The following is a 54363-nucleotide window of genomic DNA, read 5'->3' as shown; positions in this document are numbered from 1 at the left end:
GGCGATGGCTGCGCCGTCGCGGGCGTTCAGCTTGACGCCATTGACCTCCACCTCGCCCTTGGCCGGAACCAGATAGGCCCGACGGGTCGCACCCAGCGGATAGTCGGCGGTGTCGCCGGCCTTCAGCGTCGCCGCCACGATACGGGCGTCGGTGCGGATCGGCAGGGCGTCTTCATCACCCTCGAAGCCCGAGGCCAGGACCACGAACTGGCCCGAACGCTCGCCCTTGGGGAAGGGCTTGGAGCCCCAGCTAGGGGCCTCGCCGCGTTTGGTCGGCTCGATCCAGATCTGGAATATCCGGGTCAGGTCCGGCTCAGCATTGTATTCCGCGTGGCGGATGCCGGTGCCCGCGCTCATGACCTGAACGTCGCCGGCCTCCGTGCGGCCCTTGTTGCCCAGGCTGTCCTCATGGGTGATAGCGCCTTCTCGGACATAGGTGACGATCTCCATGTCGGCGTGCGGATGGGGCGGGAAGCCCGTTCCAGCGGCGATCTCGTCATCGTTCCAGACCCGCAGATTGCCCCAGCTCATCCGCTTGGGATCATAATAATCAGCGAAGGAGAAATGGTGTTTGGCGTTCAGCCAGCCGTGGTTGGCGCCGCCAAGGGATTCAAACGGTCTGCGCTCGATCATCGAACTCGTCCTTTCGCGTCGGAACCGTCCGACGCCTTTGCTTGACGCCAAGATAGAGATCGGCGAACGAACAGAAATAGAAACAATCGAAACTCATCGTTTCCCAACGCGGAGCCGCCCATGTCCCGCCTGCCCGACCTGGAAGCCTTGGCCATCTTCGCCAAGGTCGCCGACAGCCAATCCTTCTCCGGCGCCGCCGAGACCCTGGGCCTGTCCAAGGCCACTGTGTCCAAGGCGGTGACGCGGCTGGAGCAGCAGCTTCGCACGACCCTGTTGCACCGCACCTCGCGCCGGTTCGCCCTGACCGACGCGGGTCGAACCTTGGCCGCACGCGCTGCCCATATGCTGGCCGAGGCCGAGGGCGCGGTGTCCGAGGCGCTGGACATGTCCGTCACACCGCGCGGCCTGGTGCGTCTGGCCGCGCCCATGTCGTTCGGCATGGCCTATGTCGCCCCGGCGCTGCCCGAGTTCCTGGCCACCCATCCCGATGTGTCCATCGACCTGCACCTGTCGGACGAGGTGATCGATTTGGTCGGCGGCGGGTTCGACTGCGCACTGCGGATCGCAGCCCTGGCGGATTCGTCGCTGACGGCGCGCAAACTGCGGCCGGTGGCGCGCGCCTTGGTCGCCTCCCCGTCCTATCTGGAACAACGTGGTCGCCCGACCCACCCCGACGACCTCGCCCGCCATGCCTGCCTCGGCTATGCCTATATGCCCAGTCGCGACACCTGGCGGTTCAGCAATGACGCGGGCGAAGAGGTGGTGGTGCATCCGCGCGGGCCGCTGAGGGCCAACAACTCCGACGCCCTGACCGCGTCGCTGTGCGCGGGTCTGGGCCTCTTTCCCCAGCCCGATTTCATCTACTGGAAGGATGTCGCTGACGGATATCTGGAGACGGTCATGACCGACTGGCGTCTGCCGCCCATCGCGCTGCATCTGGTGGCGCCCAGCGGCGGACCGCGACCCGCACGGGTCACGGCCTTCATGGATTATCTGGCCGCGAAGTTCAGCGGGCCGCTGTGGCCCGGAGACACCGTTGGACGCTGAGCGTCAGCCGCACTTCACTTCGCGCACGATGCTGGTCGCCTCGTCATAGACGAAGTTCACCCGGTTCTCGCGATAGTCCATCGTCGCCGCGCAGGTGGTGCAAAGGACGCGGAAGGTCTGGCCCTCAGGCGCGGCAGGGATGGTCGAACGGTTGCGCCCGACGTAGCTCTGATACTCCTCGACCTTGCAGGCCTTGTAGGCAGTGTCCGACCCGGGCGTGGGATCGACAGTCTGCATCGGCGCACAGGCCGACAACGCCAAGGCGGCGACAGCCGCCAGTGTGCTGAGAAGGGTCTTCATGATCGTCTCCCTATGGGCGCGGCCGACTAGCCGCAGCGAACCTGTTCGATGACGCCGGTCTGTTCGTTGTAGAAGATGTTCAGCCGAAAGGCTGAAAAATCCTGCGTCACCGGGCAGGTGGTGCAGGTCACACGCCGGTTGACGACGTCCACCGGAACCGGGATTTCGGTGCGCGACTTGCCGACAAGATACTGCATCTCGCCAGCCTTGCAGACGTCATCGGTTTGCCCGGTCGGCATGCGGCTGCCGACGGGCGGGTTCATCTGCGCCTGTTCCACAGCGCGCGGCGCAGGCGCATCGGCGACAGGCGTCGAACAGCCCGCTAGCAGGACCAGTCCGATCAGCCCGCCTTTTCCCAGCGCCCTTCGTCGGTCTGACGCCAATAGGCCAGGTTTGCGCCCTGGTCCTTCAACGTCTTCCAGCGTCCGCGCGCGTGCTGCAGGGCCGGCTCGTCCCGACCGTCGAAAATAATGAAGCATCGTTCGAACCCTTCCGTCGCGCCCAGTTCTGCGTCGTCAACGATGAACAGCGCCTGAGCGCCGTTCAGGTTCTCTCCCGATTCGCTCAACAGCACAGGCTGACGGTCGGCATTGGGCTGATCCGCCCGGCCGTGCGGCAGGAAACTGTCGTCGCGAAAGGTCCACAGCGTCTCGTCGACCTCGTCCAGCCGATGCGAATGCGACGACTTGATCAGCGCCCGCCAACCCCGCTCGATCGTCTTGTCGAGCAGGGTCGGCAGCACCTGGTCAAGCGTCGACCGCTCCAGGTGGTAGAACCAGATTTCGGGCTTATCGCTCACCCGGCTCTATCTCCGGCGATCAGGCTTCGTAGGTGTCGGTCACCATGCGATCCAGCGTGCGCACGGCGAAGCCGACGCCGCCTTCCGGCACGGTGGGGCTGGGGCTCTTGTTGGCCCAGGCGGTAGGAGCGATGTCCAGGTGCGCCCAAGGAACCCCGTTGGTGAAGCGCTGCAGGAACAGGGCAGCGGTGATCGAGCCGCCGGCGCGGCCGTTGCCGGTGTTCTTCACATCGGCGATCTTGGAATCGATGTGCTGCTCGTAGATGGCCGGGATCGGCATGCGCCAGAAGTTCTCGCCGACCTTCGTCGCCGCCGCCAGGATCGGATCGGCCACATCGTCGGAGTTCGAGAAGACGCCTGCGTAATCCAGGCCCAAGGCCACGATCATGGCGCCCGTCAGGGTCGCCAGGTCGATCATGAACTTTGGCTTGAAACGCTCCTGCGTGTACCAGAGGGCGTCGGCCAAGACGAGGCGACCCTCGGCGTCGGTGTTGATCACCTCGACCGTCTGACCCGACATCGACACCACCACGTCGCCGGGACGCTGGGCGTTGCCGTCAGGCATGTTCTCGACCAGGCCCAGCACGCCAACGACGTTCGCCTTGGCCTTGCGGCTGGCCAGGGCGATCATGGTCCCGGTCACGGCGGCCGCGCCGCCCATGTCCCACTTCATGTCTTCCATGCCGTCGGCCGGCTTGATCGAGATGCCGCCGGTGTCGAAGCAGACGCCCTTGCCGACGAAGGCCAGCGGCTGACCGCCTGCCTCGCCGCCATTCCACTTCATGATCGCCAGTTGGCTTTCGCGACGGCTGCCTTGGCCGACACCCAGAAGTGTGCGCATGCCCAGCTTCTCCATCTCGGCCTCGCCGAGGATCTCGACTTCCAGGCCCAGGCTCTCCAGCGCCTTGACGCGCTTGGCGAACTCGGCCGGATACAGGACGTTGGCGGGCTCGGACACCAGGTCGCGCGCGAAGATCACGCCGTCGGCGACGGCCGACAGCGGCTCAAGCGCGGCCTCTGCGGCGCGCAGGTCCGAGGTCACGACGCGGATCGCGGTGATTGAAGGAATCTTATCCGGCTTCTGCGTCGTGCGATATTTGTCGAAGCGATAGGCGGCCAGACGCGCGGCGAAACCGACGCGGGCGGCCTGTTCCGGCGCCAGGTCCGAGGCGTCGATGGTCAGAACCTCGGCGCCCGACAGTTTCACGGCCGCATAGGCATTGCCGCCAAAGGCCTCGACCGCCAGGTCGTCCAGCTTGTCCTTGGCGCCCGCGCCGACCAACAAAACCGTATCGGCGTTGACGCCGGCGGGCGCGGCGACGCTGAGGCTCTGACCGGACTTGCCGGTGAAACGGCCCTTGCCGGCGGCCTTGGTCAGGGCGCCGCTAGTCTTGGCGTCCAGGGCGGTTCCTGCCGGCGTAAACGCACGGTCTTCAAAAACCGGAACCGCCAGAATCTCGGCGGCGTCCACGGCGGCGACGAACTCGATCTTCATTCAAACAACTCCAGCCAGGCCCCACCCGGCGTCTGCAAAGGCAAAAAGACAACGGCGCGTCTGCTTGTCGCGGACGCGCCCTCATGTGCTACTAGATGCGCCTCAATATCGCCGCCTGCAACCGGGCGAAGTCCAACCGCCCATGAACCTGATTCAAAGATACCTTTTTCGCCAGATCCTTTTCCCCGTGGTCGCCGCCTGCACAGCGCTGGCGGGAATCGGAATTCTGAGCCAGAGCCTCGACCAACTCCAGGTCATCGTGGAGCGTGGCCAGAGCGTGTGGGTCATGATCAGATTGACCCTGCTGGCCCTGCCGCAACTGCTCGCGGTGATTCTGCCGATCGGCCTGTTCGTCGGCGCCCTGATCGCCCTGACGCGGCTGCAGCGCGAGCAGGAGCTGACGGCGGCCTTCGCCGGCGGCATGACACGCTGGCAGGTGATTTCACCCGCCGCCCGCATCGCCGTGCTGGTCGCCCTGGTCACCCTGCTGGTCAACGTCTTCATTCTGCCCTGGGCGCAGCAGGAGGCCCGGCGTCAGGCCTTCGACATCCGCACCGACCTCGCCGCCCTGCTGGTCGAGGAAGGCCAGTTCGTCCAGGGGCCTGACGGCCTGACCGTCTATGTGCAGCAGATCGAACAGAACGGCTTGCTGAAGAACCTGTTCGTCTATCTGGACGACAAGGAGAAGGTCACGACCTGGAATGCGTCGGAGGCCCGGTTCAGCCGTGACGCAGGCGGGACGCCGGTCCTGACCATGCTCGACGGCTCGGCCCAGCGCTACTCGTCGGGCGGCGTGCTGGAGACCCTGTCGTTCGGCCGATACGACTTCTCGCTCGCCCCCTTCGTCGGCGTCACAGACACGATCCGTTATAAGCCGACGGACCTTTATCTGCGCCAACTGCTGAACCCGACGGCCAAGGTGATCGAAGTCGCCGGATCGCGCGGCGAATTGCTGGCCGAGGCCCATTCGCGCCTGTCTTCGCCGCTCTACGCCCTGGTCGCCATGGCCCTGGCCCTGTCCGCCATTCTGGGCGGCGCCTTCAGCAGGACCGGCTATACGCTGCGAATCGCCAAGGCGGCGGGTCTGTTCCTGCTGCTGCGAGTCATCGGCTACGGCCTCGTCGCCGCCAGCGCGTGGAATGGCTGGATGAACATCCTCCAGTATGTCGTGCCCCTCATCGCCATCGCCATCGCCTTGCGCGTGCTGTTCCGTGCGCTCAAGCCCCGACGCAGCCGCACCTCGGCCGCCCTGCGCGGTCTGAAAGCGAAGTTCGCATGACCGCCGCCTTCGCTTCCGCCCGCCGCTCGCCGCACATCCCGCGTCTCGGTGGGATCGAACGCTATGTGCTGGTCCAGCAGCTCAAGTCACTGGGCGTGGCCCTGGCCGTGATCTCGGCCCTGGTCATGCTGATCGATTTCGTCGAGGTCTCGCGCGGGGTCGGCTCGGCTCAGGACCTGTCGGCGGTGCGAATCTTCGGCCTGGTGCTGCTGAAGTCGCCGTCGGTGATCGTGCAACTGATGCCTTTCGTCTTCCTGTTCGGCACCCTGTCGGCCTTCATCAGCCTGAACCGACGCAGCGAACTGATCGCCATGCGCGCCGCCGGCGTGTCCGCATGGCGCTTCGTCCTGCCCGCGGCCGGCATGGCCTTTGTTTTGGGCATTCTGACCGTCACCGTCCTAGGCCCGATGGCCTCGGCAGGCGACGGCCTGTGGCAGCGCGAGCGCGCCCGCATTTCCGGCACGGCGCCCGGCGGCGATCCCAAAGAGGCGATCTGGCTGCGCGAAGGCGACGACCAGCGTCAGATGATCATCCGCGCCGGACAGCAGGACCGCGCCAACGCCCGCCTGCTGAACGTCAGTTTCTTCATCTACACCACCGCACCCGGCGGCGGCCGCACCTTCTCGGAACGGATCGACGCCAAATCGGCCTCGTTGAATGCGGGAGCCTGGCGGCTGACCGACGCGGTCGGCGCCCAGATCGGCCAGCGCGCCGTGACCTATTCCAGCCTGACCCTGGTCTCCAGCCTGGCCGACGAAGAAGCCTTCGACCGCTTCGCGCGCCCGCAATCCACGCCCTTCTGGTCTTTACCGAACCAGATCAGCCGCATCGAGAATGCCGGCTTCACCTCCACGGCCTATCGACTGCGCTTCCAGCAACTGTTGGCCACGCCCCTGGTGTTCGCCGCCATGTCGATTCTGGCCGCCGCCTTCTCGCTTCGGCTGATGCGTCTGGGCGACCTGGCGCGGATGAGCGTGGCGGCTGTGGTGCTCGGCTTCGCCTTCTTCTTCCTGAATCAGTTTTCGTCGGCGATGGGATCTGCCGAGGTCGTGGCGCCCTTTGTCGCCGCTTGGCTGCCACCCGTTCTGACGGCGCTCGCAGCCTTTACCTTGCTGTTCTATACCGAAGACGGCTAATCGGGCGCTCGCTTCTCAGAATACGGATGGCCTATGCAGGGTGATCGCCGCGATCGGCGCTTCAACGCTTTCAGAGCAAGGCTTCTCGCCGGCGCGGCCGTGGTCGCCTGCGCGCCCTTCGCCACGCCCGTCCTGGCCCAGACGACGACTCCGGCTGCGACCGCGCCCTCAGACGGCTTACCGCCCGAAGCGGTTTACGTTGATTCCGACAACGCCCGTCGCGAGGGCGACAACATCATCGTCAGCGGCACTCCCGAGGATCGCGCTTATGTTCGCACGCGCGGTCATGTGCTGCGCGGCGAGAACCTGTCGTATGACTTGAACGCCGGGTCGGCCACTGGCGAGGGCGATGTCGAGGCCATCGCGCCCGACGGCACCGTCGTCTACGCTAGCCGGCTGGAGCTCGACAAAGATCTGACCACCGGCGTCGCCGTCGATTTCTCCACTCGGCTGTCGAACGGCGCCAGCCTGATGGCCGCCACGGCCGTCCGCCGCACCGAGACCGTTAGCGAACTGAACTACGCACGCTTTACCCCCTGCCCGATCTGCGACGCTGACGGACCGCGCCGTCCCACCATCTCGATCCAGGCGGAAAAGGTCGTTCAGGACGAGCAGCTTCGCGCCATCCTGTATCGCAACGCCGTCTTCTACATCGGCCCGGTGCCGGTCTTCTACACGCCCTTCTTCGCCCACCCCGACCCGTCGGTCGAGCGGGCCTCGGGTTTCCTGGTGCCCATCGTCAATTACGACGAAGGCCGCGGCGTCTCGGTCGAGGTTCCCTACCTGCACGTCGTATCGCCGTCTGAAGACTGGCTGATCAGTCCCCAGATCAACACCTCGGTCGCGCCGCTGCTGAACCTGCAATGGCGCCGCCGGTTCGCCAACGGCATGATCGTGGCGCGCGGCGGCTATACCTACGCCCGCGAGTTCGGCGATTTCGATCTGGACGGCGACGGCGACTTCGAAAGCAACGTCGATTTCGGCGACCGCAAGAGCCGTAGTTATCTGCTGTCGCAGGGCGAGTTCGACCCCGACGGCCCCTGGCGCTTCGGCTTCACGGCCGAGCGGACCTCGGACAAGACCCTGTTCGACCGCTACGATGTCCGTTCGCCCTATCAGGACAACGGCCTCTACTACGGCGACCGCCGTCGGCTTATCAGCCAGATCTACGCCGAGCATCAGACCGACCGCTCCTATGTCTCGGTCGCGGCCTTCTCGATCCAGAGCCTGCGCCTCGACCCGGCTTTCTCTGCGAACGACTTCCGCGACGCCAACGGTTTCAAGGTGTTCGAGAACGACGACACCCTGCCCCTGGTCGCGCCGCTGATCGACGCCCGCTGGGAACCGCACGAACTCGTCCTTGGCGGACGTCTGCGCCTCAAGGGCTCGGCCGTTTCGCTTTACCGCGACGCCTTCGTCGGGGCTCCGATCCTCAACCCTGAAATCGTGCCCCCCATCACCACCGGCCTCAGCGGCGTCGATAGCCGCCGCATCACGGGACAGATGGAATGGCGTCGCACCGTCATCCTGCCGGTCGGAATCCGTGTCGAGCCCTTCATCGACACCCGCGTCGATCTCTATTCCATGTCCGACCTGCCCCCGATGCTGGGGATCGACAGCGACGCGACCGTCAGCCGTTCGCGCCTCAGCGCCGGCGTGGATGTCAGCTACCCATTGATCAAACGTGTCAGCGACGCCGACATCATCCTTGAGCCGGTCGGCCAACTGTCCGTCTCCAACAAGGTCAGCCTGGATCGTCGCATCCCCATCGAGGACTCCCAGGTCCTCGAACTCGACGAATCGTCCCTGTTCCGCATGGACCGCTTCTCGGGCTACGACCTGCTTGAAGGCGGCGTTCGCCTGACCGCCGGCGGTCGCGCCACGGTGCGCTGGGCCGAGGGTCGCAAGGCCAGCCTGTTCATCGGCCGCAGCTATCGCTTCGACCAGCAGGACGACTTCCGCACCTCCATCCCCGACGATCCCACGCGCCTGTACGATCCGACGGGTCTGGCGGCGCAGACCTCCGACTGGGTCGTTCAGGGCGACTTCTCGCCGTCGGACCGCATACGCAGCTGGGTTCACGCCACCGTCGATGCTTCGGGCGAAGTTCGGCGCGCCGAAGCGGCTGTCGATGGCCGCTGGGGCCGTCGCAACCTGGCGGCCGTCAGCTACATTCTGGATCGATCGAACCCTGTCGATGGGTCGCTGAACCGCAACTATGAGTTTATCCAGTTGGCGGGCCAGCAGTTCGTCTATGGCAACTGGGGCGTCGCCGTCGCCGGCATCGCCGATCTGGACGAGAACGAGATCACCCGATCCGAAGTCGGCGTGCTCTTCGATGACGATTGCCTGCGCTTCGAGCTGGGCTATCGTCGCGACAACACCCGCGCGCGGCCGGGCGGCCCGTCGGAAGGCATCTATGTGCGCCTAAACCTCGCCACTTTCGGAGGTTCAGGTTATGGACAGGGCGATATGCGTTGAGCATGACGCTGTACGGGGCGCGACCGCCTGCCGGCCTGGCTGGCGGACCGCTGTGAGGAATCAGGACGACCAATGGGTTTGATGCGTTATTCGACGGGGGCTGCGCTCGCGGCGTTCCTGCTCGCCGGTTCTGCCCATGGTCAGACGGCGCCCGCACCCGTGCAAGCGCCTGCGCAAGGTCCTGCCGCCGGCGCGCCTAATCCGGCAGGTGAAGAGGCGCCCGCCGCCGCTCGCGCCGAGCCCCAGTTCGAGATGGCCGACGGCATCGTCGCCACCGTCAACGACACCATCATCACGGGCTATGATCTGCGCCAGCGGATGCTGATGCTGATCGCCTCGTCCCAGGTCCAGCCGACCGAGCAGAACCTGCCCGCCATTCAGCAGGCCGCGCTCAACGCCCTGATCGAAGATCGCCTGAAGAACCAGGAGATGGCCAAGTTCGAGACGCTGAAGGTCTCGGACGAAGAGGTCGATGGCGAAATCGCCGAAATGGCGCGGGCCGCCGGTACGGCGCCCGCCGCCTATCTGCAGTTCATGCAACAGGGCGGCATCCAGCCCGCCGCCTTCCGCGAGAACCTGCGCACCCAGATCGGCTGGGGCCAGCTGATTCCCGGCCGTTTCAACAGCCGCGCTCGCCCCAGTACCCTGCAAGTCGATCAGGAGGTTCGTCGCCTGAACGAGGCTGCGTCCAAGCCGCAGTTCCTGATTGGTGAAATCTACATCGACGCCGCCCGTGTCGGCGGCGCCCAGGCGGCCCTGAACGGCGCTCGCCAACTGGTGCAGCAAATCATCGGCGGCGCGCCGTTCCAGGCCGTCGCACAACAGTTCTCGTCGGCCCCCTCCGCCAATGCGCGCGTTCCCGGCGACGCCGGCTGGGTGGTGAAGGATTCGCTCCAACCCGCCGTTCAATCTGTGCTCGAACAGCTTCAGCCGGGACAGTTGTCCAACCCCATCGTTGTCGATGGCGGCGTCTATATCCTTTACCTCCGCGACAAGCGTGACGGCGCCTCGACCAGCCTGGTCTCGCTGCGTCAGGTCATGGTTGAACTGCCTGAAACCGCCTCAGAAGCCGATGTCGCGGCCGCCAGCGCCAAGCTGGAATCGATGCGGACCGGCCTGACCTGCGACAACATCATCTCACAGGCGCGTGCGACCGAGGGCGTCCTCGGCGCCGACCTGGGCGAATCCGACGTCGCCAACCTGGCGCCGCAGTTCCAGCAGTTCGCCCGCACTGGCGAAATCGGCACGGTTTCCACGCCGATCCGCACACCGCTGGGCCTGCATCTGGTCGCCGTCTGCGGTCGTCGCGTGGGCGGCCCGGAAGCGCCGAACCGTCAGCAGGTCGAGAACCGCCTGCGCTCTCAAAATCTGGCCGTGCTGGAGCGTCGCTACCTGCGTGATCTGCGCAGCGACGCCCTGATCGAGTTCAAATGACCCCAGCGGTCGCCCCTCTGGTCCTGACGCTCGGCGAACCCGCAGGCGTTGGGCCAGAGATCGTGGCCGCCGCCTGGAAGACCCTGAACGCCCAAACACTCGCTTTCGCCGTCATTGGCGACGCTGATCTCTTGCGGGCCCAGGGCGTGCCGGTGACCGAGGTCGATCTGCCCGGTGACGCCCACGGCCGGTTCGCCTCGTCCCTGCCGGTCATCCACCGCCCCCTGCCCGTACCGGTCGAAGTTGGAAAGCCCGACCCAGCCAACGCCTCCGCCGTCGCGGACGGGATCGAGGAAGCTGTCAGCTTCGTCCTGTCTGGCGAGGCGTCCGGCGTCGTCACCGCCCCCATCGCCAAGGCGCCGATGTACGCCTCGGGATTCCGCTTTCCCGGCCATACCGAGTTCATCGCCGAACTGACCGCCGATGCGCCCTACGCCGGCACGCGCGGCCCGGTGATGATGCTGACGGCGCAAGACCTGCGCGCCTGTCTAGTCACCATCCATGTGGCGCTGGATCAGGTCCCGGAACTGGTGACGGCCGAGCGCGTCACCCGCACCGCCCGCGTCGTCCACGAAAGCCTGAAGCGCGACTTCGCCATCGCCCGTCCGCGCCTGACCATGGCCGCCCTGAACCCGCACGCCGGAGAAGGCGGCGCCCTGGGGCTTCAGGAGATCGACATCCTGATCCCGGTCGCCCAGCAGCTCCGCGCCGAGGGGATCGACATCACCGACCCCAGGCCCGCCGACACGATGTTCCACAACGAAGCGCGCGCGACCTATGACGCCGCCATCTGCATGTATCACGACCAGGCCCTGATTCCGGTCAAGACGCTGGACTTCTGGGGCGGCGTGAACGTCACCCTGGGCCTGCCCGTCATCCGCACCTCGCCCGACCACGGGACCGGTTTCGACATCGCGGGCAAGGGCATCGCACGTCCCGACAGCCTGATCGCCGCCATTCGTCTGGCATCGGAGATGGCGGCGGCCCGCGCCGCGCGCTAACAGGGCGTGTGACCGACCTTCCCTCCCTCCGCGAAACCCTCGACGCCCACGGCCTTTCGGCCAAGAAGAGCTTCGGCCAGCATTTCCTGCTGGACCTCAATGTGACGCGCAAGATCGTCCGGATGGCCGGTCCGTTCGACGGCCGTGCCGTGATCGAGGTCGGCCCCGGCCCCGGCGGCCTGACCCGCGCCCTGCTGGAGTCCGACGCCGGCCCCGTGATCCTGGTGGAAAAGGATCCGCGCTTCATCCCCCTGCTGTCCGAACTGGACGACGGCTCCGGCCGCCTGACCATCGTCGAGGCCGATGCGCTGAAGGTGAAGGAAGCCGATCTGGTCACCGGCCCGACCCATATGGTCTCCAACCTGCCCTACAACGTCGGCACGCCCCTGCTGATCAAATGGCTGACCGGCCCGTGGTTGCCGCACAGCCTGACCCTGATGTTCCAGAAGGAGGTCGCCGAGCGTGTGGCCGCCGGTCCCGGCGAGGACGCCTACGGCCGTCTGGCGGTCATTTCCCAGGCCGTCTGCACCGCCCGTATCGTCATGCACCTGCCTGCCGCCGCCTTCACCCCGCCGCCCAAGGTGGCCTCGGCCGTGGTCCATCTGGTCCCGCTGGACGAACGCCCCTCGCCCGAACGCCTGAAGAAGCTGGAACGCGTCACCGCCGCCGCCTTCGGCCAGCGCCGCAAGATGCTCCGCTCCAGCCTGAAACAACTCGGCGGCGCCGCCCTGTGCGAGGCCGCCGGCATCGAACCCGACGCCCGCGCCGAGACCATCGACGTGGCGGGCTTCCTGCGTCTGGCGGACGCGCTCCAATGACCGTCGAACCCTTCCGCGCCATCTCCGTCAGCCGCCTGGCGCACCAGCTGAAGGCCGAAGGCCGTTCGATCATCCATATGGAGTTCGGCCAGCCCTCGACCGGCGCCCCTGCCGTAGCCATCGCCCGCGCGCACGAGGTGCTGGACGCCGACGCCATGGGTTATTGGGAAAGCCCCGATCTACGCGCGCGCATCGCGCGGCTGTATGATGATCGTTACGGCGTCGCAGTCGATCCGAACCGTATCCTGCTGACCTGCGGCGCCTCGCCCGCCCTGGTGCTGGCGCTGAGCACCCTGTTCAAGCCCGGCGACCGGATCGCCCTGGCCCGACCCGGCTATGTCGCCTATCGCAACACCCTGCGCGCCCTGCATCTTGAGCCGGTCGAGATCGCCTGCGGTCCCGGCACCCGCTTCCAGCTGACCGCCGCCCAGCTCCAAGCCCTGGACCCCGCTCCCGCCGGGGTCATCATCGCCAGCCCGGCCAATCCGACCGGCACCATCATTCCAGACGTCGAACTGGCCGCCATCGCCGAGGTCTGCCGCGCGCGCAAAATCGCCATCGTTTCTGACGAGATTTACCACGGCCTCAGCTACGTCGGCCCGACCCCATCCATGCTGCAGTTCGCGCCCGACGCCGTGGTGATCAACAGTTTCTCCAAATACTGGAGCATGGCCGGCTGGCGCCTGGGCTGGCTGCTGGTCCCGGAAACCCGGATCGACGCCGCTCGCGCCTATATCGGCAACATGTTCCTGACCCCGCCCAGCCTGAGCCAGCACGCCGGACTGGTCGCCATGGACGCGGTCGATGAGCTGGAAGGCCAGATCCACAACTACGCCCGCAACCGCCAACTGATGCTGGACGCTCTACCGGCGCTGGGCCTACGCAAGATCGCGCCACCGGACGGCGCCTTCTACATCTGGGCCGACATCGGCCACCTGACCGACGACAGCGTCGCCTTCTGCGAACAGTTGCTGCGTGACACCGGCGTCGCAACCGCGCCCGGCGTCGATTTCGACCCTGTCGATGGCCACCGCTTCATCCGCTTCAGCTTCGCCGTCTCGACGCCCGAGATCGAGGACGCCCTGAACCGGATGCGCCCCTGGTTCGCCGCCCGAGCCTAGGCCGCCACCTTCGCCGCAGCCGACGTCGCCTTGTGCAAGGCGTCGTACAGTTTGCGAGGCTCCAGCGGCTTGGCCAGCCAGTCGGTCATCCCGGCGGCGTAGCAGGCCTTGACCTGTTCGGCCTCCGTCCCCGCGCTGAACCCGATCACCGGCACGGCGGCGTTGAGCCCGCCTGACGCCCGCAGCCGTCGCGTCGTCTCGTTGCCGTCGATGCCGGGCATATTCACGTCCATCAGCACGACGTCGAACGGCCGTTCCGCCAGCAGTGACAGCGCCAGATGCCCATCCGAGGCGGTCGCCAGATCCACGTCCAACGGCTGGAGCACTAGGGCGATGGTGCGACGGTTGATCTCGTGATCGTCAACGGCCAGCACTCGGATACGGCGCGCCAGCATCGGCGCTGCAGCGTCCAGCCCATCCTCGGCCTCCGTCGGTTCTCCCGCAGGCAGATCGACGCACAGAGTAAAGGCTGCCCCCTGCCCCGCCACGCTCTTGACTGTCAGGTCGCCTCCCATCAACCGCGCCAGCTCCCGGCTGACCGTCAGACCCAGACCCGTCCCGCCATAGGTGCGGGCCACCTCGGCGGAGCCTTGCGCGAATGGCGTGAACAGCCGGCTCATGGCTTCGGGAGTAATGCCCGCCCCTTGATCGGTGACAGTCAGGGTCAGACAATGCAGATCGTCGGCTCGCGGCGCGACGGCCTCCAATCGGATCGTGCCGGCAGGCGTGAACTTGATCGCGTTGGACACCAGATTGTTGATGATCTGGCGCAAACGGTAGGAATCCCCGCGCAGCCACAGAGCCTCACTCCCGACGCCCGACATCTCCAACGTCAGCCCCTTCTCCGCCGCCGGCGCCGCCCAGAACCGCACAGTGTCACGCATCAGGTCGCCCAGATCGAAGTCGCGGCACTCCATCGACATCGCCCCGGCTTCCATCTTGGAATGATCCAGCAGGTCGTTCAGCATCCCGGTCATCAGTCGCCCGGCGTCGATGATCAGGTCGGCGGTCTCCTCCCGCTTCTCCGGCATTTTGCCGCCGCGAATGACGTGGGCGCCGGCCAGGATTGCGCTGACGGGCGTTCGCAGCTCATGGCTGACGATGGCGGCCATCGCCGCGCGGTCGGCCATGGCCGCCTGCGCCTGTTCCAGCCGCTGCTCGGCCTCAGCGCGCGACTGGACCTCGGCCTCACGCGATCCATGCACGCGCCAATAGATGTTCAAAACCATGCCCACAAACAGGGCGGCCGACAGGGTCATGACCACCACGCCGCGCGTGTCGCCTTGCGCCACCTTGATCACCGGCATCAGGGCCAAGCCCGCCAGGTAGGGGCCGCCCCCGATGAAGAAGACCTCTCGCGAGGCGATTCCCGACGCGACATTGGTCAGAAGGCCGCCCGCCATCGTCAAGGCGGCCAGGGTCACCAGCGCCGGATGGTTGGTCGACCATATGACCAATGCGATCGCGGCATAGGTTGTCGCCATGAGGGTCGTGGACGCCAGGGCGACCGCCACCACCATCCGGCTGTTTGAGGATTTTGCGCGTCTGAAAGGCGCCATGGCCAACAGCTCCAACCCCTGAACCAGGAGTGCAGCGGCCAGCCACAGGGGGATCCACCGGCCCATGCCGGCCTCGTTCATCGCCCAGGCGACGAGCGCCGCGAGCAGCAATCGAACCGGGACTTGCTTGAGGCGCTCCTTGGCGCTGCTCGCCAGGATCGGTTCGATTGAGTCCAGAAAATGCATGACAGCCCCGTTCGCCAGCTACCGTTAGGTCAAGAGGGCGAACAGGAGGTAAATCGCAGATCCGTAGGACTAGGGAATGTCCCCTAGCTCCACATTTACGCTCTGAAACCTTCTGCACGGCACAAGGACGTCAGTAGCGTAGCGTAGAGTACCCCACGCAGCGCCGCCGACCCTCAGGGTCTGCGGCGCTGTTTTTTTGTCAGACCACTTCGCGCAGCAACGCCGTGCGATAATCCTCGACCCAAAGGTTGCGGAACCGGCGCGATCGCTCGGCATGATAGATGTGGGCCAGTTCGGCGTAGGACCGGTCGAAGTCCTCGTTCACCAGCACATAGTCGAAGGCGTCGCAGTGTTCGATCTCGCCCTTGGCGTTGGCGACGCGGCGCTCGATCACGTCCTCGGCGTCCTGCGACCGCGTCACCAGGCGACGACGCAGCTCTTCGAGGCTAGGCGGCAGGATGAAGACGCGCACGGCGTCCTCAGGACATTTCTCGGCAACATCGCGCGCGCCCTGCCAATCGATGTCGAACAGCACATCGCGCCCCTCGGCCAAGGCCCGGTCCACCGGCGCGCGCGGGCTGCCGTAGCGATTGCCATGAACGTCCGCCCATTCCAGGAAGGCGTCCTGGTCGATCAGCCGCTGAAACTCCTCGTGCTCGACGAAATTATAGTCGCGCCCATGCACCTCGCCCGGCCGGATGCCGCGCGTCGTCATGGAGACGGACAGCTCCAACCCGCCATGATCCGCCATCAACCGGCGACACAGCGACGTCTTTCCGGCGCCCGAGGGGCTGGCGACGATCAGGAGGACGCCCCGGCGGGGCGTGCGTTCATTCGACATTCTGGACCTGCTCACGCAACTGTTCGATGACGGCCTTGAGCTCCAGGCCGATTCCGGTGAGCGCGGTCGTAGCGGATTTCGAGCACAGCGTGTTGGCCTCACGCATGAATTCTTGCATCAAAAAGTCGAGTTTCCGCCCGGCGGGCGCCGAGGCCACAAGCTGGCGCGCCGAGGCGACGTGGGCCGTCAGTCGATCCAGCTCCTCGCGCACGTCCGCCTTGGTCGCGAGCGCGGCGGCCTCAAGGAAAATCCTATCTTCCAAGCCCGGCGCATCGGGCGCCAGTTCGGAGATGCGACGCGTGAACCGGTCGCGGATGGCCTCGACTTGGGCCGTCGCCTCGCCTTCAGCCTGGGCCGTCAGCGTCTCGATCCTGGTGATGAAGTCCTCCAGCACCGGTGTAAGCTGCGCGCCTTCGTTCTGGCGCGAGGCCTTGAGGGCATCCAGCGCCTGCTCGACGGTGCGCGTCATCGCGGCTTCCAGCACCGCGCGCGCCTCGGGATCGTCCACCTCTTCCGGCGCCTCGATCACCCCGCGCAGGGCCAGCAATCCATCGGCCGATGGCGGCGTCGCGCCGTCCTCGGCCAGTTCATTAGCGAGGGTCAGATAGCGCGCCAGGACAGCGGCGTTGATCGTGACCGCCGCTTCGCCCGCCTCGGCCCGCTTGGCCTGGACGCCGAGGGTGACTTGGCCCCGCGCGAACCGCGCCTGGCCCGCCGCCTTGGCCGACCGCTCCAGCTCGTCGAAGCCGTTCGGTCCCCGGAACCGGATTTCCAGATTGCGCCCGTTGACCGAGCGCGCCTCGACCGACCAGGTCCAGCCCTCTCCGGCCCCGTCCGCCCGGCCAAAGCCGGTCATGCCCGATAGGCTGCTCATCGTGATCCCTGCGTCGCGCCGGCCGGAAGCGTGATTGTCGCCTGGCCGCCTGTGGGTGCGGCAGCCGGTTCCGTCGTCATCGGCGCCGCGCTGGTCCCCGGCGCCACGGGTGCGGCCGCTTCCGGCGGCAGGCCCGCCTTCTGACGCTCGATCTGGCGCCAGCGCGCCACGTTCTGCAGATGCTCGTCATAGGTCAGGGCGAAGGCGTGTCCCCCCGATCCGTCCGCGACGAAAAATAGCGCCGGATCGGCCGGCGGGTTCAGCACTGCCTTCATCGCCTCCTTGCCCGGATTGGCGATGGGCGTCGGCGGCAGGCCGTTGATCTGATAGGTATTCCACGGCGTCGGCGCCAACAGTTCGGAACGGCGGATGCCACGACCCAGCGGTCGTCCCTTGGTCACGCCATAGACGATGGTCGGATCGCTCTCCAGCCGCATTCCGGCCCGCAGCCGGTTCGAGAAGACGGCCGCCACGCGTGGACGCTCAGCGGCCAGCGCCGTCTCCTTCTCCACGATGGAAGCCAGGACCACCGCCTCTTCCAGGCTGCGTGCGACCGTGGCCGCCGACCGCTGGCTCCACAACAGGCGCAAGTTCTCGTTCGCCGCGCGCTGCATCCGGTCGATCACCGACTGGCGCGTGTCGCCGCGCGAAACCTCATAGGTATCCGGCCACAGGCTACCCTCTTCAGGCGTCTCGGCGACGGCGCCGGTCAGCACCGGCGCCTTGTTCAGGATGTCCACCGCCTGCAGCGATGACCAGCCCTCGGGCAGGGTCACGAAATGGCGCACCACCCGCCCCTCGACCAGCAGCTTCAGCACCCCCGCCAGGGACGTGCCGGACGGCACCTCATATTCACCGGCTCTCAGCTTGCGATCCGCGCCGGTCAGGGTCGCCGCCGCGCGGAACAGGTCGGTCGAACGGATCACACCCGCCGCCTTCATCCGCGCCGCGATGGCCGAGACGCCCGATCCGCTGGACAGCGTCACGACCGTCTTGTCGCCCTGCCGCGCTGATGGTCCCGGCGCATAATAGATGGCCCAAACCGCGATCAAGGCGGCGAGCAGGAACAGGCCGAAGGTGGCGGACGCCGTCAACAGCGAGACCGTGAACCCCGACCGCCCGCTGGACTTTTCGACCCGTCCCCGCCCGAACATCTCAGTCGACCTTCTTGAAGATCACCGAGGCGTTGGTGCCTCCGAAGCCGAAGCTGTTGGACATGGCCACATCGATCTTCATCGGCTTGGCCTTGTTCGGAACCAGGTCGATGGGCGTCTCCATCTCCGGGTCATCCAGATTGATGGTCGGCGGCGCGACTTGATCGCGGATCGCCAGCACACAGAACGCCGCCTCGATGGCCCCGGCGGCGCCCAGCAAATGCCCCGTCATCGACTTGGTCGAGCTGACGGTCAGGTTCTTGGCGTGATCGCCGGCCAAGCCCTCGATCCCCTTCAGCTCGATCCAGTCGGCCATGGTCGAGGTGCCATGGGCGTTGACATAGTCCAGGTCGGACGGCTGCATCCCTGCCCGCTTCAGCGCCATCTTCATGGCCCGCACACCGCCTTCGCCGTCCTCGGACGGGGCGGTGATGTGATAGGCGTCGCCGCTCATGCCGTAACCGACGACCTCGGCGTAGATCTTGGCCCCGCGCGCCTTGGCGTGTTCATATTCCTCCAGCACCAGGATGCCGGCGCCCTCGCCCATGATGAAGCCCGCATGGCCCCGATCATAGGGACGCGACGCCTTCTCCGGCGTGTCGTTATAGGCGGTGCACAGCGCCTTGCAGGCCAGGAAGCCCGCGATGCCGATCGGCACGACCGAGCTTTCCGCCCCGCCCGCAACCATCACGTCGGCGTCGTCCAGCGCAATCATCCGCGCCGCATCGCCTATGGCGTGGGCGCCGGTGGCGCAGGCGGTGACGGCCGCGTGGTTCGGCCCCTTCAGGCCGTGGCGTATCGAAATCTGACCGCCTGCCAGATTGATCAGGGCGCTGGGGATGAAGAAGGGGCTGACCCTCCGCACGCCCTGTTCCTTCAGGACGATGGCCGTTTCGGCGATGGGGCCCAGGCCGCCGATGCCGGAGCCGACCATGACGCCGGTGCGTTCCTGATCTTCGTCCGTCTCGGGCTTCCAGTTCGCATCCGCCAGGGCTTCGTCCGCCGCCGCGATGGCGTACAGGATGAAGTCGTCGACGCGCTTCCGGTCCTTTACGGACATGATCTTTTCGGGATCGAAGTCACCCTCGCCGCCGCCGCCGCGCCCATCCACGCTCGGGATTTCGCCGGCGATGGTGCAGCCATAGCCCGTGGTGTCGAACGACGTGATCGGACCGATGCCCGAGCGTCCCTCGACGATACCCTTCCAGCTCTTCTCGACGCCCCAACCCAGGGGGGTCAGCAGACCGATGCCCGTAACGACGACGCGGCGCATGGTGCGTGCTCCTTCAACTTTATCCGACCTTCGGAATCACATGGGGATTCGCAAGGGTCAGAAACAGTAAAGGCCGCCGGGCGTCTCCGCTAGGAGCGCCGGGCGGCCCTGTGAACCGTCAGCCTGTTCGGCCGATATCGGCGACTGAGATCAGCCGGCCGACTTTTCGTCGATGAACTTGACCGCATCGCCGACCGTCTGGATGTGCTCGGCGGCGTCATCCGGGATCTCGATGTCGAATTCTTCTTCGAAGGCCATCACCAGCTCGACGTTGTCGAGCGAGTCGGCGCCCAGGTCGTCGATGAAGCTGGCCTTTTCGGTGACCTTGTCCGGATCGGCGTCCAGATGGTCGATGACGATCTTGCGAACGCGCTCGAGGGTGTCGGACATGAGTGTCTCTCTGCCTGTTTAAAATCGCCGTAGAGGCGGGGGTAGCTCAGAAATCGCCGTCTCACGGCAGCGAAGGCGACGCAAGCCCGAAAGCCCGAACCGCCGTTGCATCAAGCCCTTTAGCACAGGCTTTCGGGCTGGAAATAGTCTGTTGCGCGTCGTGATGACGGCAACCGACCTTAAATCATCGCCATGCCGCCGTTCACGTGCAGGGTCTGACCCGTTACATATGCGGCTTCATCGGACGACAGATAGACGGCGGCGGCGGCGATCTCGTCGCCCGAACCCAGCCGGCCGGCCGGAATACGGCCCAGGATGGTCTCACGCTGCTGGTCGTTCAGCACGTCCGTCATCGGCGAGGCGATGAAGCCCGGCGCGATGCAGTTGACGGTGATGCCGCGCGAACCGACCTCCTGCGCCAGCGACTTGGAAAAGCCGATCATGCCGGCCTTGGACGCCGAATAGTTGGTCTGACCCGGATTGCCGGTCACGCCGACCACCGAGGTCACCCCGATGATTCGGCCCGAACGCCGTTTCATCATCCCCTTCACCGCCGCGCGGGTCAGGCGGAAATAGCTCTCCAGGTTGACAGTCAGGACGGACTGGAAATCCTCGTCCTTCATCCGCATCAGCAGACCGTCCTTGGTGATGCCGGCGTTGGCCACCAGGATGTCCAGGGGCGAACCCGCCGCCGCCTCGGCCGCAGCGACCAGATTATCGACCGATTCCGGGTCCGACAGATTCGCCGTGGCGAAATGCGCCCGCTCGCCCAACTCGTTGGCTAGATCCGCCAAGACCGCCTCGCGCGTGCCCGACAGCACCACGGTCGCGCCCTGCGCATGCAGCGCCCGCGCAACGGCTCCGCCGATCCCGCCCGTCGCGCCGGTCACCAGCGCGGTTTTGCCTGCAAGGTTGAACATCAGTTCCCTCTATTCCTTCCGTCATCCTCGGGCTTGACCCGAGGATCAGGCGCTGTGCGGCGCCGATGTCAATAATGGCGCTCAGACGCCGAAGTGCGGACGGTCCGATCCTCGGGTCAAGCCCGAGGATGACGGTCTGCGCGTATCAAAGCGACTTGGCGAACGCTTCCAGCTCTTCCGGCGTGTTCAGCGGCAAGCTCTCCGCATCAGGCGCGATCCGCTTGGCCATGCCCGTCAGCACCTTGCCCGAGCCGATCTCGACGAAACGGGTCACGCCGCCTTCGGTCGCCATCCACTCCATGCTCTCGCGCCAGCGCACACGACCGGTGACCTGTTCGACCAGCAGGCGGCGGATGACCTCGGGGTCGCTCTCCGGCCGAGCAAGCACGTTCGCCACTACCGACACGACCGGCGCCACGATGGTCGCCGAAGCCAGGGCCGTCGCCATCTCGTCGGCGGCGGGCTGCATCAAAGGACAATGGAAAGGCGCCGAGACGTTCAGCGGGATCGCCCGCGCGCCCAGTTCCTTGGCCTTGTCGATGGCGCGGTCCACAGCCGCCTTCTCGCCCGAGATCACGATATTGCCGTTGTTGTTGTCGTTGGCGACCACGCAGACGCCCACTTCCGAACCGGCCGCCGCCGCCGCTTCCGCCAGCGCCAAATCAGTCTTGGGTCCGATCAGCGAAGCCATCGCCCCCTGCCCCACCGGCACGGCGCGCTGCATGGCCTGACCGCGCAGCTTCAGCAGCCGTGCCGTATCCGACAGCGAGATCGCGCCCGCCGCCGCCAGAGCCGAATATTCGCCCAGCGAGTGACCGGCGACATAGGCTGCGGTCGCCACATCGAACCCGAACTCGACCTTCAGCGCCCGGATCGCCGCCATCGACACCGCCATCAGGGCCGGCTGGGCGTTCTCGGTCAGGGTCAGCTGATCCTCGGGGCCTTCGCGCATCAGCACCGACAGCTTCTGGCCCAAAGCGTCGTCGACCTCGGCGAAGACGTCGCGTGCGGACTGAAAGGCGTCGGCCAGTTGAGCGCCCATGCCGACGGCCTGGCTGCCCTGGCCCGGAAACAGAAGTGCGAGGGTCATCGACCGCTCCCTGAATCATTGATCAAGGCGCGGACCCGTAAGGCCAGACTTCCGTCAGGGCAAGCGGCGCTGGCGTCCCGGCCCACACCGAGGGCTGCGCTCAAATGCGTCCCGTTTTTCTCAATAGTCGATCCCGCGCCGCATTGACGCGAATGGCCAGGCCTTCGGTGCCGCCTTGGTCCGGGTGGGCGCGCGCCATGGCCCGCTTCCACGCCGCGCGAACTTCGGCCTCGCTCGCGCCTGGCCTGACGCCCAGCACGGCGCGCGCATCTGCTTCGCTGATCGGTTCAGATCGGATCACGGGCCGGATACGCGACGACCAGGCCAGATAAAGGCCCGCTCCCGCCAAGGCGGCAGCCGTCAGCCACGACCCGCGGAACGTGGCCAGGGCGCCCCGGACAGCATGACCGCCCCCAGCAGGGTCGCCGTCACGCGCCAATGCGCCCGACCGCGTCGCTCGGTCTGCCGGCCCAGTCGCACCAGCGCCCAGACGGCGATCGCCGCCAAGGCCAGCCAGATCAGGCCCATGGAGAAATCAGGCCGCCACGTCCAAAGGGCTGAGCGCCTGTTCCAGCCCCATGGCCTTCATCAGGTTGCGCATTTCCTGGCGTGCGGCGACGTGGGCCAGCGACACCGCCACAGGCCGGATGTCGTTCGACAGGTCCGCCACCGTCAGGCCGAAGGGGAAAAGCTCGCGATAGATGACCCGGTCGCGCAGACCCGGCCCGACGCGGAAGCCGACGCGTTTGGCCAGCTTGTTCATCCGCTCTTCCAGGCGCTTGCGGTTACGCGCCTCTGCGACGGCGAGGCGATTGGTGACCACCAGCCAGTCGATGGTGGCGTGACGCCCCTGGGCGATGGCCCGCTGCTTGCGCGCCTCCCAAACGCTCTCGGAATAGATCGAGGGCTTCAGCAGATCCAGCGTCACCGGATCGACGTCGCCCAGCAGGTCGAAATCGACGAAACTGTCGTTCATCGGCGTGACGATCTGGTCGGCGCGGGCGTGCGCCGCGTTCGAAACCGCCGTGTCGCCGCCGGGGGTGTCGATCAGAATGCAATCGACGCCCTGCGCCGCCGCCTCGTCGAAAGCGCGCTCGAACACGGCGATCTGTTCGGCGACATCCGCCTTAGCCAGGGCCTTGCCGTCGCCCATATCGGGGATGAAGGGCTGAGGCAGCGTCTGCTCGTTCGCGGCCAGCCAGGCCAGGCGATTGTGGAAGAAGCGCTGCATCGACCGCTGGCGCAGGTCCAGGTCGATGATCGCCACCGTCCGCCCGGCGTGCAGCATGCCGGTCACGATGTGGATGGCCAGGGTGGATTTGCCCGCCCCGCCCTTTTCGTTGCCGAGGACGATCACATGCGGCTGCGTCATTCGAGGGAATCCTCTGTGCCGACCGCGCGACTCAAACTGCGCGATCCTAGGTCCGAAGAGATTCGGCCTCCGCGCCGCAAACGTCAACGGAACCTTAACGCAGACCTGTGGACGGCGAGAAGGCGGTCCTCAGCTGTTGCGGGCGCACCATGCGTCCGCAACATCGGCGGATCGGCATACAGCGGCTGCGGTCTCGGTCGAGACCGGCCCGACCTTTAGCCGCGTCAGGCTGCGGCCGTTGACCTGAACCTCTTCGAACACCGGCGACAGGCCCGCCAGATCGGACTTGGCCCTCAGCCGCGCCCACGCCTGTTGCGCGCCGGCGGGACTGGAATAGGCCCCCAGCTGGATCGTGCGCCCCTGCGTCGGAACATTCAGGCTGGCGGAACGCAACATCGGGGCCTGGATCCGCGCGACCGCCTCATCCGCCACCGCCTTCGCGACGGCTGGCGCCGCAGCTTGAACCACAGGTTCGGTGACGCGAATCACGGCGTCACGCAAACCCGCATCTTCGACCTCGTGACGAATGCCGGCCTGGGCGTCGCGGGCATCCCACATCGCATGCGGGTCCATCACGGCCACCTTGACGGGCGTAAAGCGGGCGGGGCGCAGACCGGTCTGTCCGGCGGAACGATGCCCGTCGGGCGTCAGTGGGACATCGATCGCCGCTACATTGTCGGCCATCGAACGGAAACGGTGAGGATCGCTGTCCACCGCGCCGCAGCCGGCCAAGGCCAGGCCGCCGGCGCAGGCCAGGGCGATCAGAACTGGACGGGTCGCTTCTGCGGGCGTCATAAGCACGACCCTAGAGCCCAGACTTTGCAGTCTGGTGCATCAACAGGCTTAAGCGGAAAGGTTAATCGCTTCATAATGATAGACGCCGCCCCCCTCCCCGTCGTCCGCACCGTCGCCGAACTGCGTGCGATCGTCCGGGACTGGAAACGACAAGGCCTGAGCGTCGGCATGGTTCCGACCATGGGCGCCCTGCATGAAGGCCACCTGACGCTGGTGCGCGAGGCCGCGCGCCACGCCGACCGCGTCGTCGCCTCCAACTTCGTCAATCCGACCCAGTTCGCCGCGCATGAGGATTTGGGCAAATATCCTCGTCAGCAGGAAGAGGACGCCCGCTTGCTGGCCGGCGCAGGTTGCCACCTGATGTTCGCTCCCTCGGCCGAGGAGATGTATCCTGAGGGCTTCGCCACCAGCATCGCCATGAGCGGCCCTGCCCTTGGCCTGGAGGGAGATTTCCGGCCGCAGATGTTCGGCGGCGTCGCTTTGATCGTCACCAAACTTTTCAACCAGGTCCAGCCCGATGTCGCCGTCTTCGGAGAAAAGGACTACCAGCAACTGATGGTCATCCGCCGCTTCGTGCGGGATCTGGATCTGCCGGTCGAGATCGTGGGCGCGCCGACCGAGCGCGACGGCTGGGGCCTGGCTCTCTCCTCGCGCAATGGCTACCTGACCGAGACGGAGCTTGAGACCGCACGGCGTCTGAACGGCATCCTGGCCGAAGCTGCGGTCCAGGCCGCCAGCGGCCGGCCCCTGCCCGGTGTCGAGCGCGAAGCCTATGCCGCCATTTTGAAAGCCGGGTTCGAACGCGTCGACTACGTCGTCATCCGCCACGCCGACGATCTGACGCCGTTCCGCAACGACATCGTCGACGCCCCCGCCCGCATCTTGACCGCCGCCTGGCTGGGCAAGACGCGGCTAGTCGACAATATGGCGGTCTGAAACGATATGGGCCGCATCCGTTCGCCGGATGCAGCCCCTTCTAGATCAGCCGATGGCGCCGACGCAGCCTTCTGCATCGCCCGGCGCCAGGTCGGCGTCGGTCAGAGCGATAGTCCAGCCGTGATGCGTATTCAGGCCCCAGCGTCGCGCGCCGCCGCCGTCGCCGGCGTCGCCGCCGGCCGTCACGACGACGCGACGGCCCTTGGGCAAGGCCGGCGGATCGATCTTGCCCACGGCAAGAGACGTCGGCGTCTCGCCGCCGTAACCGTCGAACACGCTGAGCATCGACCATTCGCGACGCAGGCCCATCCACCAGGCGTCCTCGGTATTGATCGCCAGCACCGCGATCCCGTGCCCTTCGGCGGCGAAGGCCAGGGCCTTCTGCGGATCGCGCACCATCCTGATGTCGGCGGCGGCGCCGAAGCGCAGGCGGGCGCCGTCATAGGCGCGGGTCGGTTCGATCGGCGCCCAGACCTGGACCTGCAGCCGGCCCTGGCGCGCCAGGCCCCAGCCGACGATCTCGCGCCACAGATGCTCGACGGCTTCGGCGTTCTCCGGCTGGGCCTGTTTCAGCATCCGCGACAGCACGGTCTGCTCGCGGTCGGGACGCAACTTGGTATGCGGGCCGGTGGGGGCGTCTTTGGCGCGACCGACGGTGGCGGCGACGGCGAGACGTTGTTCGAACAGGGCAAGGATCTGGTCGTCGATGCTGTCGATTTCGGCGCGCAGGGCGGCGAGCGCCTGCTGCTCAGGCGTCAGGTCGGCCATGTCAGGCCACACTTGCTGGACTTTGGAATTGGGCATGGAATTGGGCTTTCGGCATTCTGAATTTCGATATGTGCAGGGGCGAACAGCCGCTCTGGTTCAGAGCGGTCGCCGGTGAGACTGTCAGGGACGGAGTGCGCCCGACGCCTCAGCCGGCGTATCGAAAGCCGTAAAAGCCGTAGCCAAAATAGAGGCCGGAAACCGCGCGCGAACGGTCGGAAGAAACAGAAAGAGCGCGCTGGCGGGACATGGTCCGGTTCCGGTTATGCGGATCGTTTTGCGATCCGCGCAGATGTTAAGGACGCAAAGACCGTGCGCCGTCAACCCTCAGGGAAGCTCAACAGGACAAAACGCGTCTGATTATCGCTGGAATCCTGCAAGTCGTTGCGCAGGATCGACAGGCCATAGACCTCGGCCGCGCCGACCGGGGCGATGGCGGCTCGCGTCGGATCGCCCGCTTCGGCGACATCGCGCGCCGCGCCGGCGGTGTCGAAATGCTCGATCACCTCAACGTTCAGCCCGGCCAGCGTGCCTTTGCACTGAGCCAGGGCGATGGGGTGGCTCTCGACCGTCTTAATGTCCGACAGCCGCGCACCCGGCGTCGCCATCAGCGCATGGCGGATCGGCCGCCAAACCTCGGCGACCGGCTGCACGCCAAGCCCGCCCACCAACGTCGCCGCCGGCTCAACAACGCCGATGGTCGAGTTCTCGACCGGGATGAGGGCGCAGCCGCAATCGCCTGCCCGAAGCGCATCCAGAGCCTGGGCGAAGGTCTCGAACGCCACCGCCTCGTCCCATGGCCGCAAGGCCAGACAGGCCTCGTGGCTGAACGAGCCGGGCGCGCCCTGATAGGCGACCCGACCGGGCTTGTCGTCAATCTGAGCCGCAACTTCCATCGATCACTACCTCGGAATCGTCCCGATCTGGCGCTGCGGAGATGGCGTCACCATGACCGGATCGGCCCACATTTGGGGCGCTGACGGCGGCTAGGCCGCCACCGACTGCGCGACCCGTCCCGCCTTGAGGCGCTCAGCCACCAGGAAAGCCAACTCCAGCGCCTGGTCGGCATTCAGGCGCGGATCGCAATGGGTGTGATAGCGGTTGGACAGGTCATCTTCGGTCACCGCCTGGGCGCCGCCGATGCATTCTGTGACGTTCTGGCCTGTCATTTCCAGGTGGACGCCGCCGGGGTGAACCCCTTCCGCCTCGGCCACGTCGATGAAGGTCCGCACCTCGCCCAGGATCCGGTCAAACGGCCGGGTCTTGTAGCCGTTTCCGGCCTTCAGCGTATTGCCGTGCATCGGGTCGATCGACCAGATCACCTTGCGGCCTGACGCCTTCACTTCGCGCATCAGCTTGGGCAGGCGTTCGCCGACCTTCTCGTGACCGAAGCGGCCGATCAGGGTCAGGCGGCCAGAGATATTGTCGGGGTTCAGCGCGTCGATCAGCGGCAGCAGGTCGTCGGACTTCATGGTCGGCCCGCACTTCACACCGATGGGGTTCTTGATCCCCTTCATGAACTCGACGTGCGATCCATCAAGCTGACGCGTGCGCTCACCGATCCAGAGCATGTGCGCCGAGGTGTCGAACCATTCGCCCGAACCGCCATCCAGACGCGTCAGGGCGCTCTCGACATTCAGCAGCAGAGCCTCATGGCTGGTGAAGACCTCGACACGGCTCAGATCTGGATGCGTTTCAGGCGTGACGCCGACCGCCTCCATGAAGGCCAGGGCCTCGGTGATCTTGTCGGCCAGTTCGCGGTACTGGGCGCCGGCGGCGTTATCGCCCGCGAAGCCCAGGGTCCAGCGATGGATGTTGTACAGGTCGGCATAGCCGCCGCCGGCGAAGGCGCGCAGCAGGTTCAGCGTCGAGGCCGACTGGTTATAGGCCCGGATCAGACGCTGGGGATCGGGCACGCGCTCTTCCGGCGTGAAGCCCATGCCGTTGATGATGTCGCCGCGATAGCTGGGCAGTTCGACGCCATCGATCTCTTCCAACGGCGACGAGCGCGGCTTGGCGAACTGGCCTGCGATACGACCCACCTTAACCACTGGCTTGCGCCCGGCGAAGGTGAGCACCACCGCCATCTGCAGGATCAGGCGGAAGGTGTCGCGGATGTTGTCGGTCGAGAACTCTTTGAAGCTCTCGGCGCAGTCGCCGCCCTGAAGCAGAAAGGCCTCGCCCCGCTCGACCTGGGCGAGCTTCGATGTCAGGCGTCGCGCCTCCCCGGCGAAGACGAGCGGCGGCAGGGCGCGCAACTCGTCCTCGACGAGCGCGAGGGCGTTGGGATCCGGATAGTCCGCCGGCATGTGCAGGGCGGTCTTGGTTCTCCAGCTTTCGGGGGTCCAGCGTGTCATCGTGCATGAATAGGGCTTTGCGCCCATCCAAACAACGAAAAGACAGATGGATTTTGCCGTAAAGCGTCAGTCTTCGGCGGGCGGCGCCTTTTCGGTCGCGGTTTCGGCCTTGCGTTCGGCCTTGGCCGCCGCCTTCTCCGCCGCCTTTATGGCCGCCGCGCGGTCGCGTTCCTGACGCTCGAAGCTGTAGTTGGGTTTGCGGGCCATTGGCGTCCTCGTCTCATGTCCTAGTCTGACGGCGAAGGTGGCGATGCATCGCGTTCAACGCAATCGCCAAATCCTGCCGCGCACGGATTGCTCGTCAGAGCAGCCGCTCCTTGCGGGTCAGAATCTTCGTCGTGGCGTCCAGCGTGATCAATATGCGAGCAAGAAGTGTCATGCGCGATAAACGCCTTGAAGCACTCCGCGTTCAGTCCCGCGAACCTTCGTCGCACCCATAAGCGAGCAACAATGACCCATTCTATCCTGCTTGGCGGCGTCGAGGCCGGCGGCACCAAATTCATTTGCGGCGTCGCCGACGCCAATGGCAGGATCATCGACCAGATCCGAATCGCCACCACCACGCCTGACGAAACGCTGGATGCCGTCGCCGCCTTCTTCATTGAGGCCCAGTCGCGCCACGGTAAGCTGGCGGCGCTGGCGATCGGCAGCTTTGGCCCCCTCTCCCTACGACCCGACGCGGCGGATTACGGCGCGATCACGACAACGCCCAAGCCCGGCTGGAGCAACGTCAACCTGTTGGGCCATCTACGGCGCACGCTGGATGTGCCGATGATGCTGGACACCGACGTGAACGGCTCGGCCATCGCCGAACGGCTGTTCGGCAGCGGAAAGGGGCTGGAGAGCTTCTGCTACGTCACCGTCGGCACCGGCGTGGGCGTCGGAGTGATGATCAACGGCGCGCCTCATGGCGGGGCGAACCATCCCGAAGCCGGTCATATCCGCCTGCCCCGCGCAAAGGGCGACGATACGTTCAAGGGCATCTGTCCCTTCCACGTCGATTGCCTGGAAGGTCTGACCAGCGGCCCTGCCCTCCACGCCCGATGGGGCGCGCCGGCCGAGACCTTCGCCCCCGATCATCCCGCTTGGGCGATGGCGGCCGAATATATCGCCGGCCTCTGCACCAACCTGACCTACACGCTACGTCCGGAGCGAATCATCATCGGCGGCGGCGTGATGCAGCCGCATATGTACGGCCTGGTCCGGCAGACGCTGACGCGGCAGTTAGGCGACTATGACGCCGGCATCCGCGATCTCGATATGGAGGCCTATATCGCCGCTCCGACCGCCGGCGCCTCGGCCGGCCTGATCGGCGCCTTCGCCCTCGCCTATCGCTCGATCACAGGCCAATGGCCGCAAGACTGGGCGACGCAAGGCTAGATCGGAAATGGGTGAAGATGGTGGACGCGACAGGGATTGAACCTGTGACCCCCTCGGTGTGAACGAGGTGCTCTCCCGCTGAGCTACGCGTCCTTGCCTTGCGGAGGCGGCGACATAGCCCGGTCGCCGGCCCCGCGCAAGCGTCTGTTTCAGATTCCGGCGGCTCGAACCCCTTCGGGCGTGTCGGCTTCCGGATCGCCCGGCAGCCAGGCGACGTGACCGTTGTAGATGTCCTCGTTCAGTATGCCCTCTTCCTTGGCGACCAGCACAGGCACCAACATCTGGCCGGTGACGTTGGTCGCCGTGCGCATCATGTCGATGATCCGGTCGATGGCGACGATATAGCCGATGCCTTCCAGCGGAAGGCCGGCAGTGGACAGGGTCAGGGTCAGCATGACGATGCTGGTCCCCGGCACGCCCGCCGTCCCCAGCGACCCCAGCACCGCCGTCAGGCCGATCAGGATGTACTGCGTCAGCGTCAGGTCTATCTTGAAATACTGGGCGATGAAGATCGAAGCGATGGCCGGATAGATGGCGCCGCAACCGTCCATCTTCACATTGGCGCCTAGGGGCACGGCGAAGGCGGCATAGGCCTGAGGCACGCCCAGCCGCTCGACTGTCTGGCGCAAAGTGATCGGCAGCGTCCCCAGCGACGATGATGTCGCGAACGCCGTCTGCTGCGCCGCGAAGGCGCCGCGGAAGAAGCTAGTGACCTTCAGGCCGTGCACCTTCAGCAGGCCCGAATAGACGATCAGGATGTGGAACAGGCAGGCGGCATAGATGGCGAGGATGAACTTCAGGAGCGGCAGCAGCGCCTCCCAGCCATAACCGCCGACGACCGAGCCGATCAGGCCGAACACGCCGATGGGCGTCAGCTGGATCACCCAGCGGGTGATGCGGAAGATGACGGCCGCGCCCTCGTCGACCAGCCTCCGCACCCCCTGCGCCCTGTCGCCCAGCGCCACCAGCGCCATACCGACCAGAGCAGAGAAGAAGATGATCTGCAGCACCTTGCCCTCAGCCAGGGCCGCGAACGGATTGGTCGGCACGACGCCGATCAGCACCTCCAGCGGCGTCGGGATCACCCGCTCCTTGACCTCGCCCAGCGGCAGGTTGGACAGGCCCACGCCCGGATTGATGATATGGCCGAAGGCGAAACCGACCAGCACGGCCAGCAGCGAGGTCACGGCGAACCAGACGATCGTCCGCACGCCCAGCCTGACGGCCCCCGCCCCCTCTCCCAGCTTTGCGATGGAGCTTGCGATGGTGAACAGCACCAGGGGCGCAACCACCATGCGGATCAGGTTCAGATAGACGTCGCCGATCGGCTGAAGCCAGGCCTCGGCCCGCTCCCGCAAGATCAGCCCGGCGATGATGCCGAGGATGAAGCCGGCGGCAGTGCGCTGCCAGAGCGGAATCTTGAAGAAGCGAGCGAACATAGAGGCACTTTCAACAGGGGTGCGCCAATCTGTCCATCGCCGCGTCGATCCGCAACCGCACCGGCGATCATTCAGCCGACAGATTTCCTGTCTGCGTTCCTCAGAATTTCAACGCCTTCATGACGTAGAAGTCGGACAGGACGCCGTCGATGGCCTCTTCGACGTCCTCGAAATCGTCGATCAGGACGTCGGCGCCCAGTTCCTCGACCGGCACGGGCGTGAAGCCGAAAGTGACCAGGATGCACGGCATGCCCGCATCCTTGGCCGCATCCGCGTCCGGCGCCGCGTCCCCGACCATGATGGCCCGTTCGGGATCGCCGCCGGCCTTGACGACCGCCTCCTTCAGATGCGCGCCCGAGGGTTTGCGGGCGCTGACCCGGTCCGGCCCGACGATGGCGGCGAAATGACGGGTCAGGTCCAGCTTTTCCAGCAGCAACTCTGACAAATCCGAGCGCTTGTTGGTCGCCACGACCAGGACCGCCCCGCGTTCGCTCAACCGCTCCAAAGTCTCGACCACGCCCTCGAACGGCTGCGAGCCGTCAGCGATGTGGGCGGCGTAATCGACTAGGAACCGCTCGAACAGTTCGTCCGATTGCGCCCGTTCGACCGAGGCCCCGGCGGCCTCGAACCCGTGAACCAGCAGCGCTCGCGCACCAGAGCCAATCAGGGTCGATGCCGCTTCTATCGGCACGGGTGGCAGGCCCTCGTCGACCAGCAACCGGTTCAGCGTTCCAATCAGGTCCGGCGCGGAATCGACCAGCGTCCCATCAAGATCGAAGACGATCGTCCAGCCTTCCAGATCGCGATCGGTCATCCACATCTCCCGCTGGCCCAAATGATGGGCTAGATCGCAGGACGAGTAGACCGCGAGACGATTCATGACCAGCCAGATGCGCCCACGCGCCGCCATCATCCTCGCCGCCGGCCAAGGCACGCGGATGAAGTCGCCCCTGCCCAAAGTGCTGCATCCGGTGGCCCATCGCGCCATGTTGGACCACGCCATCGACGCGGCCGAAGGCCTGGGCTGCGAACGGATTATCGTGGTGGTTGGAACCCACTCGCCCGAGGTCCGCGCTCATGTGGTCAAGCGGTTGGGCGAGGCGGCCATCGCCGTCCAGGACCCGCCGCTGGGCACAGGCCACGCCGTTCGCGCCGCCGAACAGGCGCTGGCCGGCTTCGACGGCGAGGTGGTCGTCACCTATGGCGACGTGCCCCTGCTGAAGGCCGCCGACATCGAACCCGTCTTCCATGCGTACGGCGTCACCGTGATCGGCTTCGAGGCCCGCGATCCCGGCGCCTACGGCCGTCTCATCCTAGACGGCGACACGCTGACCGCCATTACAGAGGCCAAGGAGGCTTCGGCCGAGGCCTTAGCGATCACCGCCTGCAACTCGGGCGTCATGGCTGCCCCCGCCGCCTTACTGTTCTCGCTGCTGGCCCACGTGACCAACACGAACGCCAAGGGCGAATACTATCTGACCGACGTGGTCGAACTGGCGCGCAAGGGCGGCCATTCGACCCGCGCCGTCTTCGCCGCAGAAGACGCCGTCATGGGCGTCAACTCCCAAGCCGAACTGGCCCAGGCCGAGGCCCTGTTCCAGAGCGTCCAGCGGGACACCTTTCTGGCCGCCGGCGTCACCATGGCCGCGCCTGACACCGTCCACTTCGCCTGGGACACACAGGTCGGTGGCGGAACCCTCATCGAACCCTTCGTCGTCTTCGGCCCGGGCGCGGTGATCGAGGGCGGAGCCCGCATCCGCAGCTTCAGCCACATCGAGGGCGCCCGCGTCGCCTCCGGCGCCGAGGTCGGTCCCTATGCCCGCCTGCGTGCCGGCGCGGATTTGGCGAAGGGGGTCAAGGTCGGCAACTTCGTCGAGGTCAAGAACGTCAAGATGGCCGAGGGCGCCAAGGCCAATCATCTGGCTTATCTGGGCGACGGATCGGTCGGCGCGGGCGCCAACATCGGCGCCGGAACCATCTTCTGCAACTATGACGGCTTCAACAAGGCCCGCACCGACGTGGGCGCCGGCGCCTTCGTCGGCTCCAACTCCAGCCTGGTCGCCCCGGTCGTCATCGGCGACGGCGCCATCGTCGCTTCGGGTTCCGTGATCACCGAGGACGTGCCGGCCGACGCCCTCGCCTTCGGCCGCGCCCGACAAACCCTCAAGCCGGATGCCGGCGCCGCCTTCCGCGAGAAGGCGAAAGCTCAGAAAGCCGCAAAGTCCAAATGAGCGACATCCAGAAGAAGAACGCCGGCGAAGCCGCCGCCGCCCACGTCGAGGCCGGCATGGTCGTCGGCCTGGGAACCGGGTCCACAGCCGCCTGGTTCGTCAAGGCGCTGGCGGCACGGGGTTTGGCCGGTCTGCGCTGTGTCCCGACCTCGGAAAAGACCGCCGATCTGGCGCGCGAACTGGGCCTGACCCTATCCACGCTGGAGGACACGCCCCGCATTGACCTGACTGTGGACGGCGCGGACGAAGTCGGTCCCGGTCTCGCTCTGATCAAGGGCGGCGGCGCGGCCCTGCTGCGCGAAAAGCTGGTTTGGGAGGCTTCGGCGCGCTGCATCGTCATCGCCGACGCCGCCAAGGTGGTGCCCGTGCTGGGAATTTTCCCCCTCCCGATCGAGGTGGTCGCCTTTGGTCACAAGACCACGGCCAACCGGATCGCCGACGTCCTGATCGATCATGACATCAACCAGCCGGCCCGCGTGCGCCAGGCGGATCGCGGTCTGGTCCGCACCGACGGCGGCAACCTGATCTATGACGCAGGCTGCAAGGCCATTCACGATCCGGTCCGCCTGGCCGACGATCTGAAGCTGATCACCGGCGTGGTCGAGCACGGCCTGTTCCTGGACCTCGCCGACCTCGCCATCATCGGCACGGACGACGGCTTCGAGGAACGTCTGCCCTAATAGACGCCCTTGCGGCTCAACACTGCTGGGATCGTCCGCGCCAGGATCGTCAGATAGACGCGCACCGTCCGGTTCCTGACCAGCCAGACGTCCATCGCCACCCGGCGCGGATAGGGCACGTCGTTGCGGCCCGACACCTGCCATAGCCCCGTCAGGCCAGGCCGAACGGCGCAGTATTCGGACAGCCGCCGCCCATACAGCGCCGCCTCGTCCATCACAATCGGGCGCGGTCCCACCAAGGACATCTCGCCCCTCAGCACGTTCAACAGCTGTGGCAGTTCATCCAGGCTGGAAACGCGCAGGACGCGGCCCAGGCGCGTCACCCGCGCATCGCGTCGAAACTTGCGCGCCGTGTGCCATTCCGCGTCCACGAGGGCCGGCAAGTTGGCCTCGGCGTCGATGCTCATGGACCGGAACTTCAGGCAGTCGAACACCTGTCCGCCTCGCCCGATCCTTTGCTGGCGAAAAATGGCCGGTCCCCCGTCTTGCGCCCTCACCGCCAAGGTGGTCAGCGCCAGCAGCGGGAGCAGGAGCGCCAAAACAGAGAACGACAGAACTATATCTAGCAGGCGGATCAGCCGGGCATCGTCGTTGCCACGCGATCTCGTGATGCGACGCGCAGGTTCGACCTGGCGCTCGGCAGCCTCAACTATCGACATTCATCCGCCCCCTCAGAATCATCATTCCTCAGGGTTGCGAAATTATCAACCTCAACGCAGCCGCGTTCGCATGAAGATTGACCTTCAACCAGCCTGCTACCATAAGTTGATCGTGACTGAGAAATCTCCCCAATCCAGCGAACCTCACGGCGGCAATGCCGAACCGCGCTGGTCCGGCCTCGGGTCTGTCGGCTTCATCGTCGGACTAAGCGTCCTTCTCTGGATTATAATCGCGACCGGGGTTTATCTCGCCGTGCGCGCCATCCTCTGATCAATCACCGCCCCACCAGCTCAGGGTGAAGGCCGTGCGCTGCCCGTCCACCGAAACCGTACCTGTGATGACGGGAGTCTGGTCGCCGAGATTGCGCCGCGCCGTCGCCAGCGCCCCCTGGTCGATCCGCCCCTGCAGACGAACGACGCCTCCGCCCGGCGCCGAACCCGTCATCTGCACCGCGTCGTCGGTGATCGCATAGGCGTCGGGCGTCACCCGCATCGGCCCCTGCGGCCCGGTCAACGACAGGATCAGCGGCGACGGGCCGCCCTGTCCCGCCTCCCAGGCCGTGAACGCCGCCGCCTGACCCACAAACAGCGACGCCACCTTGCTGCTCACCTGGCCGACAGGGCGATAGTCGCCCGAGATGTCGGCGCTCAGTCGATGACTGAACCGTGCGGCTTCGGGCGTCGGCGCCGCCTCCCGACGCTCGCAGGCGCTGAGGGCAAGCAAGCCCATGACGACGATCGCACCAAGGCGGCGTCTCATCGATCCAGCGCCTGATCCAGGGCGCGGAAGCCGGCGATGGCGATCTCGGTCGCGCTGGTGAAGACCGACGGCGTGATCCGCTCGAACGTGTCGCTGGGGCGGTGATAATCGGGGTGATAGTCCACGCCCATATAGAGAAACGGCACGCCCGCCGCGTGGAAGGCGCCGTGGTCGGACGCATCGATCCAGTTGTTCTCGCCGGTATCCTGCGGCGTATCCTTGCCGAAGGCGAAGGACACGGCCCCGTTCGGCTGCACGGCTTCCAGCACCGGCCGCAGGTTGGGATGCTGATAGGTGCCGGTAACCCACAGATGGCCATCGGTCTCGGCCCGCGCCGTCATGTCAAAGTTCAGGTTCAGGCTGATGGACGACAGCGGCACGGGCGGCGCCTTGACGAACTCGCGCGCGCCCAACAGGCCCCGCTCCTCCCCGTCCAGCGCCACGATCAGCACGCTGTGCTCCGGCGGCTGGGCTTTCAGCCGGGCGGCCAGTTCCAGCATGGTCGCCACGCCCGAGGCGTTGTCGTCCGCGCCATGGAAAACCTGACCGTCGTTGACCCCGACATGGTCGTAGTGGGCTGTCACGACGATGTAGCGGTCGGCGACGCGCCGTCCGGGGATCAAGCCGACGATATTGACGCCGCTGAACGTCTTGACGCCTTCGCGCGTGCGGCCCGGCGCCTCGAACGGCTGCAAGCGCCCGAACGGCGGCGCCTGCACACCAAGAGCCTCTAGCCGAGACACGATATAGGCACGCGCCCGCTCGCCGCCCTCAGAGCCGGTGTCACGCCCCTGCATGTCGTCCGCCGAGAGGATGCGAACATCCTCCAGCAGTTGGCTCGGTCCCGCCGCGACGGGCGCTGGCGCGACAGAAGTCGGGCCGACGGGAACGGTAGTGCAGCCGCCTATGACCAAGGCGGCGCCGGTCAGGACGAGGCAAAGGGTCGAACGATTCATACAGGCTCCAACACAGAACCCGGACCCTAGCGCCGACCGATCGGGTCGTCAGCCTACGGTTCTGTCATCATCGGCTTTGCGCGATGCACGGCCGCCGCGACAGATGATATGACGGCGGACATGGCCCCCGCGATTCCTCTCGAAATCCCCGTTGACGATCTAACCGCCGAGACGGCCGCCGAGGCCCTGGCCTGGCTGGCGGCGGAAATGGCTCGTCATGACGCCCTCTACAACGAAGCGACGCCCGAAATCTCCGACGCCGACTACGACGCCCTGCGCGCCCGCAATCTGGCGATCGAGGCCGTCTTCCCCGATCTGGTCCGCCCCGACTCACCGTCGAACAAGGTCGGCGCCGTCGCCTCCAGCCAGTTCGCCGAGGTCCGCCACGGCGTGCCCATGCTCTCGCTAGACAACGCCTTTGACGAGGGCGAGGTGCGCGACTTCGTCGCCCGCATCGCCCGCTTCCTGAAGCTGCCCGCCGACGAACCCATCGCCTTCGTCGCCGAGCCCAAGATCGACGGCCTGTCCGCCAATCTCCTCTATGTGGACGGCCTGCTGACCATCGGCGCCACGCGCGGCGACGGCCGCGCGGGCGAGGACGTCACCGCCAATCTCAACACCATCGCCGATGTGAAACAGACTTTAGCCGGCGACGAATGGCCCGACCGGATCGAGATCCGGGGCGAGGTCTACGCCCCCAACGACGCCTTCGCCGCCTTCAACGCCGCAGCGGTAGCCGAGGGCCGCCGCACCTACGCCAACCCCCGCAACTTCGCCGCCGGCTCCCTGCGCCAGAAGGACGCCCGGATCACCGGCAAACGGCCGCTGAACTTCTTCGCCTACGCCTGGGGCGAACACTCCAGCGAATTCGCCGAGACCCAGTGGGAGGCCCTGGAAAAGCTCAAGGCCTGGGGCTTCCCGGTCAACGTCCGCTCGCGCCAGGTCGAGGGCGCCGAAGGCCTGATCGCCGTCTATCGCGAACTGGAACGCGACCGCGCCGCCCTGGGCTATGACATCGACGGCGTGGTCTACAAGGTGGACCGCCTGGACTGGCAACGCCGCCTGGGCTTCGTCGCCCGCAGCCCCCGCTGGGCCATCGCCCACAAATTCCCGGCGCAACAAGCGACCACGGTGCTGGAAGGCATCGACATCCAGGTGGGTCGCACCGGCTCCCTGACCCCCGTCGCCCGGCTCCACCCCGTCACCGTCGGCGGCGTCGTCGTCCGCAACGCGACCCTGCACAATGAAGACGAGATCGAACGTCTGGACGTCCGCATCGGCGACACCGTCCGACTGCAACGCGCCGGCGACGTCATCCCCCAGATCCTGGGCGTCGTCCCAGAGCTGCGGCCCGCAGACGTCGTCCCCTATGTCTTCCCCGACAAATGCCCGGTCTGCGGCTCGGAGGCGGTGCGCGAGGGCGACGAGGTCAAGCGCCGCTGCACCGGCGGCCTGATCTGCGACGCCCAGATCGTCGAACGGCTGAAACATTTCGTCGGCCGCCGCGCCTTCGACATCGAGGGCCTGGGCGAGAAACAGCTGGTCGCCTTCAATGCGCGCGGCTGGATCAAGGAGCCCGCCGACATCTTCCGCCTGGCCCGCGACGAAGCGCGGCTGAAGGAACTGGAGCGCGAAGACGGCTATGGCGAGACCAGCATCCGAAACCTGGTCGCCGGCATCGACGCCCGCCGCGTCATCTCACTGGACCGATTCCTGTTCGGCCTGGGCATACGCGACATCGGCGAACAGACCTCCATCGTCCTGGCCCGCGCCTTCGAGAACTGGCCCGCGCTGAAGACCGCCTGCCTCCAGGCCGCTTCCGGCGTGCCGTCCGACGCCTGGACCGCCCTCGCCGCCGCCCACGCCATATCGACCCGCGTCCTGACCCTGATGGCCGAGGCGAGGCCCCCCGCCGCCGATCCCTGGCCCGAGGCGACAATGGACATGAAGATCAGCCAAGCCTTCCCCGGCATGGCCGCCCCCGCCCGCCGCTCGCTGGCGACGATGACCGACGATTGGTCCGGCCTGGTCGAACTGGCCCGCGTGGCGCGCGAGGAAGGCCCGTCCGAAATGCTGAACCAGATCGCTGGCGTCACCGGTGTCGGCCCCGTCGCCGCCCTGGCGCTGGCCCACTTCTTCCACGAGCCGCACAATCTGGAAGTCGTCACTGCCCTTGAGGCCGAGATGACCGAGATCATCGACGCCGAACGCCCCAAGTCCGACACCCCGGTGGCCGGCAAGACCGTCGTCTTCACCGGCGCTCTGGAACGCTTCACCCGCGATGAGGCCAAGGCCCGCGCCGAAAGCCTGGGCGCCAAGGTCTCGGGCTCCGTCTCGAAAAAGACAGACTATCTGGTCGCCGGCCCCGGCGCGGGATCAAAGCTCAAGGACGCCGAGAAGCACGGCGTTCAGGTCTTGACCGAGGACGAATGGCTGACGCTGATCGGCGACAGAACTTGACCTAAGGTCCGGTTTTCGTTGGCGATACGCGATCTTTCAGCCTTGTTTTAAACCGAAACCGGGATCAACCTCTCCTTCAACAGGGGCGGCGCGACCGACCCGACGAAAGGAAACGACTATGAAGATCAAGATCATGCTGGCTGCGGCGACGCTGGCGGGCGCTCTCGCCTCTCCCGCCCTGGCTGGCGATCCGACCGGCCTTTGGCAGACGCCGACAAACGGCGGCCAGGTGCGTATTGCGCGCTGCGGTCAGGCCTTGTGCGGCACGCTGGTGACCTCGGATCATATTCGCACGGACGCCAATGCCCGCGACGAGCACAATCGCGACGCCGCCCAGCGCAGCCGCACCCTGCGTAATCTGCCCATGCTGACCGGATTCACCGGCGGTCCGACGGAATGGCGCAACGGCTCGGTCTATAATCCAGCGGATGGCCGCACCTATCGCGGCACCATCACCCTGACAAATGACAACAGCCTGCGCCTGCGCGGTTGCGTCGTCGCCCCTCTGTGCAAGACCCAGACCTGGACCCGCATCCAGTAGGATCGAGGCGCTAGACAGACGAAAGGCCCGGCCGGAGCGATCCGACCGGGCCTTTTTTCACATCCGCCCATCGGCCTTAGCGGTTCAGGGCTGCCCGCGCCGCCTCGGCATAGCGATGCCCTGTCGCGGCGCCCTTGGGGAAGACCGCCTCGATCCGCGCCAAGTCCTCGGGCGTCAGGACGACGTCCGCAGCCGCCGCATTTTGCTCCAGGGTGGCGATGCGGCGCGTGCCGGGGATCGGAACCAGATCCTCGCCTTGCGCCAGAACCCAGGCGAGCGCCAGTTGGGCGGCGGAGACTCCCTTGTCGGCGGCGATGGTCTTCACCGCCTCGACCAGATCCAGGTTCTTTTGGAAGTTTTCGCCCATGAAACGCGGATTGGTGCGGCGGAAGTCGTCGGCGTCCAGATCATCGATGGAGGCGATGTCCCCCGACAGGAAGCCCCGCCCCAGTGGACTGTAGGGTACGAAGCCGATGCCCAGTTCGCGCACGACCGAGAACAGCTCGTTCTCAGGATCACGCGACCACAACGAATACTCCGTCTGGAGCGCCGTGATCGGATGCGTCGCATGGGCCTTGCGCAAGGTATCAGGCGCGGCCTCGGACAGGCCCAGAAAGCGGACCTTGCCTTCCTTGACCAGTTCGGCCATCGCCCCGACCGTGTCCTCGATCGGCGTGTCCGGATCGACGCGGTGCAGATAGTAGAGATCGACGTGATCGACGTCGAGGCGTTGCAGGCTGCCCTCAATGGCGCGACGCACATTGGCGGGGCTGCCGTCGGTCATCAGTTTGGAGCGGTCGGCGTTGTAGTTGATGCCGAACTTGGTGGCGATGAAAGCCTGGTCGCGCCGGTCCTTCAGCGCCTTGCCCACCAGGACCTCGTTGGTGTGGGGACCGTACATTTCGGCGGTGTCGAACAGGGTGATCCCCAGGTCGAGCGCACGGTGGATGACGGAGATGGACTGGGCCTCATCCGAGCCGCCGTAGAAGGCGCTCATGCCCATGCAGCCGAGGCCTATGGCAGAAACTTCGGGGCCATTCGGACCCAGCTTGCGCGTCTTCATGAGGCCTTCTCCTGTCGATGGGGGGATCGACCAACCGGCCGATGACCAGGAGATGGTCGCTGCGACGGCGGGCTACAAGCCCGGCCGCGCTTTGCGATGGTACCGCCTCTCAGGCTTGAACTGAGGACCTCCGGTTCCACAAACCGGCGCTCTAACCAACTGAGCTAAGGCGGCCCGCTCATCGCGAGGCGCGTTCTCTACCGGGCCTGCGAGAAGCGATCAAGCGACTTCGTGACATTTCGTAAGAGATTTCAGACGCACGTCCGACAAACGAAAACGCCCCGGAGATTGCTCTCCGGGGCGTCTTGTCTATTGCCGTGGCGATCACCCGAGGGTGAAGGGCACCCGGACACGGAAGGTCGCGTCCTGAGCCGCGCCATCGACGGTCCGCGGGGACAGTTGTCCACGCTGAACCACCCGAATGGCGGCGCGGCCGAAGCCCATGCCGGCGGGCTCTTCGGTGATCACGCGGCAGTTCGCCGGTGCGCCGTTAGAGCGCGCAGTGCATTCGACCGTAGCCGAACCGCTGATTTCCCGTTCCAGCGCACGCGCCGGGAAGTCGTCAGCAGTAGGACGCGGCTGACGCGACCACTGAACGTTGGTGATCGTCGACGGGCGCGGCGGAGCCGGAGGCGCGGGCGGAGGCGGCGGTCCAGGAATATTGACGGGCGGGCCCGTGTATTCGACGCGGTCTTCCTTCTTCGTCGGCGTGATATTCACCGGCGGAGGCGGCATGACGTTGGGGACCGGGGCCGGCACCCGCACCTGAAGCTTCGGCGGCGGAGGCTGATCCGTCGGCGGAGGCGGCGGCGGCGGAGGCGGCGGAGGCGGCGGAACCGGCTCGACCAACTCGACCTCGACGGACTCGTCGACGTAGTTGAATTCCTTCAGCTTGAACTTCGACTGTTGCAAGAAGAAGATCAGCAAAGCGAAAAGGATGGAGACGATCAGCAGGCAAACGATGAGCACAGGGTACGAAACCCCCATGAAACCCTTCGCCTTGGGAACGTCGTAACGACTGCGATGATATTCGACGTCTGTCATACTATCTCCGCACCCTAACTCGTCGCCTGGTCTTCGCCGACCAGCGCAACGCTATAGAAGCCGTTATCCTGAAGCGCGTTCATGACCTGCATGAAGTCGCCGTAACGGGTGTTCTGGTCGCCCCGAATGAAAATCCGCTCATCTGCCGGGTTCCGTGCGCCGATCTGTTGCTTCAGATCTTCGCCCAGGGATCCGACGTCGGTCCTGAAATCGCCCACATAGACGTCGCCGTCATTCTGGATCGAAATATAGACCGGCTTGGGCGGGTTCGGGGCCGCCTTGGCGACGGCGATTGGCAACTCTACCGGCACCGACACGGAAGCAAGCGGAGCCGCCACCATGAAGATGATGAGCAAGACCAGCATGATATCAACGAAAGGCGTGACGTTGATATCGCTGTTGGCCTCGACCTGGTTGCCGCCGCCGCCCGATTTAATCTTGGCGGCCATCCGTCTTACGCTCCCTTGTCGAGCTGACGCGAGATGCCGTTCAGCAGCTCAGCAGCGAAACCATCGGCGCGCGTGCCGTAACCGGCGATGCGGGTGTTGAAGTAGTTGTAGAACACAACGGCCGGGATAGCGGCGAACAGGCCGATACCGGTAGCCAGCAGGGCCTCGGCGATACCCGGAGCAACGACGGCCAAGTTGGTCGTGTTGGATTCCGCGATGCCGATGAAGGAGTTCATGATGCCGTAAACGGTGCCGAACAGACCGACGAACGGACCGATCGAACCGACCGACGCCAGGAACTGCTGGCCGCCCGACAGGCGCTTGGCCAGACCGGATTGAACGGCGGCGACGGCGGCTTGGGCGCGGCCCAGGGCCGAGTCCAGATGATCGCCGGTGACCGACAGGCCCGACTGACGCGACAGTTCGATTTCCTCGGTGGCGGCGGCGGCCATGTCGGCCAGCGGGTTGCCGTCGAACTCTTCCTGGGTCGAGACGGCGCGCATGTCAGCGATGGTGCGGGCGCCGCGGAAGTTTTCGAGGAAGGTGTCCGTCTTGCGGTTCAGAGCGCCGAACTCGAACAGCTTGATGAGCAGCAGGGTCCACGACAGGATCGAGGCCAGCAGCAGGCCGGCCATGACGACCTTAACGACCACGGTCGCTTCCATGAACATGGAGATCGGGGTGATGCCGCCGCCGTGCGCGCCGCCGGCGGTTTCGGCAACGGTCGCCGGGTCGGCTTCCGGGGTCACCGGGGCTGCGGCGGGGGCCGCAGTCGAGGCAGCCGGGGTCGGCTCGGCCGGGGCCTGGGCCAGAACCGGCGAGCTCGCCATCAGCGCGGCGGCGCCGGCCATGGCGAGAAGGATGTTCGTCTTTTTGCTGTTCAGCATAATTCGCCAGTTCCTGCTTGGTCTGACTCGTGGAACCAAAGGTGCGGCCATAGTCAGCGACCGCCCCCCAACCTGAAATGTTTCCTTCAACGCGTCCCGTCCTTTCGAGGATCAGAACCCGCTGAAATCTTCGGTAGAAGCTCCCCGGTCGCCCGGTCGGCCTCTGATAATCGAACCGTCGGAGAACACGTCTCCTGTAATCCGTATTAACGCCTTCGTGGGATGGCGTCTCAACCCTTTGACGAACCCTTACCGGAGCGTCAAGGGACAACAGTGGCTTTTAACCTGTCGCGCGATAGGGAGGAAAAGTTCCACCTAACCTCGGCATTAAAACGCGGCGACGCGACGTTTTCATGATGATCCGGCGTCATTTGGAGCAAGTTTGTCGGAAATGGTGGCGTCGCGAGGGAAACGTCCTCAAATGAGCGAAACAACGACCAATCCCTCCGCACGCATACATATCGAATGTGCAAAGCACAGCTTTCCAGACATCATATGATGCCTCAAACGCATAACGATTTGATGGAGGGGAAATGATGGTGCCTGGAGGCGGGTTCGAACCACCGACACGCGGATTTTCAATCCGCTGCTCTACCAGCTGAGCTATCCAGGCGCCGACGCGGCGTCGCGAGAGGCGGCTCTATAGGGGAGGCTTTTCCGCCTGTCCAGCGCCCAATCAGTCCTTTTCACCATCATCTTCGGCGCCTTCGTCCAGAGCGGCCGGAATGGCGTAGCCGCCTGTGAACCAGCGCTGCAGATCGACCTCGGAGCAACGGCGCGAGCAGAAGGGCTTGTACTTGGGATCCGCGTCGGCCTTGCGGCAGATGGGACAGGTCGCCATGGCTCAACTCTCTTCTATATGGCCGCGTCCGACGGGGACGGCGGCGTCGGCCTGAACATGCGCCCGCGGCCCGAGCCGAGCCGCCAGCGGGCCGGCGATGGCGGCCTCCTCCAGCGCGCAGCGTGCGGTGATGCGCGCAGATCGGGTGTTGGACAGGAGCTCGCGCCGCAGCCCACGCACCAGCGACAAGGCGCGCGTTTGAACCGAGGCGCGTCCATCGACATCGCGCAACAGCTCCTCGATGGGCGTGCGCCGCCAAGGCAGCGACAACTGCAACAGGCCGAATCGACTGACGGGTCCGAAGACGGCCTGAGGTTCGTGGGCGAAGGCGGCCCTGGCGCCCTTGGACTGCGCCTCGGCGTCCTGACCGTCGCCGACCAGGTCGATGACGACCAGACCGGCCCAGTTTCGCAGACCAATCAGGCGCGCCGCCTGTCTCAACCCCTCGCGATTCGCGACCGCCCTCGCCTGTTTCGGATCGCGTCCCGGCATGGAGGCGAAATCGATGTCCACAGCCACCAGGGCGCGGGTGCGTTCGATGGCCAGGTCGATTCCGTGCGACGCGAAGACGCACGACCGGGCCAGCGCCTCCTCCTCGGCCTCGATCACGGCGTCGATGGCGGCGACGCCGACGACTGATTCCTCGCCTGGCGCGAGGTCGCGCAACTGTTCGGCGATGCTGGGTGCGGCCTGAAGCAAGCGAGGCGCGCCCTCTCCCGGCCCTAAACGGCGGACGACAGCGCCCTTCCCAATGCGTGGTTCGGCGGTGACAACCACTTCCAACCGTTCGCCCTGAGTCGATTTGTCGTTGCGAGGAAAGGGCAGGAAGGCTGCAGCGTCCGCACCGATGTCGACGAAGGCGCCGCGCAAACCCTGATTCACTTCGGTCACGCGGCCGATCGACCGGGCGCCGAGCCGCGTCTGGGCCGGGTCGTTTTCGCGATGGATCAGAAGATGGGTGTAGCGCCCGTCGCGCATGACCGCGCCGCGCGTCTCGCCCGGCGTCTCGTCGAGGAAGACCTCGACCGCGCCGCTCATGCGCGCCAGCCGACGCCGTTCAACAGCTGGACGGCTTCATAGACCGGCAGGCCCATCACCGACGGATGGCTGCCGACGATTCGCTGGACGAAGGCCCCGGCCGGTCCCTGGATGCCATAGCCGCCGGCCTTGCCGCGCCAGTCGCCCGTGGCGACATAAGTCGCGATCTCGTGGTCCGACAGCGGCTTGAAGGTCACGCGCGTCTCGTTGACCCGCGACGACAGCTTGCCGTCACGCACAACAGCCACGCCGGTGAAGACACGGTGATTGCGGCCGGACAGCAGTTTCAGGAAACGGGCCGCCTCGGCCTCGTCCGCCGCCTTCTCCAGGAAGCGGCGGCCGACCGAAACGACTGTATCGGCGGCGATGACCACGGCCTCAGGGCGCCGTGCGGCGACCACCTTAGCCTTCGAGGTCGCGAGACGTTCGGCGAGACGCGGCGGCGTCTCGCCCTTCAGGGGCGTCTCGTCGATGTCGGCGGGATCGATATGGTCGGGCGTGATCCCGACCTGCGCCAGCAGTTCGATGCGGCGCGGGCTGGCCGAGGCCAGCACCAATTCAGGACGCGCCGTCGTCACTTACTTGAAGCGATAGGTGATGCGACCCTTGGTCAGGTCGTAGGGGGTCATTTCGACCAGAACCTTGTCGCCGGCCAGCACGCGGATGCGGTTCTTGCGCATCTTGCCCGCCGTGTGGGCGATGATCTCGTGGTCGTTCTCGAGCGTCACGCGGAAGGTGGCGTTCGGCAGCAGTTCGCTGACGGTGCCGGGAAACTCGAGCAGTTCTTCCTTAGCCATGCGGCCTCTCACGCCCGTTGAATATGCGTTCGACCCCACGCCGGGCGGGCGCGAGGGGCGGAATGGAGGGGCCTAATGCCCGAAAACGCAGAGATAGTCGAGGTCAGCCGCGACGGTAGAGGGCACACAGCAGCGTAAACAGCCGGCGCGCCGTCTCGTGATCGACGACGATCTTGCCATCCAGCCGCGTCTTCAGCTGATCGGCCCCCTCGTTGTGCAGGCCACGCCGGCCCATGTCGACCGATTCGATCTGGCTGGGCGACGACCCGCGCAGGGCCTCGTAATAGCTGTCGCAGATCAGAAGATAGTCTTTGATCACGCCCTTCAGCGGCGTCAGGCTGATGGCGTAGGTGCGGTTAAAATTTTCGCCGTCGATGTCGAACACCAGCCGGTTGTCCTGCAGCGACAGCTTGAGCTTATAGGCTCCGCCCTCTGCGCCCACGGGCTCGAAACTGTTCTTCTCGACCAGATCGAAAATGGCGACCCGGCGCTCGTGCTCGATCTCGGCCGTCGCGGCAGGTAAGGTCACCGCGTCCAGCTCGACCGAGGCCAGCTTGTGGGGACCGCTCATGCCGCATTCCCTTCATCGCGTTTGGGGGCGTCCAGATCCGGGCCGTCGAGGTGGGTCGGTGCCACCCGCGCGGGCCACCGCTCGGAAATATCGGTGACCACCGCATCCAGGCATTCGACATCGACCCGCAGATCCCCGCCGCCGGCGAACATCAGGATGACCTTGCCGCCGGGCGTCTCCGTCGGGATGAAATCGAGCGCGAGAAGCTCCAGCGAGGCGTCGGGGCTGCGCGACAGGCGACGGCTCTGGACCGCCAGCACGTCGCCGAACTGCATGGCGCACATCACCCGCGTCCCACCGCATTCCCAGCAGAAGCGGCTGAAGGCGATGGTCAGCGTGCGCGCACTCTTCTCCCACACGATATCGACCGGCCGCAGAATGGCGTCCTGCAGCGCTGCAGAAATAATCTGAAGATCGTCGGCATCCTCGGCCAGCAGGCGCAGGGGCTCGACCGGCGCCTTGGCTTCCGCAATGACGCCGTCGATCTCAGTGCTCATCACCTGTTCCTTTTATGCGTCGAATGTCCGCGCCGCAGGCGCCGAGCTTTTCTTCCAAACGCTCGAAACCGCGATCCAGATGATAGACGCGTCCGACCGTCGTCTCACCCTCGGCGACCAGACCCGCGATGACCAGGCACATCGAGGCGCGCAGATCGGTAGCCATCACCTGCGCCCCATGCAGCACCTCAACGCCATTGACGTGCGCTTCGCCGGCATGGACCGAGATGTCCGCCCCCAGCCGCGCCAGTTCCGGCACGTGCATGAAGCGGTTCTCGAAGATGGTCTCGCGCACCGTGCTGACGCCCTCGGCCGTGGTCATCAGGGCCATGAACTGGGCCTGCAGGTCGGTGGCGAAGCCGGGATAGATGGCCGTCTCGACATCCACAGCCTTCAGCCGCTGTTTCGGGTCGCGCTTGATGAGCACCCCATCGGCGGTGGGGGACACCTCGACGCCGGCCTCGATCATCTTGTCGGTCAGCGAACCGATCAGTTCGGCCCGAGCCTTGGTCAGGCGCACCTCGCCCCCCGCCATGGCGGCGGCGACGGCATAGGAGCCCATCTCGATCCGGTCGGGAATCACCGACCAGGTTGCGCCGTTCAGCGATGAAACGCCGGTGATGGTCAGGACGTCGGTGTCGACGCCCTCGATCCTGGCGCCCATCGCCGTCAGACAGTGGGCCAGATCGCCGATCTCAGGTTCGCGCGCGGCGCGGCGCAGCACGGTCGTCCCCTGCGCCAGCACGGCGGCCAGAAGGGCGTGTTCGGTGGCCCCGACCGAAACGAACGGAAACTCGATCTCGGCCCCTCGCAGCCCCTTGGGCGCGCGAGCGGTGACATAACCCTCGTCCAGCTCGATCTCGGCCCCCAGCGCCGTCAGCGCCTGGAGGTGAAGGTCCACCGGACGCGCGCCGATGGTGCAGCCGCCGGGCAGAGACACCTTGGCCTCGCCCGTGCGCGCCAGCAGCGGACCCAGCACATTGAACGAGGCCCGCATCTGGCGAACGAGATCATAGGGCGCGAAGGTCGAGGTCAGGTCCTTGGCGTGGAACAGGCTCTCCTGCCCATCCGCGCCGTCGCGCTCGGTCACTTCTATGCCGAACTGGCGCAGCAGTTGGCCCAGGAACCGGGTGTCCGCCAGGCGCGGCATATTGGTTAGCAGCAACGGCTGATCCGTCAGGATCGAGGCGGCCATCAGCTTGATGGCGGAGTTCTTGGCGCCGCTGACGGGAATGTTCCCGAAAAGCTGGGCGCCGCCCTGAATGGCGATGCTGTCCATGACGTCCTTAAGCGCGCCCGAAGGAAACGCCTCGGGGGGATGGTTCTCTAGCAAGCCGTTGGACGCTTGCCAAAGGGCTGCGGGGTCGCGAGCCGATGACTTTCAGTTGCGATGCGTCAGTTGCTGTCGCGTGGCGCAGCCGGCGTCCGCGCCGGGGCCTTGCGACGACGCAGGTTGGCGCGCAAGGCAGAGGCCAGACGGATCGCCTTCTCGGCCTTGGCCCGTTCCCTTTCAGATTGGGCGACCTCGAACTCCGGCCCTGATTCGACAGGCGGCGTCGCCGCAGCAGCGGCGGCAGGCGTATCGGCGTCATGCGGAGGATGAGTCATGGCCGGATGATGCCGTGATAACGGGCCATGTCCAAACTTTCTTTCGGAGGATCAAAAAGGCGCTTCCCTCCCCGGAAGGGTTTGGCTATACGGCCGCTTCCTCAGTCGGGGCCGCCGTAGCTCAGTGGTAGAGCGCATCCTTGGTAAGGCTGAGGTCGTGGGTTCGATTCCCCCCGGCGGCACCATCTGAGAACTGAAAAGGCCCGGCGAACGCCGGGCCTTTTTGAGTTTTCGGGAAAAGCCTTGAGGCTGTCAGTCGTAGCCGTACAGCCCTCGGCGATATGGATCACGCTCGTCCGCGTCGCCGTCCTTGTTCCAACTGAAGCCCATGGACAACGACTTTGTGGTGGTGTCCGCACCATAGCCCCGACCGCGCCATCCGCCGCCATAGGGCGAATAGAAGCCAGGTCCACGCAGGCCATAGCCGCCGTAGCCATAGCCCCAAGGCTCGTTGCGTCCTTCACGATAGGCCAAGTCCAGACGGCCGCTCTCGCCGACAGGCAGAGAAACGGCCGCACCATAGCTGCGGTAGCCGCCGGTGCCGATTCCGGCCTCGACCATGCCGTGCATTTTGCGCTCGGCCGGAGGACCGGCCTCGGCGCCTTCGTCGAAGCTGGCGCCCGGCGTGCGTGAGCTGATCCAATTCTGGATCTGCTGTTCCGTCGTCAGACCGTGGGGAGCGGCGTCCTGGGCTGTCGGAGCGGTCACGGACGCCTGAGGCGCGGCCGCCATGGCCTGGGCAAGGGTTGGAGCGTTGGACGGCGCGGTCGCGACGACGCCGTCTGGATCACCGCCAGCAGCGACTATGACCGCACTCGCCAAGAAACCTGCAATCAGCATGGGCCGCCTCCGTTCGAAATTATTCTAGCACAGCGATTGAGGCCAAGGTCAGGCGACGCCGTCGCCCCGCTCCAGCGGGTCGGGCAGAGCCTCACCTTCGGCGACGAAACTGAGCGCGACCGAGTTGATGCAATAGCGATTTCCGGTCGGCGGCGGGCCGTCCGGGAAGACGTGGCCCTGGTGGCTGCCGCAGCGCGCGCACTGGGTTTCGATGCGGATCATGCCGTAGCTGGTGTCGCGGATTTCGTGGACGTGGCTCTCGTCCACCGGCTTTGTGAAGCTGGGCCAGCCGGTGCCGCTCTCGAACTTGGTCCCGCTCTTGAACAGCGGGAGGCCACATTCGCGGCAGCAGAACACCCCTGCCCGCTTCTCGCCCAGCAGTGTGCCGCAGAAAGGCGCCTCAGTGCCGTGCGACAGCAGGACACGTTTTTCCTCGGGGTTCAGGTCGGCTTCCAGGCGCGCGCGTTCCGCCTCATCGGGCGGGGTCAGGTCAAAGCCTGATGGCGAACGCAGGCTTTCGTGGGGTTGGGCGAGATCGGTCATGGTCTGCAAATGGGAAGGGGCGGGCCGAGGTTCCAGCCCCTGCCCGCCCCTCGATCCGTCAGGCGCAGCGATTCCTTACTGGAACAGCGTGCCGACCCAGGCGCGGACGGCGGCCTCGTCGGTCGCCGAACCCGTGTAGGCCAAACCTTGCGCCGGGGTGAAAGGCGCGTCGTTGCCGCGCTGACGCGTCGTCCAGGCCTTATGACCATAGCTCAGCTCGGCGTAGTTGGACGGCAGGCGAAGCACGGTCGGCTCGACGAAGATCGAGTCTTCGGCCGTGACCGACCCGGCAAGGCGCACGTTCGGCAGGCGCGTCAGCAGGTCCAGCGTATCCAGGCAGCCGCTGGTGCAGCCGCTATCAACCAGCACCACCACCTGACCCGCGACGGGGTTGGCGGCGCCGGTGTCCGGCACCGACGCGCGGCCCGGCAGGGTGAAGGTCGGCTGGTTGGCCGCCAGCGCCGAATCGAAGGCGGCGACGATGGCCTGGGTCTGTTCGATCACCGGGCCGGATTCGGCGACGAAGCGCGGATCGGCCTGCATCCGGGCCAGGGTGTCGGCGAACCACTGGCGATTCGCCGTCGTGGCGCGATAGGTGATCGAGCCGGCTTCAGGCTGGCGGCTGACGGTGAACTCCGGCGTCCAGATGCGATTGGCCAAGCCATAGCCCTTACCCGTCGCGTTCAGCGAAGCGCCGTTGGCCCCGCGTAGATCGATGACTAGGCCTTGCGCGCCGCGAATGGCGGGCGACTGTCCCTCGACAGCGGCGAAGAAGGCGTCCCATCCGGCGTCGTCCGCCAAGGTGTGGACGTTGATCCAGGGACGGCCGTCGACCGTCTCCACCGACAGCGGATTGGCGCCGGGCGTATAGACAGTGGCGCGATAGGCGGCCTCCAGGCTGGCGGCGTCGGCCGGCTGGGGCTGCATCTGGAAGTCACGGTCGCGACGACCGACCTTGAAGGTGCACAGTGAAGGCACGCCGCCGGTGAAGGGGTTGTTGCGGTTCCACAGCAGGTAGGGAGCGGTACGAACGCGACCGGCCTCGGTCGTCAGATCGCCTTCCCAACGGTCCAGCCGCTCTTCTGCCAACTGAGCGGCGGTCTTGTCGCCGCACTTGACCAAGGTCGCGCCGATCGGCGGCACATTGCGCACGCCCGGCTTCACATAGGAGACGACATATTCGCCGTTCCGCCACGCGGTGGTCACGCCCGGCCAGCTGGTCGCGAAGAACGGGCCGAGGCCTTCGTAGGTCGGGCGGATCGAGATGTTCGAATCGCGGAAGCCGTTAGCGTAGTAGCGCATCAGATAGGCGTGGCTGTCGCCGCTGTTGACGCGACCGACCTTGCCTTGCGCATCGGCCAGACCGGCGTCGATCCAGGTGCGGAACGCCTCGCTGGGCGCGCCGGGGATCACGGCGGCGGGGTGGTTGGCCGCCAGGGCGTCGTGCGCCGTCTGAAGGTCCTGTTGCGCCAGAGCGCGAAAATCCTGTGCGACTGCGGCGCCGGCGGCGACGGTCAGCGACAGAACGGCGGCCGATGCGGCGGCGATCATGCGGTTCATGGGGTTTCCTGCGGCCTTCTATTTCAAGCTCGTGGCGAAGGTTAAAGCCCATGCGTCACGCGCTTGCCAACCCCGACGAACAGGATTTCGCCCGATTGTCACACGACCTGCGGCGATGCGGCGCGCTCAGAACGGCGCCGCAGCCTCAGCCGCCGCACCGAAGATTCGGTCGAAGCTGCGTCTCAAGGCTTCGTCCGCTTCGTCCAGGGTCGCCAGCACGCCCAGATCGACCAGGCTGGTGACGCCATGTTCCTGAATGCCGCACGGCACGATGCCGCCGAAATGATCCAGGTCCGGCTCTACGTTCAGGCTGATGCCGTGGAAGCTGACCCATTTGCGGACCTTGACGCCGATGGCGGCGATCTTGTCCTCGCGCGACCAGCCCGGCCCCTTGCGCTCGACCCAAACACCCACGCGACCCGGCCGGATGTCGGCCGTGACGCCGAACTGATCCAGCGCCCCGATCAGCCACAGCTCCAGCCCGCGCACGAAACAGCGCACATCCTTGCCGCGTCGGTTCAGGTCCAGCATCACATAGGCCACGCGCTGGCCCGGTCCGTGATAGGTGAACTGCCCGCCCCGTCCCGTGCGATGCACCGGGAACCGGCTCGCATCCAGCAAATCCTCGTCCTTGGCCGAAACCCCGGCGGTGTAGAGCGGCGGATGCTCCAGCAGCCACACCATCTCCTGCGCCTCGCCGGTCGCGATGGCGGCGACGCGCGCCTCCATGAAGGCCTCGGCGGCGGCATAGTCGACATAGCCCTTCGACACTGCCCATTCGACGGGCCGCCCATCGTCGAGACGCAGTTTCTGAAGGGACGGGCTTAACGGCTCAGCAAGCATGACGCTTCAATGTGGTCGTCGAGGCGTTTGCGCAAGAGACGGCCTTTCAGTGAACGAGAGCTTTCCGTGACCCAGATCAACGCCGTCGATGTCGAAATCTCCGTGGTTCTAGGTCGGTCGGTGCTGCCGATGTCGCAACTCCTGCGCATGGGCCGCGGGGCGGTGATTCCCCTGGACGCCGCAGAGGGCGACGAGGTCTGGATTCTGGCCAACAACTACCCTGTGGCCCGGGGCGAGATCGAGATCCGCGACGACCGAATCGCCATCACCGTCACCCGCCAGGCCGACGTCTATGACTTCATGGCCGGGTCCGCCTGAGGCTTGCATCCGTCGCTCGCCACGAACCATTCAATTCGCCCTTTCCTTTTCCAGCGGCTTCGTCTATTCGCCGCCGCTCCGATGCGAGCGGTCGTGGCGGAATTGGTAGACGCGCAGCGTTGAGGTCGCTGTGGGGCAACCCGTGGAAGTTCGAGTCTTCTCGACCGCACCATCTGGCTAAACAGGGCGATTCATCGGCTAACTACGGCTGGACATACCAAGGGAGGCGACCACGTGAACACCACGGACTCCGCCTTCGCTCCAGCCGAAGCGCCTGATAACGAAGACCACGCCGCCCTGGACGAGGACTATGTCCTCACCCCTCAATTCGTCGAGAAAGTCGTGGACGCCGCCGACGACGGCGATGGGGTGCGACTGCGGTCGCTGCTGGAAGATCTTCACCCCGCCGACGTCGCCGACCTGATGGGCTTTTTAACGGCCGAACACCGCGCCGTCGTGGTGCTGTGGCTGCCGCCGGAACTGCTGGCCGAAACCCTGCCCGAGCTGGATGACAACATCCGCGAAGAGGTGCTGGAGCGGGTCCCGCACGGCACCCTGGCCGTGGCGCTTCAGGAGTTGGATTCCGACGACGCCGCCGCCGTGGTCGAGGATCTGGAGGACGACCAGCGCGAACGCGTTCTGGCCGCCATGCCCGAGATCGACCGCGCCGCGATCGAAAGCAGCCTGGGCTATGATGAGGAGTCCGCCGGCCGCCTGATGCAGCGCGAGGTGATGGCCGCGCCCCAGTTTTGGAGCGTGGGCGACACCATCGATCACATTCGGAAACAGGGCGACGACCTGCCCGAGCTGTTCTTCGACATCTATGTGGTCGATCCGGTCAACCGCCCCGTCGGCGGCGTGCCGATCAGCGGCCTGTTGCGCGCCGCACGCAGCACCGCCCTGACCGAGCTGATGGAGCCGATCAATGTGATCGACGTCGGCCAGGACCAGGAAGAGGTCGCCTACATCTTCGAGAAATACCACCTGATCTCGGCACCCGTCGTTGACGCGGCCGGTCGCCTGGTCGGTCAGATCACCGTCGATGACATCGTCAACATCATTCAGGAAGAGAACCGCGAGGACATCCTGCGCCTGGCCGGTGTCGCCGACGAGGACCGCGGTTCGTCGGTGTCCGAAATCGTGCGTGGTCGCGTGCCTTGGCTGGCGATCAATCTGGCGACGGCGGCGCTTGGCGCCAGCGTCATCGGCCTGTTCGAGGCCACCATCCAGCAGATCGTCGCCCTGGCGGTGCTGATGCCCATCGTCTCGGCCATCGGCGGCAACGCCGGAACCCAGGCCCTGACCGTGACCGTGCGCGCCTTGGCCACGCGTGAGCTGAACAGCTCTAACGCCCCGCGCACCTTCTGGCGCGAGATGATGGTCGGCCTGGCCAACGGCCTGATCCTGGCGCCCCTGATCGGCATCGCCGCCGGTTTCTGGTTCCGAGACGAAGACTGGAAGATCGGTCTGGTCATCGGCGCGGCCATGATCCTCAACCTGCTGGTCGCCGCCTCCATCGGCGTCCTGACGCCCCTGACCCTGTCCAAGCTGAAGTTCGACCCCGCCGTCTCGTCCGCCGTTTTCGTCACGGCGACCACCGACTTCTTCGGCTTCCTGATCTTCCTTGGTCTGGCCACACTGGTGCTGCTCTAGACATCATCCACGCCGATCCGGCGCGGGCCTTGCTGATGATCGTGCGAGCGCCGCGCGCCTGTTTCCAATTGGGTCAACTGTGTCTGACGTCCTGCCTAAACCGAGCAAGGTGTCCCGCGAGGGCGTCCTGCTGATCAAGAGCTTCGAAGGCTTCCGTCCTCGCGCCATGCAGCGCAGTGACGGCCGCTGGGTCATCGGTTACGGCCACACCCATTCGGCCCGCGAGGGCGCCACGGTGTCCGAGGCGGACGCAGAACTGCTTATGCAATATGACCTGATCCCGGTCGTGAAAGCCGTGACCGACCATGTCCGCGTCCCCCTCAATCAACACCAGTTCGACGCCCTGGCCAGTTTCGCCTTCTCCATCGGCGCCGATCGGTTCGCTTCCTCCGACGTGGTTGAGCAGTTGAACGCTGGCGCCGCTCGCCAGGCCGCCTTGGCCCTGTCCGAATGGGCGGACGACGCCGCCGCCGAAAAGCCGACACGCAGACGCTCGGCCGAACATGCGTTGTTCAACGCCGCGCCGGGCGCGCCCGTGACCCTGGCGGACCTGCTGGCCGCCCCCCTGCCGTCTCCATTCGAGACGCCCCAGCCGACCTTGGCCGCCGTCGAGGGTGCGCTGGACGAGACCGTCGCCCCCTTCCCCGCG

59 protein-coding genes and 5 tRNA genes (2 of these 64 cut by a window edge) are annotated in these 54363 nt (G+C 66.1%); 19 read left to right on the top strand and 45 right to left on the bottom strand.

Annotated features, from left to right (window positions below):
• Positions 1-633: the 5' portion of a pirin family protein gene (locus tag ACZZZD_RS02260; RefSeq protein ID WP_463432264.1), read on the bottom strand. 66 nt of this gene lie to the left of the window's left edge; the window shows 633 of its 699 coding nt (coding positions 1-633); its start codon is at positions 631-633; its stop codon lies beyond the left edge, outside the window.
• 120 nt (positions 634-753) lie between these two features.
• Here ACZZZD_RS02260 and ACZZZD_RS02255 point away from each other — a divergent pair, with 120 nt between their 5' ends.
• Positions 754-1680, top strand: coding sequence for a LysR family transcriptional regulator (locus tag ACZZZD_RS02255; protein WP_463432263.1), 927 nt, complete (start codon positions 754-756; stop codon positions 1678-1680).
• Between the two features lie 3 nt (positions 1681-1683).
• On the opposite strand, the gene ACZZZD_RS02250 is transcribed toward ACZZZD_RS02255, so the two are convergent.
• From ACZZZD_RS02250 to ACZZZD_RS02235, 4 genes are all read right to left on the bottom strand, one after another.
• On the bottom strand, positions 1684-1980 hold the full coding sequence (locus ACZZZD_RS02250) for a hemolysin (protein ID WP_463432262.1): 297 nt from the start codon (positions 1978-1980) through the stop codon (positions 1684-1686).
• 26 nt (positions 1981-2006) lie between these two features.
• A complete protein-coding gene (locus ACZZZD_RS02245) occupies positions 2007-2243 on the bottom strand; it encodes a hypothetical protein (protein WP_463432261.1) in 237 nt (78 codons plus the stop codon).
• Positions 2244-2320: 77 nt separating this feature from the next.
• Positions 2321-2779 carry a DNA polymerase III subunit chi gene (locus ACZZZD_RS02240; RefSeq protein WP_463432260.1) on the bottom strand — a complete coding sequence of 153 codons (459 nt, stop codon included), beginning with the start codon at positions 2777-2779 and terminating at the stop codon, positions 2321-2323.
• Between the two features lie 19 nt (positions 2780-2798).
• Complete coding sequence (locus ACZZZD_RS02235) at positions 2799-4274, bottom strand: leucyl aminopeptidase (protein ID WP_463432259.1); 1476 nt, start codon at positions 4272-4274, stop codon at positions 2799-2801.
• A gap of 142 nt (positions 4275-4416) precedes the next feature.
• Here ACZZZD_RS02235 and ACZZZD_RS02230 point away from each other — a divergent pair, with 142 nt between their 5' ends.
• The 7 genes from ACZZZD_RS02230 (at position 4417) to ACZZZD_RS02200 (ending at position 13544) form a co-directional block, all read left to right on the top strand.
• A complete protein-coding gene (locus tag ACZZZD_RS02230) occupies positions 4417-5553 on the top strand; it encodes an LptF/LptG family permease (RefSeq protein ID WP_463432258.1) in 1137 nt (378 codons plus the stop codon).
• Complete coding sequence (gene lptG / locus ACZZZD_RS02225; RefSeq protein ID WP_463432257.1) at positions 5550-6689, top strand: LPS export ABC transporter permease LptG; 1140 nt, start codon at positions 5550-5552, stop codon at positions 6687-6689. The genes ACZZZD_RS02230 and lptG overlap by 4 nt, the downstream gene beginning before the upstream one ends.
• A gap of 33 nt (positions 6690-6722) precedes the next feature.
• Positions 6723-9170, top strand: coding sequence for an LPS-assembly protein LptD (locus ACZZZD_RS02220; RefSeq protein WP_463432256.1), 2448 nt, complete (start codon positions 6723-6725; stop codon positions 9168-9170).
• 72 nt (positions 9171-9242) lie between these two features.
• Complete coding sequence (locus tag ACZZZD_RS02215; RefSeq protein ID WP_463432255.1) at positions 9243-10604, top strand: peptidylprolyl isomerase; 1362 nt, start codon at positions 9243-9245, stop codon at positions 10602-10604.
• Positions 10601-11605, top strand: a complete 1005-nt coding sequence (gene pdxA, locus ACZZZD_RS02210; protein ID WP_463432253.1) for a 4-hydroxythreonine-4-phosphate dehydrogenase PdxA — start codon at positions 10601-10603, stop codon at positions 11603-11605. Before ACZZZD_RS02215 ends, pdxA begins: the two co-directional genes overlap by 4 nt.
• An 8-nt stretch (positions 11606-11613) precedes the next feature.
• On the top strand, positions 11614-12423 hold the full coding sequence (gene rsmA, locus ACZZZD_RS02205) for a 16S rRNA (adenine(1518)-N(6)/adenine(1519)-N(6))-dimethyltransferase RsmA (protein WP_463432251.1): 810 nt from the start codon (positions 11614-11616) through the stop codon (positions 12421-12423).
• The gene (locus ACZZZD_RS02200) at positions 12420-13544 is read left to right on the top strand and encodes a pyridoxal phosphate-dependent aminotransferase (RefSeq protein WP_463432250.1); all 1125 of its coding nucleotides are present in this window, start codon (positions 12420-12422) and stop codon (positions 13542-13544) included. The genes rsmA and ACZZZD_RS02200 overlap by 4 nt, the downstream gene beginning before the upstream one ends.
• Here the strand turns inward: ACZZZD_RS02200 and ACZZZD_RS02195 are convergent.
• The 12 genes from ACZZZD_RS02195 to ACZZZD_RS02140 form a co-directional block, all read right to left on the bottom strand.
• The gene (locus ACZZZD_RS02195; RefSeq protein WP_463432248.1) at positions 13541-15289 is read right to left on the bottom strand and encodes an ATP-binding protein; all 1749 of its coding nucleotides are present in this window, start codon (positions 15287-15289) and stop codon (positions 13541-13543) included. The genes ACZZZD_RS02200 and ACZZZD_RS02195 overlap by 4 nt on opposite strands.
• Before the next feature lie 199 nt (positions 15290-15488).
• Complete coding sequence (gene gmk / locus ACZZZD_RS02190; RefSeq protein WP_372692232.1) at positions 15489-16130, bottom strand: guanylate kinase; 642 nt, start codon at positions 16128-16130, stop codon at positions 15489-15491.
• A complete protein-coding gene (locus ACZZZD_RS02185) occupies positions 16120-17004 on the bottom strand; it encodes a YicC/YloC family endoribonuclease (protein ID WP_463432246.1) in 885 nt (294 codons plus the stop codon). Before ACZZZD_RS02185 ends, gmk begins: the two co-directional genes overlap by 11 nt.
• On the bottom strand, positions 17001-18158 hold the full coding sequence (gene mltG / locus ACZZZD_RS02180; protein WP_463432244.1) for an endolytic transglycosylase MltG: 1158 nt from the start codon (positions 18156-18158) through the stop codon (positions 17001-17003). Before mltG ends, ACZZZD_RS02185 begins: the two co-directional genes overlap by 4 nt.
• Position 18159: 1 nt before the next feature.
• Positions 18160-19431 (bottom strand): beta-ketoacyl-ACP synthase II, encoded by a 1272-nt coding sequence (gene fabF / locus ACZZZD_RS02175; protein ID WP_463432242.1) that lies wholly within the window; start codon positions 19429-19431, stop codon positions 18160-18162.
• 150 nt (positions 19432-19581) lie between these two features.
• Complete coding sequence (locus ACZZZD_RS02170) at positions 19582-19821, bottom strand: acyl carrier protein (protein ID WP_008264317.1); 240 nt, start codon at positions 19819-19821, stop codon at positions 19582-19584.
• Positions 19822-20000: 179 nt separating this feature from the next.
• A complete protein-coding gene (fabG, locus tag ACZZZD_RS02165) occupies positions 20001-20741 on the bottom strand; it encodes a 3-oxoacyl-[acyl-carrier-protein] reductase (protein ID WP_463432240.1) in 741 nt (246 codons plus the stop codon).
• Positions 20742-20886: 145 nt separating this feature from the next.
• Positions 20887-21831, bottom strand: coding sequence for an ACP S-malonyltransferase (gene fabD, locus ACZZZD_RS02160; RefSeq protein WP_463432238.1), 945 nt, complete (start codon positions 21829-21831; stop codon positions 20887-20889).
• A gap of 100 nt (positions 21832-21931) precedes the next feature.
• Positions 21932-22132, bottom strand: a complete 201-nt coding sequence (locus tag ACZZZD_RS02155) for a J domain-containing protein (RefSeq protein WP_463432236.1) — start codon at positions 22130-22132, stop codon at positions 21932-21934.
• A gap of 59 nt (positions 22133-22191) precedes the next feature.
• Positions 22192-22359 (bottom strand): hypothetical protein, encoded by a 168-nt coding sequence (locus ACZZZD_RS02150; protein ID WP_463432234.1) that lies wholly within the window; start codon positions 22357-22359, stop codon positions 22192-22194.
• Positions 22360-22366: 7 nt separating this feature from the next.
• Positions 22367-23203, bottom strand: coding sequence for a division plane positioning ATPase MipZ (locus ACZZZD_RS02145; protein ID WP_463432232.1), 837 nt, complete (start codon positions 23201-23203; stop codon positions 22367-22369).
• Positions 23204-23332: 129 nt separating this feature from the next.
• On the bottom strand, positions 23333-23998 hold the full coding sequence (locus ACZZZD_RS02140) for an SPOR domain-containing protein (RefSeq protein ID WP_463432230.1): 666 nt from the start codon (positions 23996-23998) through the stop codon (positions 23333-23335).
• 75 nt (positions 23999-24073) lie between these two features.
• On the opposite strand from ACZZZD_RS02140, the gene panC reads away from it, so the two are divergent.
• The gene (gene panC, locus ACZZZD_RS02135; protein WP_463432228.1) at positions 24074-24934 is read left to right on the top strand and encodes a pantoate--beta-alanine ligase; all 861 of its coding nucleotides are present in this window, start codon (positions 24074-24076) and stop codon (positions 24932-24934) included.
• A gap of 45 nt (positions 24935-24979) precedes the next feature.
• On the opposite strand, the gene ACZZZD_RS02130 is transcribed toward panC, so the two are convergent.
• The 4 genes from ACZZZD_RS02130 to ACZZZD_RS02115 all read right to left on the bottom strand — a co-directional run bounded on the left by ACZZZD_RS02130 (position 24980) and on the right by ACZZZD_RS02115 (position 28263).
• Complete coding sequence (locus ACZZZD_RS02130) at positions 24980-25738, bottom strand: chorismate mutase (protein ID WP_463432226.1); 759 nt, start codon at positions 25736-25738, stop codon at positions 24980-24982.
• A gap of 281 nt (positions 25739-26019) precedes the next feature.
• Complete coding sequence (locus ACZZZD_RS02125) at positions 26020-26595, bottom strand: prephenate dehydratase domain-containing protein (RefSeq protein WP_463432224.1); 576 nt, start codon at positions 26593-26595, stop codon at positions 26020-26022.
• A 90-nt stretch (positions 26596-26685) separates the two neighbouring features.
• Positions 26686-28056 (bottom strand): class II 3-deoxy-7-phosphoheptulonate synthase, encoded by a 1371-nt coding sequence (locus ACZZZD_RS02120; RefSeq protein WP_463432222.1) that lies wholly within the window; start codon positions 28054-28056, stop codon positions 26686-26688.
• Between the two features lie 66 nt (positions 28057-28122).
• Positions 28123-28263 carry a hypothetical protein gene (locus ACZZZD_RS02115; protein WP_167762578.1) on the bottom strand — a complete coding sequence of 47 codons (141 nt, stop codon included), beginning with the start codon at positions 28261-28263 and terminating at the stop codon, positions 28123-28125.
• A 243-nt stretch (positions 28264-28506) separates the two neighbouring features.
• Here ACZZZD_RS02115 and ACZZZD_RS02110 point away from each other — a divergent pair, with 243 nt between their 5' ends.
• Entirely contained in the window at positions 28507-29436 is a 930-nt protein-coding gene (locus tag ACZZZD_RS02110; protein WP_463432219.1) for an ROK family protein, read from the top strand.
• A gap of 18 nt (positions 29437-29454) precedes the next feature.
• On the opposite strand, the gene ACZZZD_RS02105 is transcribed toward ACZZZD_RS02110, so the two are convergent.
• The 3 genes from ACZZZD_RS02105 to ACZZZD_RS02095 form a co-directional block, all read right to left on the bottom strand.
• A tRNA-Val gene (locus ACZZZD_RS02105) sits at positions 29455-29529 on the bottom strand.
• A 56-nt stretch (positions 29530-29585) separates the two neighbouring features.
• A complete protein-coding gene (locus ACZZZD_RS02100) occupies positions 29586-30875 on the bottom strand; it encodes a dicarboxylate/amino acid:cation symporter (protein WP_463432217.1) in 1290 nt (429 codons plus the stop codon).
• A gap of 100 nt (positions 30876-30975) precedes the next feature.
• Complete coding sequence (locus tag ACZZZD_RS02095) at positions 30976-31695, bottom strand: HAD-IA family hydrolase (RefSeq protein ID WP_463432215.1); 720 nt, start codon at positions 31693-31695, stop codon at positions 30976-30978.
• A gap of 58 nt (positions 31696-31753) precedes the next feature.
• Here ACZZZD_RS02095 and glmU point away from each other — a divergent pair, with 58 nt between their 5' ends.
• Positions 31754-33106 carry a bifunctional UDP-N-acetylglucosamine diphosphorylase/glucosamine-1-phosphate N-acetyltransferase GlmU gene (gene glmU, locus ACZZZD_RS02090; RefSeq protein WP_463432213.1) on the top strand — a complete coding sequence of 451 codons (1353 nt, stop codon included), beginning with the start codon at positions 31754-31756 and terminating at the stop codon, positions 33104-33106.
• Positions 33103-33786, top strand: a complete 684-nt coding sequence (rpiA, locus tag ACZZZD_RS02085) for a ribose-5-phosphate isomerase RpiA (RefSeq protein ID WP_463432211.1) — start codon at positions 33103-33105, stop codon at positions 33784-33786. The genes glmU and rpiA overlap by 4 nt, the downstream gene beginning before the upstream one ends.
• On the opposite strand, the gene ACZZZD_RS02080 is transcribed toward rpiA, so the two are convergent.
• From ACZZZD_RS02080 to ACZZZD_RS02070, 3 genes are all read right to left on the bottom strand, one after another.
• Positions 33783-34445 carry a sugar transferase gene (locus ACZZZD_RS02080; RefSeq protein WP_463432209.1) on the bottom strand — a complete coding sequence of 221 codons (663 nt, stop codon included), beginning with the start codon at positions 34443-34445 and terminating at the stop codon, positions 33783-33785. The genes rpiA and ACZZZD_RS02080 overlap by 4 nt on opposite strands.
• Before the next feature lie 271 nt (positions 34446-34716).
• Entirely contained in the window at positions 34717-35205 is a 489-nt protein-coding gene (locus ACZZZD_RS02075; protein WP_463432207.1) for a hypothetical protein, read from the bottom strand.
• Positions 35202-36161 (bottom strand): M28 family peptidase, encoded by a 960-nt coding sequence (locus tag ACZZZD_RS02070; protein ID WP_463432205.1) that lies wholly within the window; start codon positions 36159-36161, stop codon positions 35202-35204. The genes ACZZZD_RS02075 and ACZZZD_RS02070 overlap by 4 nt, the downstream gene beginning before the upstream one ends.
• A 120-nt stretch (positions 36162-36281) precedes the next feature.
• On the opposite strand from ACZZZD_RS02070, the gene ligA reads away from it, so the two are divergent.
• Both ligA and ACZZZD_RS02060 read left to right on the top strand, forming a co-directional pair.
• Positions 36282-38621: an NAD-dependent DNA ligase LigA gene (gene ligA / locus ACZZZD_RS02065; protein ID WP_463432203.1), complete on the top strand. Its 2340-nt coding sequence runs from the start codon at positions 36282-36284 to the stop codon at positions 38619-38621.
• A gap of 118 nt (positions 38622-38739) precedes the next feature.
• On the top strand, positions 38740-39162 hold the full coding sequence (locus ACZZZD_RS02060) for a DUF2147 domain-containing protein (protein WP_463432201.1): 423 nt from the start codon (positions 38740-38742) through the stop codon (positions 39160-39162).
• A gap of 76 nt (positions 39163-39238) precedes the next feature.
• Here the strand turns inward: ACZZZD_RS02060 and ACZZZD_RS02055 are convergent, their stop codons facing one another.
• From ACZZZD_RS02055 to ACZZZD_RS01990, 14 genes are all read right to left on the bottom strand, one after another.
• The gene (locus tag ACZZZD_RS02055) at positions 39239-40225 is read right to left on the bottom strand and encodes an aldo/keto reductase (protein WP_463432199.1); all 987 of its coding nucleotides are present in this window, start codon (positions 40223-40225) and stop codon (positions 39239-39241) included.
• Between the two features lie 97 nt (positions 40226-40322).
• Positions 40323-40399: transfer RNA gene (locus ACZZZD_RS02050), tRNA-His, on the bottom strand.
• A 150-nt stretch (positions 40400-40549) separates the two neighbouring features.
• Complete coding sequence (locus tag ACZZZD_RS02045; RefSeq protein ID WP_463432197.1) at positions 40550-41269, bottom strand: energy transducer TonB; 720 nt, start codon at positions 41267-41269, stop codon at positions 40550-40552.
• 14 nt (positions 41270-41283) lie between these two features.
• Positions 41284-41718, bottom strand: coding sequence for a biopolymer transporter ExbD (locus tag ACZZZD_RS02040; RefSeq protein ID WP_463432195.1), 435 nt, complete (start codon positions 41716-41718; stop codon positions 41284-41286).
• Positions 41719-41723: 5 nt separating this feature from the next.
• Positions 41724-42605 (bottom strand): MotA/TolQ/ExbB proton channel family protein, encoded by an 882-nt coding sequence (locus tag ACZZZD_RS02035; protein WP_463432193.1) that lies wholly within the window; start codon positions 42603-42605, stop codon positions 41724-41726.
• Positions 42606-43142: 537 nt separating this feature from the next.
• A tRNA-Phe gene (locus ACZZZD_RS02030) sits at positions 43143-43218 on the bottom strand.
• Positions 43219-43281: 63 nt separating this feature from the next.
• A complete protein-coding gene (locus tag ACZZZD_RS02025; RefSeq protein WP_135195741.1) occupies positions 43282-43446 on the bottom strand; it encodes a DNA gyrase inhibitor YacG in 165 nt (54 codons plus the stop codon).
• 3 nt (positions 43447-43449) lie between these two features.
• A complete protein-coding gene (locus ACZZZD_RS02020; protein WP_463432190.1) occupies positions 43450-44484 on the bottom strand; it encodes a ribonuclease E/G in 1035 nt (344 codons plus the stop codon).
• Positions 44481-45062 (bottom strand): Maf family protein, encoded by a 582-nt coding sequence (locus ACZZZD_RS02015; protein ID WP_463432188.1) that lies wholly within the window; start codon positions 45060-45062, stop codon positions 44481-44483. Before ACZZZD_RS02015 ends, ACZZZD_RS02020 begins: the two co-directional genes overlap by 4 nt.
• Positions 45063-45281: a translation initiation factor IF-1 gene (gene infA, locus ACZZZD_RS02010; RefSeq protein ID WP_008261544.1), complete on the bottom strand. Its 219-nt coding sequence runs from the start codon at positions 45279-45281 to the stop codon at positions 45063-45065.
• Positions 45282-45384: 103 nt separating this feature from the next.
• On the bottom strand, positions 45385-45852 hold the full coding sequence (locus tag ACZZZD_RS02005) for a UPF0262 family protein (RefSeq protein WP_463432171.1): 468 nt from the start codon (positions 45850-45852) through the stop codon (positions 45385-45387).
• The gene (locus tag ACZZZD_RS02000) at positions 45849-46349 is read right to left on the bottom strand and encodes a DUF2948 family protein (protein ID WP_463432169.1); all 501 of its coding nucleotides are present in this window, start codon (positions 46347-46349) and stop codon (positions 45849-45851) included. The genes ACZZZD_RS02005 and ACZZZD_RS02000 overlap by 4 nt, the downstream gene beginning before the upstream one ends.
• A complete protein-coding gene (gene murA / locus ACZZZD_RS01995) occupies positions 46339-47628 on the bottom strand; it encodes a UDP-N-acetylglucosamine 1-carboxyvinyltransferase (protein ID WP_463432167.1) in 1290 nt (429 codons plus the stop codon). Before murA ends, ACZZZD_RS02000 begins: the two co-directional genes overlap by 11 nt.
• Before the next feature lie 116 nt (positions 47629-47744).
• Positions 47745-47957: a hypothetical protein gene (locus tag ACZZZD_RS01990; protein ID WP_463432165.1), complete on the bottom strand. Its 213-nt coding sequence runs from the start codon at positions 47955-47957 to the stop codon at positions 47745-47747.
• A 110-nt stretch (positions 47958-48067) separates the two neighbouring features.
• Between ACZZZD_RS01990 and ACZZZD_RS01985 the strand changes: the two genes are divergently transcribed.
• A tRNA-Thr gene (locus ACZZZD_RS01985) sits at positions 48068-48142 on the top strand.
• Between the two features lie 67 nt (positions 48143-48209).
• Here ACZZZD_RS01985 and ACZZZD_RS01980 read toward each other — a convergent pair.
• The 4 genes from ACZZZD_RS01980 to lipB form a co-directional block, all read right to left on the bottom strand.
• Complete coding sequence (locus ACZZZD_RS01980; protein WP_463432164.1) at positions 48210-48797, bottom strand: hypothetical protein; 588 nt, start codon at positions 48795-48797, stop codon at positions 48210-48212.
• Positions 48798-48845: 48 nt separating this feature from the next.
• A complete protein-coding gene (gene msrB / locus ACZZZD_RS01975) occupies positions 48846-49340 on the bottom strand; it encodes a peptide-methionine (R)-S-oxide reductase MsrB (protein WP_463432163.1) in 495 nt (164 codons plus the stop codon).
• A 75-nt stretch (positions 49341-49415) separates the two neighbouring features.
• A complete protein-coding gene (locus ACZZZD_RS01970; RefSeq protein WP_463432161.1) occupies positions 49416-50900 on the bottom strand; it encodes a hypothetical protein in 1485 nt (494 codons plus the stop codon).
• Positions 50901-51026: 126 nt separating this feature from the next.
• Positions 51027-51743 carry a lipoyl(octanoyl) transferase LipB gene (gene lipB / locus ACZZZD_RS01965; protein ID WP_463432159.1) on the bottom strand — a complete coding sequence of 239 codons (717 nt, stop codon included), beginning with the start codon at positions 51741-51743 and terminating at the stop codon, positions 51027-51029.
• Between the two features lie 66 nt (positions 51744-51809).
• Here lipB and ACZZZD_RS01960 point away from each other — a divergent pair, with 66 nt between their 5' ends.
• From ACZZZD_RS01960 to ACZZZD_RS01945, 4 genes are all read left to right on the top strand, one after another.
• Entirely contained in the window at positions 51810-52061 is a 252-nt protein-coding gene (locus ACZZZD_RS01960) for a FliM/FliN family flagellar motor switch protein (protein WP_017505209.1), read from the top strand.
• An 87-nt stretch (positions 52062-52148) separates the two neighbouring features.
• Positions 52149-52233 (top strand) — tRNA-Leu (locus tag ACZZZD_RS01955).
• A gap of 62 nt (positions 52234-52295) precedes the next feature.
• Complete coding sequence (mgtE, locus tag ACZZZD_RS01950) at positions 52296-53714, top strand: magnesium transporter (RefSeq protein ID WP_463432154.1); 1419 nt, start codon at positions 52296-52298, stop codon at positions 53712-53714.
• A 109-nt stretch (positions 53715-53823) separates the two neighbouring features.
• Positions 53824-54363 carry the 5' portion of a lysozyme gene (locus ACZZZD_RS01945; RefSeq protein ID WP_463432152.1) on the top strand. Its footprint extends 501 nt past the window's final position, so the window shows 540 of its 1041 coding nt (coding positions 1-540); the start codon lies at positions 53824-53826; the stop codon falls past the right edge of the window.

Source organism: Brevundimonas sp. AC546 (assembly GCF_979258305.1).
Note: the sequence above shows the minus strand (reverse complement) of the source record. Positions and strands in the feature narration are given on the sequence as shown.

What these genes read in the sequence shown, in the direction of transcription:
- ACZZZD_RS02075 (WP_463432207.1), bottom strand. Translation starts at nt 35,205, where the DNA reads ATGAGACGCCGCCTTGGTGCGATCGTCGTCATGGGCTTGCTTGCCCTC.
- ACZZZD_RS02130 (WP_463432226.1), bottom strand. Translation starts at nt 25,738, where the DNA reads ATGCCCAATTCCAAAGTCCAGCAAGTGTGGCCTGACATGGCCGACCTG.
- ACZZZD_RS02250 (WP_463432262.1), bottom strand. Translation starts at nt 1,980, where the DNA reads ATGAAGACCCTTCTCAGCACACTGGCGGCTGTCGCCGCCTTGGCGTTG.
- murA (WP_463432167.1), bottom strand. Translation starts at nt 47,628, where the DNA reads ATGGACAGCATCGCCATTCAGGGCGGCGCCCAGCTTTTCGGGAACATT.
- lptG (WP_463432257.1), top strand. Translation starts at nt 5,550, where the DNA reads ATGACCGCCGCCTTCGCTTCCGCCCGCCGCTCGCCGCACATCCCGCGT.
- ACZZZD_RS02120 (WP_463432222.1), bottom strand. Translation starts at nt 28,056, where the DNA reads ATGACACGCTGGACCCCCGAAAGCTGGAGAACCAAGACCGCCCTGCAC.
- ACZZZD_RS02115 (WP_167762578.1), bottom strand. Translation starts at nt 28,263, where the DNA reads ATGGCCCGCAAACCCAACTACAGCTTCGAGCGTCAGGAACGCGACCGC.
- ACZZZD_RS02035 (WP_463432193.1), bottom strand. Translation starts at nt 42,605, where the DNA reads ATGCTGAACAGCAAAAAGACGAACATCCTTCTCGCCATGGCCGGCGCC.
- ACZZZD_RS02230 (WP_463432258.1), top strand. Translation starts at nt 4,417, where the DNA reads ATGAACCTGATTCAAAGATACCTTTTTCGCCAGATCCTTTTCCCCGTG.
- msrB (WP_463432163.1), bottom strand. Translation starts at nt 49,340, where the DNA reads ATGACCGATCTCGCCCAACCCCACGAAAGCCTGCGTTCGCCATCAGGC.
- ACZZZD_RS02070 (WP_463432205.1), bottom strand. Translation starts at nt 36,161, where the DNA reads ATGAATCGTTCGACCCTTTGCCTCGTCCTGACCGGCGCCGCCTTGGTC.
- ACZZZD_RS02060 (WP_463432201.1), top strand. Translation starts at nt 38,740, where the DNA reads ATGAAGATCAAGATCATGCTGGCTGCGGCGACGCTGGCGGGCGCTCTC.
- ACZZZD_RS02000 (WP_463432169.1), bottom strand. Translation starts at nt 46,349, where the DNA reads ATGAGCACTGAGATCGACGGCGTCATTGCGGAAGCCAAGGCGCCGGTC.
- fabD (WP_463432238.1), bottom strand. Translation starts at nt 21,831, where the DNA reads ATGACCCTCGCACTTCTGTTTCCGGGCCAGGGCAGCCAGGCCGTCGGC.
- ACZZZD_RS02145 (WP_463432232.1), bottom strand. Translation starts at nt 23,203, where the DNA reads ATGACGCAGCCGCATGTGATCGTCCTCGGCAACGAAAAGGGCGGGGCG.
- ACZZZD_RS02200 (WP_463432250.1), top strand. Translation starts at nt 12,420, where the DNA reads ATGACCGTCGAACCCTTCCGCGCCATCTCCGTCAGCCGCCTGGCGCAC.
- ACZZZD_RS02040 (WP_463432195.1), bottom strand. Translation starts at nt 41,718, where the DNA reads ATGGCCGCCAAGATTAAATCGGGCGGCGGCGGCAACCAGGTCGAGGCC.
- ACZZZD_RS02045 (WP_463432197.1), bottom strand. Translation starts at nt 41,269, where the DNA reads ATGACAGACGTCGAATATCATCGCAGTCGTTACGACGTTCCCAAGGCG.
- ACZZZD_RS02125 (WP_463432224.1), bottom strand. Translation starts at nt 26,595, where the DNA reads ATGGAAGTTGCGGCTCAGATTGACGACAAGCCCGGTCGGGTCGCCTAT.
- fabF (WP_463432242.1), bottom strand. Translation starts at nt 19,431, where the DNA reads ATGCGCCGCGTCGTCGTTACGGGCATCGGTCTGCTGACCCCCCTGGGT.
- lipB (WP_463432159.1), bottom strand. Translation starts at nt 51,743, where the DNA reads ATGCTTGCTGAGCCGTTAAGCCCGTCCCTTCAGAAACTGCGTCTCGAC.
- ACZZZD_RS02095 (WP_463432215.1), bottom strand. Translation starts at nt 31,695, where the DNA reads ATGTGGATGACCGATCGCGATCTGGAAGGCTGGACGATCGTCTTCGAT.
- ACZZZD_RS02235 (WP_463432259.1), bottom strand. Translation starts at nt 4,274, where the DNA reads ATGAAGATCGAGTTCGTCGCCGCCGTGGACGCCGCCGAGATTCTGGCG.
- ACZZZD_RS01990 (WP_463432165.1), bottom strand. Translation starts at nt 47,957, where the DNA reads ATGACTCATCCTCCGCATGACGCCGATACGCCTGCCGCCGCTGCTGCG.
- ACZZZD_RS02215 (WP_463432255.1), top strand. Translation starts at nt 9,243, where the DNA reads ATGGGTTTGATGCGTTATTCGACGGGGGCTGCGCTCGCGGCGTTCCTG.
- ACZZZD_RS02025 (WP_135195741.1), bottom strand. Translation starts at nt 43,446, where the DNA reads ATGGCGACCTGTCCCATCTGCCGCAAGGCCGACGCGGATCCCAAGTAC.
- ACZZZD_RS02140 (WP_463432230.1), bottom strand. Translation starts at nt 23,998, where the DNA reads ATGACGCCCGCAGAAGCGACCCGTCCAGTTCTGATCGCCCTGGCCTGC.
- ACZZZD_RS01980 (WP_463432164.1), bottom strand. Translation starts at nt 48,797, where the DNA reads ATGCTGATTGCAGGTTTCTTGGCGAGTGCGGTCATAGTCGCTGCTGGC.
- gmk (WP_372692232.1), bottom strand. Translation starts at nt 16,130, where the DNA reads ATGTCGAATGAACGCACGCCCCGCCGGGGCGTCCTCCTGATCGTCGCC.
- ACZZZD_RS02150 (WP_463432234.1), bottom strand. Translation starts at nt 22,359, where the DNA reads ATGGGCCTGATCTGGCTGGCCTTGGCGGCGATCGCCGTCTGGGCGCTG.
- ligA (WP_463432203.1), top strand. Translation starts at nt 36,282, where the DNA reads ATGGCCCCCGCGATTCCTCTCGAAATCCCCGTTGACGATCTAACCGCC.
- glmU (WP_463432213.1), top strand. Translation starts at nt 31,754, where the DNA reads ATGACCAGCCAGATGCGCCCACGCGCCGCCATCATCCTCGCCGCCGGC.
- ACZZZD_RS02245 (WP_463432261.1), bottom strand. Translation starts at nt 2,243, where the DNA reads ATGAACCCGCCCGTCGGCAGCCGCATGCCGACCGGGCAAACCGATGAC.
- ACZZZD_RS02195 (WP_463432248.1), bottom strand. Translation starts at nt 15,289, where the DNA reads ATGCATTTTCTGGACTCAATCGAACCGATCCTGGCGAGCAGCGCCAAG.
- ACZZZD_RS02110 (WP_463432219.1), top strand. Translation starts at nt 28,507, where the DNA reads ATGACCCATTCTATCCTGCTTGGCGGCGTCGAGGCCGGCGGCACCAAA.
- ACZZZD_RS02005 (WP_463432171.1), bottom strand. Translation starts at nt 45,852, where the DNA reads ATGAGCGGTCCCCACAAGCTGGCCTCGGTCGAGCTGGACGCGGTGACC.
- ACZZZD_RS02170 (WP_008264317.1), bottom strand. Translation starts at nt 19,821, where the DNA reads ATGTCCGACACCCTCGAGCGCGTTCGCAAGATCGTCATCGACCATCTG.
- rpiA (WP_463432211.1), top strand. Translation starts at nt 33,103, where the DNA reads ATGAGCGACATCCAGAAGAAGAACGCCGGCGAAGCCGCCGCCGCCCAC.
- ACZZZD_RS02080 (WP_463432209.1), bottom strand. Translation starts at nt 34,445, where the DNA reads ATGTCGATAGTTGAGGCTGCCGAGCGCCAGGTCGAACCTGCGCGTCGC.
- ACZZZD_RS02055 (WP_463432199.1), bottom strand. Translation starts at nt 40,225, where the DNA reads ATGAAGACGCGCAAGCTGGGTCCGAATGGCCCCGAAGTTTCTGCCATA.
- pdxA (WP_463432253.1), top strand. Translation starts at nt 10,601, where the DNA reads ATGACCCCAGCGGTCGCCCCTCTGGTCCTGACGCTCGGCGAACCCGCA.
- ACZZZD_RS02100 (WP_463432217.1), bottom strand. Translation starts at nt 30,875, where the DNA reads ATGTTCGCTCGCTTCTTCAAGATTCCGCTCTGGCAGCGCACTGCCGCC.
- panC (WP_463432228.1), top strand. Translation starts at nt 24,074, where the DNA reads ATGATAGACGCCGCCCCCCTCCCCGTCGTCCGCACCGTCGCCGAACTG.
- infA (WP_008261544.1), bottom strand. Translation starts at nt 45,281, where the DNA reads ATGGCTAAGGAAGAACTGCTCGAGTTTCCCGGCACCGTCAGCGAACTG.
- ACZZZD_RS02185 (WP_463432246.1), bottom strand. Translation starts at nt 17,004, where the DNA reads ATGAGCAGCCTATCGGGCATGACCGGCTTTGGCCGGGCGGACGGGGCC.
- mltG (WP_463432244.1), bottom strand. Translation starts at nt 18,158, where the DNA reads ATGTTCGGGCGGGGACGGGTCGAAAAGTCCAGCGGGCGGTCGGGGTTC.
- ACZZZD_RS02220 (WP_463432256.1), top strand. Translation starts at nt 6,723, where the DNA reads ATGCAGGGTGATCGCCGCGATCGGCGCTTCAACGCTTTCAGAGCAAGG.
- ACZZZD_RS02255 (WP_463432263.1), top strand. Translation starts at nt 754, where the DNA reads ATGTCCCGCCTGCCCGACCTGGAAGCCTTGGCCATCTTCGCCAAGGTC.
- fabG (WP_463432240.1), bottom strand. Translation starts at nt 20,741, where the DNA reads ATGTTCAACCTTGCAGGCAAAACCGCGCTGGTGACCGGCGCGACGGGC.
- ACZZZD_RS02020 (WP_463432190.1), bottom strand. Translation starts at nt 44,484, where the DNA reads ATGAGCGGCGCGGTCGAGGTCTTCCTCGACGAGACGCCGGGCGAGACG.
- ACZZZD_RS01970 (WP_463432161.1), bottom strand. Translation starts at nt 50,900, where the DNA reads ATGAACCGCATGATCGCCGCCGCATCGGCCGCCGTTCTGTCGCTGACC.